The organism is Pantoea sp. sgz302252 (genome assembly GCF_047713085.1).
In the GTDB taxonomy this organism is placed as follows: Bacteria; Pseudomonadota; Gammaproteobacteria; order Enterobacterales; family Enterobacteriaceae; genus Scandinavium.
In genome coordinates this window covers 1-57,671 of the sequence record NZ_JBLFJW010000026.1, presented here as the reverse complement: position 1 = coordinate 57,671, position 57,671 = coordinate 1, and the positions used below count along the sequence as shown (strand labels likewise).

49 protein-coding genes, 1 other RNA gene and 1 pseudogene (1 of these 51 running past the window's edge) are annotated in these 57,671 nt (G+C 50.4%); 29 read left to right on the top strand and 22 right to left on the bottom strand.

Annotation, left to right across the window (positions count from 1 at the left end; all coding sequences use genetic code 11):
- The 6 genes from ACLW56_RS18300 to ACLW56_RS18275 all read left to right on the top strand — a co-directional run.
- A protein-coding gene (locus ACLW56_RS18300; RefSeq protein WP_330985159.1) for a BapA/Bap/LapF family large adhesin crosses the window boundary here: on the top strand, positions 1–7,672 show its 3' portion. It extends 3,785 nt beyond the left edge of the window; 7,672 of the gene's 11,457 nt are visible here — the last part of the coding sequence; the start codon falls outside the window, past its left edge; its stop codon occupies positions 7,670–7,672.
- Between the two features lie 75 nt (positions 7,673–7,747).
- Positions 7,748–9,157: a TolC family outer membrane protein gene (locus ACLW56_RS18295; protein WP_330985158.1), complete on the top strand. Its 1,410-nt coding sequence runs from the start codon at positions 7,748–7,750 to the stop codon at positions 9,155–9,157.
- Entirely contained in the window at positions 9,154–11,340 is a 2,187-nt protein-coding gene (locus ACLW56_RS18290; RefSeq protein ID WP_330985157.1) for a type I secretion system permease/ATPase, read from the top strand. The genes ACLW56_RS18295 and ACLW56_RS18290 overlap by 4 nt, the downstream gene beginning before the upstream one ends.
- A 7-nt stretch (positions 11,341–11,347) precedes the next feature.
- Positions 11,348–12,511, top strand: coding sequence for an HlyD family type I secretion periplasmic adaptor subunit (locus tag ACLW56_RS18285; RefSeq protein ID WP_330985183.1), 1,164 nt, complete (start codon positions 11,348–11,350; stop codon positions 12,509–12,511).
- A gap of 69 nt (positions 12,512–12,580) precedes the next feature.
- Positions 12,581–12,944, top strand: a transfer-messenger RNA (tmRNA) gene (gene ssrA / locus ACLW56_RS18280).
- A 204-nt stretch (positions 12,945–13,148) separates the two neighbouring features.
- Positions 13,149–14,390 carry an integrase gene (locus ACLW56_RS18275; RefSeq protein ID WP_330985156.1) on the top strand — a complete coding sequence of 414 codons (1,242 nt, stop codon included), beginning with the start codon at positions 13,149–13,151 and terminating at the stop codon, positions 14,388–14,390.
- A 252-nt stretch (positions 14,391–14,642) separates the two neighbouring features.
- On the opposite strand, the gene ACLW56_RS18270 is transcribed toward ACLW56_RS18275, so the two are convergent.
- Positions 14,643–15,482: a hypothetical protein gene (locus ACLW56_RS18270; protein ID WP_330985155.1), complete on the bottom strand. Its 840-nt coding sequence runs from the start codon at positions 15,480–15,482 to the stop codon at positions 14,643–14,645.
- Positions 15,483–15,616: 134 nt separating this feature from the next.
- Between ACLW56_RS18270 and ACLW56_RS18265 the strand changes: the two genes are divergently transcribed.
- The 4 genes from ACLW56_RS18265 (at position 15,617) to ACLW56_RS18250 (ending at position 18,838) form a co-directional block, all read left to right on the top strand.
- Positions 15,617–15,847: a helix-turn-helix transcriptional regulator gene (locus tag ACLW56_RS18265; RefSeq protein ID WP_330985154.1), complete on the top strand. Its 231-nt coding sequence runs from the start codon at positions 15,617–15,619 to the stop codon at positions 15,845–15,847.
- A gap of 373 nt (positions 15,848–16,220) precedes the next feature.
- The gene (locus ACLW56_RS18260; RefSeq protein WP_330985153.1) at positions 16,221–17,135 is read left to right on the top strand and encodes a GTPase family protein; all 915 of its coding nucleotides are present in this window, start codon (positions 16,221–16,223) and stop codon (positions 17,133–17,135) included.
- A 77-nt stretch (positions 17,136–17,212) separates the two neighbouring features.
- Positions 17,213–17,920: a hypothetical protein gene (locus ACLW56_RS18255; protein WP_330985152.1), complete on the top strand. Its 708-nt coding sequence runs from the start codon at positions 17,213–17,215 to the stop codon at positions 17,918–17,920.
- 48 nt (positions 17,921–17,968) lie between these two features.
- Entirely contained in the window at positions 17,969–18,838 is an 870-nt protein-coding gene (locus ACLW56_RS18250) for a hypothetical protein (protein WP_330985151.1), read from the top strand.
- Positions 18,839–18,934: 96 nt separating this feature from the next.
- Here ACLW56_RS18250 and ACLW56_RS18245 read toward each other — a convergent pair whose 3' ends face one another.
- The 18 genes from ACLW56_RS18245 to ACLW56_RS18160 all read right to left on the bottom strand — a co-directional run bounded on the left by ACLW56_RS18245 (position 18,935) and on the right by ACLW56_RS18160 (position 40,146).
- Positions 18,935–19,441 (bottom strand): ATP-dependent endonuclease, encoded by a 507-nt coding sequence (locus ACLW56_RS18245; protein ID WP_330985150.1) that lies wholly within the window; start codon positions 19,439–19,441, stop codon positions 18,935–18,937.
- Positions 19,419–20,588 (bottom strand): ATP-dependent nuclease, encoded by a 1,170-nt coding sequence (locus ACLW56_RS18240; RefSeq protein WP_330985149.1) that lies wholly within the window; start codon positions 20,586–20,588, stop codon positions 19,419–19,421. The genes ACLW56_RS18245 and ACLW56_RS18240 overlap by 23 nt, the downstream gene beginning before the upstream one ends.
- 151 nt (positions 20,589–20,739) lie before the next feature.
- The gene (locus tag ACLW56_RS18235; protein ID WP_330985148.1) at positions 20,740–21,711 is read right to left on the bottom strand and encodes a MucR family transcriptional regulator; all 972 of its coding nucleotides are present in this window, start codon (positions 21,709–21,711) and stop codon (positions 20,740–20,742) included.
- Positions 21,712–21,713: 2 nt separating this feature from the next.
- Positions 21,714–22,133, bottom strand: coding sequence for a DUF2513 domain-containing protein (locus ACLW56_RS18230; protein WP_330985147.1), 420 nt, complete (start codon positions 22,131–22,133; stop codon positions 21,714–21,716).
- A 13-nt stretch (positions 22,134–22,146) separates the two neighbouring features.
- Positions 22,147–22,677, bottom strand: a complete 531-nt coding sequence (tssJ, locus tag ACLW56_RS18225) for a type VI secretion system lipoprotein TssJ (protein WP_330985146.1) — start codon at positions 22,675–22,677, stop codon at positions 22,147–22,149.
- Positions 22,677–23,777, bottom strand: coding sequence for a type VI secretion system baseplate subunit TssG (tssG, locus tag ACLW56_RS18220; protein ID WP_330985145.1), 1,101 nt, complete (start codon positions 23,775–23,777; stop codon positions 22,677–22,679). The genes tssJ and tssG overlap by 1 nt, the downstream gene beginning before the upstream one ends.
- On the bottom strand, positions 23,756–25,501 hold the full coding sequence (gene tssF, locus ACLW56_RS18215) for a type VI secretion system baseplate subunit TssF (RefSeq protein ID WP_330985144.1): 1,746 nt from the start codon (positions 25,499–25,501) through the stop codon (positions 23,756–23,758). Before tssF ends, tssG begins: the two co-directional genes overlap by 22 nt.
- A gap of 11 nt (positions 25,502–25,512) precedes the next feature.
- Positions 25,513–26,091, bottom strand: a complete 579-nt coding sequence (locus ACLW56_RS18210; RefSeq protein ID WP_330985143.1) for a hypothetical protein — start codon at positions 26,089–26,091, stop codon at positions 25,513–25,515.
- Positions 26,092–26,169: 78 nt separating this feature from the next.
- Positions 26,170–26,745 carry a hypothetical protein gene (locus tag ACLW56_RS18205; protein ID WP_330985142.1) on the bottom strand — a complete coding sequence of 192 codons (576 nt, stop codon included), beginning with the start codon at positions 26,743–26,745 and terminating at the stop codon, positions 26,170–26,172.
- A gap of 73 nt (positions 26,746–26,818) precedes the next feature.
- The gene (locus tag ACLW56_RS18200) at positions 26,819–30,079 is read right to left on the bottom strand and encodes an ImcF-related family protein (RefSeq protein ID WP_330985141.1); all 3,261 of its coding nucleotides are present in this window, start codon (positions 30,077–30,079) and stop codon (positions 26,819–26,821) included.
- Positions 30,072–31,199: a hypothetical protein gene (locus ACLW56_RS18195; RefSeq protein WP_330985140.1), complete on the bottom strand. Its 1,128-nt coding sequence runs from the start codon at positions 31,197–31,199 to the stop codon at positions 30,072–30,074. Before ACLW56_RS18195 ends, ACLW56_RS18200 begins: the two co-directional genes overlap by 8 nt.
- Before the next feature lie 9 nt (positions 31,200–31,208).
- Positions 31,209–31,478 carry a PAAR domain-containing protein gene (locus ACLW56_RS18190; RefSeq protein WP_330985139.1) on the bottom strand — a complete coding sequence of 90 codons (270 nt, stop codon included), beginning with the start codon at positions 31,476–31,478 and terminating at the stop codon, positions 31,209–31,211.
- 12 nt (positions 31,479–31,490) lie between these two features.
- Positions 31,491–32,480: a putative type VI secretion system effector gene (locus ACLW56_RS18185; RefSeq protein WP_330985138.1), complete on the bottom strand. Its 990-nt coding sequence runs from the start codon at positions 32,478–32,480 to the stop codon at positions 31,491–31,493.
- On the bottom strand, positions 32,477–35,107 hold the full coding sequence (locus ACLW56_RS18180) for a T6SS effector BTH_I2691 family protein (RefSeq protein WP_330985137.1): 2,631 nt from the start codon (positions 35,105–35,107) through the stop codon (positions 32,477–32,479). Before ACLW56_RS18180 ends, ACLW56_RS18185 begins: the two co-directional genes overlap by 4 nt.
- Positions 35,107–36,081, bottom strand: coding sequence for a DUF4123 domain-containing protein (locus tag ACLW56_RS18175; protein WP_330985136.1), 975 nt, complete (start codon positions 36,079–36,081; stop codon positions 35,107–35,109). Before ACLW56_RS18175 ends, ACLW56_RS18180 begins: the two co-directional genes overlap by 1 nt.
- 14 nt (positions 36,082–36,095) lie before the next feature.
- On the bottom strand, positions 36,096–38,480 hold the full coding sequence (locus ACLW56_RS18170) for a type VI secretion system tip protein VgrG (protein ID WP_330985135.1): 2,385 nt from the start codon (positions 38,478–38,480) through the stop codon (positions 36,096–36,098).
- Between the two features lie 142 nt (positions 38,481–38,622).
- Positions 38,623–39,294 carry a DotU/TssL family secretion system protein gene (locus ACLW56_RS18165; RefSeq protein ID WP_330985134.1) on the bottom strand — a complete coding sequence of 224 codons (672 nt, stop codon included), beginning with the start codon at positions 39,292–39,294 and terminating at the stop codon, positions 38,623–38,625.
- Positions 39,295–39,582: 288 nt separating this feature from the next.
- Positions 39,583–40,146, bottom strand: coding sequence for a DUF2913 family protein (locus tag ACLW56_RS18160; RefSeq protein WP_330985133.1), 564 nt, complete (start codon positions 40,144–40,146; stop codon positions 39,583–39,585).
- Between ACLW56_RS18160 and ACLW56_RS18155 the strand changes: the two genes are divergently transcribed.
- The 7 genes and pseudogenes from ACLW56_RS18155 (at position 40,145) to ACLW56_RS18125 (ending at position 47,156) form a co-directional block, all read left to right on the top strand.
- A complete protein-coding gene (locus tag ACLW56_RS18155) occupies positions 40,145–40,351 on the top strand; it encodes a hypothetical protein (RefSeq protein ID WP_330985132.1) in 207 nt (68 codons plus the stop codon). The genes ACLW56_RS18160 and ACLW56_RS18155 overlap by 2 nt on opposite strands.
- Before the next feature lie 21 nt (positions 40,352–40,372).
- Positions 40,373–41,854 (top strand): N-6 DNA methylase, encoded by a 1,482-nt coding sequence (locus ACLW56_RS18150; RefSeq protein WP_330985131.1) that lies wholly within the window; start codon positions 40,373–40,375, stop codon positions 41,852–41,854.
- A 45-nt stretch (positions 41,855–41,899) separates the two neighbouring features.
- Positions 41,900–43,570 (top strand): restriction endonuclease subunit S, encoded by a 1,671-nt coding sequence (locus ACLW56_RS18145; protein ID WP_330985130.1) that lies wholly within the window; start codon positions 41,900–41,902, stop codon positions 43,568–43,570.
- A 2-nt stretch (positions 43,571–43,572) separates the two neighbouring features.
- Positions 43,573–45,192, top strand: coding sequence for an AAA family ATPase (locus tag ACLW56_RS18140; protein WP_330985129.1), 1,620 nt, complete (start codon positions 43,573–43,575; stop codon positions 45,190–45,192).
- A 3-nt stretch (positions 45,193–45,195) separates the two neighbouring features.
- Positions 45,196–45,978: a hypothetical protein gene (locus tag ACLW56_RS18135; RefSeq protein ID WP_330985128.1), complete on the top strand. Its 783-nt coding sequence runs from the start codon at positions 45,196–45,198 to the stop codon at positions 45,976–45,978.
- A gap of 252 nt (positions 45,979–46,230) precedes the next feature.
- Positions 46,231–46,439: pseudogene (locus ACLW56_RS18130) on the top strand (hypothetical protein); the annotation flags it as partial.
- Between the two features lie 324 nt (positions 46,440–46,763).
- On the top strand, positions 46,764–47,156 hold the full coding sequence (locus ACLW56_RS18125; RefSeq protein ID WP_330985127.1) for a hypothetical protein: 393 nt from the start codon (positions 46,764–46,766) through the stop codon (positions 47,154–47,156).
- Between the two features lie 132 nt (positions 47,157–47,288).
- Here the strand turns inward: ACLW56_RS18125 and ACLW56_RS18120 are convergent, their stop codons facing one another.
- From ACLW56_RS18120 to ACLW56_RS18110, 3 genes are all read right to left on the bottom strand, one after another.
- Complete coding sequence (locus ACLW56_RS18120) at positions 47,289–48,701, bottom strand: YfjI family protein (protein ID WP_330985126.1); 1,413 nt, start codon at positions 48,699–48,701, stop codon at positions 47,289–47,291.
- Positions 48,702–49,329: 628 nt separating this feature from the next.
- Positions 49,330–49,944 (bottom strand): YagK/YfjJ domain-containing protein, encoded by a 615-nt coding sequence (locus ACLW56_RS18115; protein WP_330985125.1) that lies wholly within the window; start codon positions 49,942–49,944, stop codon positions 49,330–49,332.
- A gap of 491 nt (positions 49,945–50,435) precedes the next feature.
- Positions 50,436–51,074 carry an inovirus Gp2 family protein gene (locus ACLW56_RS18110; RefSeq protein ID WP_330985124.1) on the bottom strand — a complete coding sequence of 213 codons (639 nt, stop codon included), beginning with the start codon at positions 51,072–51,074 and terminating at the stop codon, positions 50,436–50,438.
- A 403-nt stretch (positions 51,075–51,477) separates the two neighbouring features.
- Here ACLW56_RS18110 and ACLW56_RS18105 point away from each other — a divergent pair, with 403 nt between their 5' ends.
- The 12 genes from ACLW56_RS18105 (at position 51,478) to tnpA (ending at position 57,563) form a co-directional block, all read left to right on the top strand.
- On the top strand, positions 51,478–51,729 hold the full coding sequence (locus tag ACLW56_RS18105; protein WP_330985123.1) for a DUF905 domain-containing protein: 252 nt from the start codon (positions 51,478–51,480) through the stop codon (positions 51,727–51,729).
- Between the two features lie 93 nt (positions 51,730–51,822).
- Complete coding sequence (locus ACLW56_RS18100; RefSeq protein ID WP_330985122.1) at positions 51,823–52,656, top strand: DUF932 domain-containing protein; 834 nt, start codon at positions 51,823–51,825, stop codon at positions 52,654–52,656.
- Positions 52,657–52,744: 88 nt separating this feature from the next.
- The gene (locus tag ACLW56_RS18095; RefSeq protein WP_330985121.1) at positions 52,745–53,215 is read left to right on the top strand and encodes an antirestriction protein; all 471 of its coding nucleotides are present in this window, start codon (positions 52,745–52,747) and stop codon (positions 53,213–53,215) included.
- A gap of 44 nt (positions 53,216–53,259) precedes the next feature.
- Entirely contained in the window at positions 53,260–53,745 is a 486-nt protein-coding gene (radC, locus tag ACLW56_RS18090) for a RadC family protein (protein ID WP_330985182.1), read from the top strand.
- On the top strand, positions 53,742–54,026 hold the full coding sequence (locus ACLW56_RS18085; RefSeq protein WP_330985120.1) for a hypothetical protein: 285 nt from the start codon (positions 53,742–53,744) through the stop codon (positions 54,024–54,026). Before radC ends, ACLW56_RS18085 begins: the two co-directional genes overlap by 4 nt.
- Positions 54,023–54,244 carry a DUF987 domain-containing protein gene (locus ACLW56_RS18080; RefSeq protein WP_330985119.1) on the top strand — a complete coding sequence of 74 codons (222 nt, stop codon included), beginning with the start codon at positions 54,023–54,025 and terminating at the stop codon, positions 54,242–54,244. The genes ACLW56_RS18085 and ACLW56_RS18080 overlap by 4 nt, the downstream gene beginning before the upstream one ends.
- A gap of 30 nt (positions 54,245–54,274) precedes the next feature.
- Positions 54,275–54,640, top strand: a complete 366-nt coding sequence (locus ACLW56_RS18075) for a type IV toxin-antitoxin system YeeU family antitoxin (RefSeq protein WP_330985118.1) — start codon at positions 54,275–54,277, stop codon at positions 54,638–54,640.
- 45 nt (positions 54,641–54,685) lie between these two features.
- A complete protein-coding gene (locus ACLW56_RS18070) occupies positions 54,686–55,048 on the top strand; it encodes a TA system toxin CbtA family protein (protein ID WP_330985117.1) in 363 nt (120 codons plus the stop codon).
- A gap of 24 nt (positions 55,049–55,072) precedes the next feature.
- Positions 55,073–55,564: a DUF5983 family protein gene (locus ACLW56_RS18065; protein ID WP_330985116.1), complete on the top strand. Its 492-nt coding sequence runs from the start codon at positions 55,073–55,075 to the stop codon at positions 55,562–55,564.
- 33 nt (positions 55,565–55,597) lie between these two features.
- On the top strand, positions 55,598–55,798 hold the full coding sequence (locus ACLW56_RS18060) for a hypothetical protein (RefSeq protein ID WP_330985115.1): 201 nt from the start codon (positions 55,598–55,600) through the stop codon (positions 55,796–55,798).
- Between the two features lie 88 nt (positions 55,799–55,886).
- Positions 55,887–56,738, top strand: coding sequence for a DUF4942 domain-containing protein (locus ACLW56_RS18055; RefSeq protein WP_330985114.1), 852 nt, complete (start codon positions 55,887–55,889; stop codon positions 56,736–56,738).
- Positions 56,739–57,104: 366 nt separating this feature from the next.
- Complete coding sequence (gene tnpA, locus ACLW56_RS18050) at positions 57,105–57,563, top strand: IS200/IS605 family transposase (protein WP_330981770.1); 459 nt, start codon at positions 57,105–57,107, stop codon at positions 57,561–57,563.
- Positions 57,564–57,671: the final 108 nt, after the last annotated feature.

Genomic DNA, 57,671 nt, shown 5'->3' with positions numbered 1-57,671 from the left:
GTATAACAACGGTAACCCTATCGCCACGGTTCAGGCAGACGACCAGGGCAACTGGAGCTACCCGCTTGATACCCCGTTAATCCCCGGTCTGAACGTGATCACCGCTACCGCGACAGATGCCGCGGGTAACGTCAGCCCATCGTCGGGTGTCTTCTCCATCACCATCGATCTTGTCGCCCCAACCACCCCGGTCGCCCCTCTGGTGGCGGATAACGAAGCGCCGGTGGTCGGTTATGTGGCCAACAATGGCTCCACCAATGACACCACGCCAACCTTTAGCGGAACAGGCGAAGTCGGCAGTACTATCACGCTCTACAACGGCGCGATTTATCTCGGCTCTGCCGTCGTAAACCAAAGTGGCACCTGGACGTTCACCCCGTCCTCACCGCTGACCAACGGAACCACCTACTCCATCACCACCACGGAAACCGATCTGGCGGGCAACGTCAGCCAGCCGTCGCCAGCAGCCGTCTTTACTGTCGACACCACTGTGCCCGACGCGCCGCTTATCAGCTACGCCGCTGATGACGTGGGCGCGGATCAGAACAATGTGCTCAATAACGGTACGACGGATGATAACCTGCCTGTGCTGCACGGTACGGCAGAAGCCGGTAGTACCGTTGCCATCTACAACGGGTTAACGCTGGTCGGCACCGCTGTTGCAGACGGAGGCGGCAACTGGAGTCTGGCGATTACCACCCCGCTGGCTGATGGCACTTATACCTTTACGGCGGTCGCTACTGACAAAGCGGGTAACGTGGGCGGCACCTCGCCAACGTTCACCCTCGACGTTGAAACCACCATCCTGCCACCGACGGTGACTGAAATCCTCGATGACAAAGGCCCGGTCACCGGCCCGGTCATCACCGGCACGTTCACGGACGATCAAACGCTGCTGATCACCGGTACCGGGCAAGATGGCACCACGGTCATTATCTATGACCACGGTTCGCAGATTGGCAGCGCACTGGTAACAGGCGGCACGTGGTCCTACACCACCAGCGCCCTGACGGAAGGCAGCCACAGCCTGACGTTTACCGCCAAAGATGCAGCGGGCAATGAAACGCCACAGAGCACACCGGTGGACTTCACCGTCGATATCACGCCGCCGGATGCGCCAACAGTGAACCCACCTCTCGACGGGGTGACAGTCACGGGCACCGCCGAAGCCAATGCCACCGTCTTTATCAAAGACGCAGAGGGCAATGTGATAGGCACCGGGATCGCCTCACCGACAGGTGATTACACCGTTACCCTCACCACTCCTCAGGTTGCAGGGGAAAACCTGGTGGCGATTGCCCAGGATCAGGCTGGTAACCAGAGTAATGGCACCACCTTCAGCGCCATCAACGAAAGCGATCGCCCTAACGCCCCGGTTATCGTGACGATCGACGATAACATCGGCAGCATTCAGGGGCATATCGCCGCAGGGGGCAGTACCGATGACACCACGCCAACGCTTAACGGCACGGCGGAAATAGGCTCAACGGTGCACATCTACATCAACGGCAGCACGACGGAAGTCGGCAATGTGCTGGTTGATGGGAGCGGCAACTGGACGTTCACTGTTCCAGCCGGGCTGGCGTTGGGCGAAGGAAGCTATGTCTTCACCGCCACGGCCTCGAACGCAAATGGTCCGGGCAGCCCCTCCGCGCCGTTCACCATTAACGTCGATCTCAGTGCGCCAGTCGCGCCAACAATCCTCACCGCCACGGATGATGTCTCGGGCAATGTCGGGACAATTGGCAGCGGAGCGCTGACCAACGACGCACGGCCAACGCTGAACGGGATCAGCGAAGCGGGCTCGACGGTGACTATCTTTGACAATGGGATCAAAATTGGCACCGTAACCGCCACTGCTGGCGGCACCTGGAGCTTCACACCGTCGAGCGATCTGGACAGCATCTCGCATGTCTTTACCGCGACAGCCACCGATGCCGCAGGCAATACCAACGGCGTCTCCAACAGCTTCACGCTGAACATTGACGCCGTGGCACCTGGCACACCAGCCATCACCTACGTGGCGAATGACAATGGTTCGCAGCCGATAGTCCTCACAGCAGGTCAGGCCACCAACGACACCCAGCCACTGCTGAAAGGCAACGCAGAAGCAGGAAGCACCGTTAATGTTTACGATGGCACCACGCTGTTGGGCACCACTTTTGCTGACGGTTCTGGCAACTGGACGTTCACCTTCCCAGTCGGCACCACGCTGTCTAACGGTAATCACAGTCTGACGGTCACCGCGATGGATGCCGCAGGTAACACCAGCGTGCCTTCCAGCGCCTTCCCGATTGTCATCGACACCGTAGCGCCTGCCACGCCGACACTGCTTGTTGTGGCAGACAATCAGCCCGGCATTGTTGGGCCACTGGTCAGCGGCCAGATGACCAACGACACTGAGCCAACCCTGAGCGGGCGCGGTGAAGCAGGTGCGACCATCACGATATTCTCCGACGGCAACCCTGTCGGCACCGGAGTCGTTGACCCGACCGGCACATGGCTTGTCAGGCTCACTACCCCGCTGACCGATGGCCCACACGTGCTGACGGTGAATCAAACCGACCCGGCAGGCAACGTCAGCGCCAGCACCAGCGGCTTCACGGTGAACGTCGATGCCACAGCGCCTGGCGCACCGCTCATCACCGCAGTGGGGGATAACACCGCGCCGGTGATTGGCGTCGTGCCGAACGGCGGTTCCACCAACGAAACGCACCCAACGATCAGCGGGACAGGGGAAATCGGTTCGACGATCACCCTCTATAACGGATCAACCGTGCTGGGTACGACCACCGTGAACGCGTTGGGGAGCTGGACCTTTACCCCGACCACTGCGCTCACACCGGGCACCTGGAATATCACCGCGACGGCAACGGATACCGCAGGTAACACCGGCGTCGCCTCGGATGTTCGTACGTTCACTGTGGATACCAGCGCGCCAAACGCGCCGGCCATCACTACGGTGTTTGACGATCAAGGCCCGTCAACAGGCAATCTCAATAACGGCAGCGTAACGGATGACACTCGTCCGGCGATCAGCGGCACCAGCGAACCCAATGCCACCATCAAGCTGTATGACAACGGCAACCTGCTGACTACCGTGACAGCCGATGGAACCGGGGCGTGGAGTTACACCCCGACTGCCGATATGACGCAAGGTAACCACGTCATCACCGCCACGGCGGCCGATGCGGCAGGCAACCTGAGCGCCGCGTCTGGCAGCTTTAGTTTTGTGGTCGACTCACTGGCTCCTCTGGCGCCTGTCATCACCTCGCTCACGGATGATGTTGCTCCGGTCGTCGGTCCTGTCGTGATCAACGGCACCACCAACGACAACACGCCGACACTGAGCGGGACTGCCGAAGTTGGCGCAACGGTAAGAATCTATGACGGAACAACACTGGTAGGCACCACCACTGCTGGTGCCACAGGTAGTTGGACTGTTACCACTTCTACGCTCGGCGATGGCACTCACTCGCTGACTGCGAAAGCCACCGACGCGGCGGGCAACATCAGTACATCGTCGCAGCCGTTCGGGGTGACCGTTGATACTTCGGTACCTAACGCCCCAACGCTGACGTCGGTGACTGACGATGTGGCGGGCGGCGCGCTGGGCGCACTGACCAGCGGACAGCTCACCAACGACAATCTGCCAACCCTGACCGGGACCGCAGAAGCAGGCAGCACCGTCAGCATTTACGATGGTTCAACCTTGCTTGGTACCACTGTTGCGACCGGAGGCACCTGGACATTTACGCCGGGTACAGCGCTGGCAGATGGTTCGCACACGCTGACCGTGACCGCAACGGATGCAGGCGGAAATATCAGCCAGCCAACTACCGGCTTCACGATTGTGGTGGATGCTACGGCTCCGGTGACGCCAGTCATTACCAACATCGTGGATGACGTGCCGAACATCGTCGGGAACGTGGGTAACGGGCAGTTCACCAACGATTCGCTGCCAACGCTGAACGGCACGGCGGAAGCCAACAGCACCGTCAGAATTTATGATGGCGCAACGCTCGTCACCACCGTCACGGCGAATGCTTCCGGCGCATGGACATGGACGCCAACAGCCGCGCTGTCGCAAGGTGTTCACACCTGGACCGTGACGTCCACTGACGCAGCGGGCAACCTCAGTGCAACGTCTGTTGCGGCCGGGATCATCGTGGACACCGTGGCACCGGGCGCGCCTTCAGGCCTGACCATGAACGGAACGGGGACGCGAGTCACCGGTTCGGCGGAAGCCAACAGCACCGTCACCATCACCAGCGCCACGGGCACCGTGCTTGGCACGGCAACCGCTGATGGTACAGGCGCATTTACGGTGACGATTTCCCCGGCACAAACCACCGGGCAAGCGCTGCTGGCCTTTGCTCAGGACAGAGCGGGCAACGTGGGCGTTTCCGTCGGCTTTACCGCGCCAGACACCCGAGTGCCGGATGCACCCACCATCACCAGCGTAGTGGACGATGTGGCGGGTGGCGCAGTCGGCCAGTTGACCAGCGGACAGTTGACCAACGACGCCATGCCAACCCTGAGCGGGACCGCGCAGGCGAACTCGACGGTGACTCTCTACAACAACGGCGTCGCGGTAGGAACTACCACGGCGAATGGCAGCGGAGCCTGGACGTTCACCCCACCGGCTAACGTCACCGAAGGCGCGCATGCGTTCACGGCAACCGCCAGTAACACCAACGGTGCAGGTAGCCCATCCGCCCCATTCAGCGTGATTGTTGACACCACTGCACCAGCAGCACCGGGAATCGCTATCAGTGCCGACGGCAGCGTGCTCAGCGGCACGGCGGAAGCGAACAGCACCATCACCATTACGCTGCCGAACGGCGGGGGCACACTGACCACCACCGCAGGCAGTAACGGCAGCTGGAGCCTGACGCTGCCGGTGCGCCAAATCGACGGTCTGTCGATTTCCGCAACGGCCACGGATGTCGCCGGGAACACCTCCGGGCCAAACTCGGTCCTTTCGCCTAATTTGCCGCTCTCCGCGAACGACAACATCACCAATCTGGCGCTAACCTCCGACGCCACCACCACCACCGAGCACCTGACGGATTACGGCTTGCTGCTGGTTGGTGCACTGGGGAACGTGGCTTCGGTGCTGGGTAACGACACCGCGCAGGTGCAGTTCAGCATTGCCAGCGGCGGTTCCGGTGATGTGACGATCGACGCGGCGGCGACGGGGATCGTGCTGTCGCTGCTCTCCACACAGGAGATCGTCATTCAGAAATACGACACCGCGAGCGGATCGTGGCAGACCTTTATCAATACTGGCGTGAGTGATTTCGCCAACCTGCTGACCCTGACCGGCAGCGGCATACGGATCAGCCTGACCGGGCTGACAGGCGGCGACTACCGCGTGCTGACCTACAACACCAGCCTGCTGGCGGCCGGGTCTTACACCAGTCTTGATGTCGACGTACAGAAAACCAGCGCAGGTACCGTCAGCGGGACCACATCGCACATTGGTAACGTGATAACCGATCAGGATGCGGGCGGCGGTCAGGACAACGCGCCAACCGGCACCCTGCTCACCAAAGTCACCAACGCGAACGGCGATTCGGTCACGGTTGGGGCGGGCGGCGCAGATATTGTCGGGCTGTACGGCACGCTGCATATCAACCAGAACGGCAGCTACACCTACACGCTGACCAATACTTCAGCCGCCGTACTCGGCCATAAAGACAGCTTCACCTACACCATCACCCAGGGCGGCGTCAGCGATTCCGCACAGCTGGTGGTGACGCTGGGCCCAACACCGCCCGCCAGCAGCGTCGTTGCCGCAGACAACAGCGCTACGCTGGTGTTTGATACCGATGTCACGTCCATCAACAACGGCGCATCGTCGCAATCGGGCTTCACGGTGCTTGGCGTCGGGCTTGGCAGTGTGCTGAGTCTCGATGTGCTTGCCAACATGACCAACCCGATTAAATTTGACGTTGAAGACGGCAGTACCCGCACGATGACGTTGCAATCTTCCGTGGGCGGGGTGGCGCTGGCCTCTACCTTTGACCTCTACATCTACCGCTTTAACGACCTGACGCAGCAGTACGAGCAGTACAAAGTGCAGAAAGGCTGGCTCAACGCCCCGCTGCTTGGCGGCCAGTCCAGCCAGTTGACCCTGACGTTGCCGGGCGGGGAATACCTGTTCCTGCTCAACACCGCCAGTGGGGTAACCGCACTGACGGGCTACACGCTGAACATTCTGCAAGACCACACCTATGCGGTCGACAGCATGACCGCCAGCACCACCGGTAACGTGCTGACCAACGATGTGGTGCCAGCAGATGCGGTCATTACCGACGTCAACGGCGTGTCGGTCTCGACCACCGGAACCACCACCATCAACGGGCTATACGGCACGCTGACCATTGATGCGAAAGGCAATTATACCTACACCCTGAAAAGCGGTGTCGGGGCCGACAGCATCAGCACGCCAGACAGCTTCGTCTACACCGTGAAAGCGGCCAACGGCGACACGGACAGCGCCTCGCTGAACATCACCCCAACGCCGCAGGTGCTCAACGCGGTGGATGACAACAGCGCTGTCATGGCCTTCACCACGGTGCAGGATACCGTCGCGCTGCCGTCCACTAATGTGGGACAGGTGAAATGGAATACTGCCCTGCTCAGCGGCACTTCCGGTAACGGCAGCGGCACGTTTGTGGTTGACCCAAATAGCGTACTGAAAGGCGCAACGCTGCACTTTGACGTGGCCTCTGGTCTGGCGCTGGGCGGTCTGTCTGTCGGCTGGACGCTGACCCTGAACGGCACCACCGTTGCCAACGGTAACTTCAGCGGCTCCGCCTTGTTGGGGAACAGCATTGACGTCGCCCTGACCGGGAAAGAGCTGCTGGCAGGGACTTACACCCTGACGGTCAACGGCAGCATCGGCGCGTTGTCACTGGGAACCGTCACCATCACGCCGTCAATCAGCGGCACGACGTATCACCTCGACACGTTCGACAGCAATACCGCCAACGTTCACGGCAATATCTTTGACGGTACCGACGCGGCGGGTGCGCTGGATCAGCTCTCCACCGTTCACACCACCCTGACCGTGAATGGCTTCGGTGGCAGTACCGGCACGTTGAATCCAACAGGCAGCACCAGCAGCATGACGATTCAGGGCCATTACGGCACGCTGACCATGAACCTCGACGGCTCGTACACCTACGCCCTCAAAGCCGGAGTCACCGTCGCCTCGATGACCAGCAAGGAGACGTTCACCTACACGCTCAACGATCAGAATGGCCACACCGACACGGCCACGCTGACCATTAACATGAATCCACAGATTGCGAGCACTAACCAGCATGACGTCATCAACGGCTCGGCTTATGGCGACACGCTGATTTACCACATGCTCAACACCGCGGATGCCACGGGCGGTAACAACAGCGACAACTGGACCAACTTCAACCTCGCTCAGGGCGACAAAATTGACCTGCGCGAACTGTTGACCGGTTGGGATCATCAGGCCTCGACGCTGGGGAACTTCGTCAAAGTCTCCACCAACGGGACGGACACCGTCATCGCCATCGACCGCGACGGGACGGGTTCAACCTATAACTCGACCACGCTTATCACCCTTAACAACGTGCACACCACGTTCGATGAACTTGTTCAGCAGAATCACATTATTACCGGCTAGACCATAACAGCCCCGGGCGGACTCCGCCCGGGGCATAAAGCAGCAATCTGTCGTGATTTTTGAAAGGGATACAATATGGGAAGAAGAGCGCCTGTCGCAGTATTGCTGGCATTCCACCTCTGTTCTGTCCAGGTGTATGCCGAAGATGAGCCGCAGCTCATCAGTTCTGAAGGACTGGCAAGCCAGCAGGGTTTACCCTCGCTGGACGGTTCAGCCGCCGAGCTTCCCTTGAGCAGCGCCGCACCGGGTGTGCTGACGCTCAACAATGCGGTCAGCCGCGCCGTCAACTGGCATCCGGCTATCCGTGAGGCTGTCGGAAAACTGCTCACGCAAAACGAGCAGATTAACGTCGCCAAATCGAAATACTATCCGCAGGTCACCGCGGGCATGAACAACGGCTACAGCAACACCTACACCAACAGCGGGTACAGCCCGTCGCTGGTGCTGTCTGTTTCCCAAATGCTCTACGACTTCGGCAAAGTCGCAAGCCAGGTGAAAGCTGAAACCGCAGGCGCGGCGCAGGAACAAGCCAACGTGCTGGTCAGCATCGATACCGTCGCCCGCGACACCGCCGTGGCGATGGTCCAGGTGCAGTCCTGGCAGCAGATGGTGGATGCCGCAACGGATCAGTTAAATGCCCTGAACGGCATCGGCAAACTGACTCAGCAACGTAACGATGAAGGGGCCACGTCGTTATCGGACGTGGTGCAAACCGATGCGCGTATCGAATCGGCTCGTTCACAGCTGGTGCAGTATCAGGCCAGTCTGGACAGCGCGCAGGCGACTCTGATGACCCTGCTCGGCTGGAATTCGCTTAACGGCGTCAGCACCGAGTTCCCGGCCAAACTGGAACAAAGCTGCATGATGGCGAAACCGGACGATCGTCTGGTGCCGTCGGTGCTGGCCGCCTGGGCGCAGGCCAATGCGGCGCAGGCGAATCTTGAATATGCCAATGCGCAAATGACGCCGACTATCTCGCTGGAACCCTCCGTTCAGCACTATCTCAATAACAATTATCCCAGCCATGAAGTGCTGGATAAAACCCAGTACTCCACCTGGGTGAAAGTGGAAATGCCGATTTATCAGGGCGGCGGGTTAACCGCCAAACGCGACGCCGCCAGTCATGCGGTGGAATCGGCCCAATCCACCATTCAGCGCACAAGGCTGGATGTTCGCCAGAAGTTGCTGGAAGCTCGCAGCCAGTCGATGAACCTTGCCAGTTCATTGCAGATTTTGCGCCGCCAGCAACAGCTCAGCGAACGCACCCGCGAACTGTATCAGCAGCAGTATCTCGACCTGGGCTCACGCCCGTTACTGGATGTCCTTAACGCCGAACAGGAAGTGTATCAGGCGCGCTTCTCAGAACTTTCGACGCAAAGCCAACTCCATCAGCTCCAGCTCGACTGCCTGTATAACACCGGCACCTTGCGCCAGGCTTTTGGCTTAAATAATCGCAGCATCCAGTCCGTGGAGATCCAGCCATGACCCGTGCCGCTCCTCCTGTTGAAGAATTGATTAGCGACCACGCGCTGGGCAACTGGGCGCTGGCCATTGGGCATGTTGCCGCTCACTATCGCGTGGTGTGTTCGCCGGGCAGTATTCAGGCCAACGCCCCGTGGTTTAAGGGCAAAACGCACACCCCGGCGCTAACGCAGCTCAGCCGTCAGGCCGGGCTGTCGTTTCATCAATTGACCATTACCGAGCACGCTTTTAGCCAGTGGCGGCTGCCGGTGGTGGCTGAACTTGAAGACGGGCAACTGGCGGTCATCGAGCATTTCAACGGCGACGATTCGGTGGATGTGTTCCTGATCGATGGCGACGGGGAAAGCAACCGGGTGGCGGCCAGCGAACTGCTCTCATCGGTGAAATACGTCGCCGCCTTGCGCCCCCTTTCCGCGCTAAAAGACAGCCGCGTCGACAGCTATATCTCACGCTTCAGCCCGGACTGGATGAAAGAGCTGGTGCTTCAGGACGTCAAACCGTACATCCCGGTGATGATCGCCGCGTTCCTGGTCAACGTCTTATCGCTGGCCGGGATCGTCTTTTCGATGCAGGTTTACGACCGGGTGATCCCCGCGCAGTCTTACCCGACGCTGTATGTGCTGGCGACAGGTGTGCTGATCTCGGTGATCTTCGGCTTTGTACTGCGTGAAGCGCGCACCCATATCATGGACGTTCTGGGCAAACGCGCGGATATGCGCATCTCGGATCGCGTCTTCAGCCACGCGCTGCGCCTGCGTAACAGCGCGGTGCCCCGCTCCACCGGCAGCTTCATTTCTCAGCTGCGCGAACTGGAGCAAATCCGTGAAATGATCACCTCGTCCACGCTGTCGACGGTGGTGGATCTGCCCTTCTTCTTCCTGTTTATTATCGTCATGGCGATCATCGCCCCGCAGCTGGCGTGGATCGCGCCTGTTGCCGCTGTGATGATGGTGCTGCCAGGCCTGCTGTTGCAGAAAAAACTCGCCATTCTTGCGAACCAGGCCGCACATGAATCCACTTTGCGTAACGCGGTGCTGGTCGAGAGCGTGCAAGGGCTGGAAGACATCAAGCTGATGCAGGCCGAAAACCGCTTCCTGCAACAGTGGAACAGCTATATCCGCATCACCGGTGAGTCTGGCCTGCGCACCCGCAAACTGACGCAAGGCCTGATTGGCTGGGGCATGTCGGTGCAAAGTCTGGTGTATGCGGCGGTGATTTTGTTTGGTGCACCACTGGTTATCGAAGGGGATTTAACCACCGGTTCCGTGGTCGCTGCGTCGATGCTCGGTTCACGGATGATTGCCCCAATGGCCGGTCTGTGCGGCGTGCTGGCTCGCTGGCAACAGGTGAAAGCGGCAAAAATGGGGCTCGACAGCATCATGCAATTGCCGACCGAAACCCAGCGCGACGAAACGCTGGTGCATCAGGAAATCTTTCACGGGCATTACGTGTTTGAGAACGCCCACTTCCGCTATCACCCGGAAGATCAGCGTGTGCCGCTGCGCATCTCACGCCTTGAAATTCTGCCCGGCGAACGCGTCGCGCTGTTAGGCCGAAACGGCGCCGGGAAATCCACCCTGCTGCAAGCGCTGGCGGGCGGCGTGGACATGGTGAACGGCGACTTACGCCTCGATAACCTCAGCATGCCGCAAATCGACATGGCCGACCTGCGCCGCAATATCGGTTTTCTCAGCCAAAACGCGCGGCTGTTCTTCGGCACCCTGCGCGAAAACCTGACCCTTGGCGCACCGCACGCCACCGACGAAGCCATCTTCGAAGTACTGGAAATCTGTGGAGCCGACAGCTTTGTAAAACGCCTGCCAAAAGGACTCGACCATCCAATTATGGAAGGCGGCAACGGCTTATCGGGCGGGCAACGCCAGGCCATTTTGCTGTCCCGCATGCTGCTGCGCTCACCCAATATTGTGCTGCTGGATGAACCAAGCGCCTCGCTGGATGAACACACCGAACGTGAATTCATTCAGCGGCTCGGTAACTGGCTCGGCAACCGCACGCTGGTTGTCGCCACACACCGCGTGCCCATGCTGGAACTGGTGGAACGCATCGTGGTGCTGAAGGATGGCCAGCTGGTGATGGATGCCCCGAAAGCACAGGCGATGAACGGCAATCGCGCACCGACAACGGCCAGCGGGCGGGGGTGGAACAATGAAAACCAATCGGCATGATATTGCGATGGATGACCTGGATATCCGTCGGGAACATGAGTTTTCCGGGGCCAGCAAAATCATCGGCCTTTCCGCCCTGCTCTTTTTATTGCTGGGCGTATGGGCGTATTTTGGCTCGCTGGATGAAGTGTCTACCGGCACAGGGAAAGTTGTGCCAAGCTCCCGCGAACAGGTGTTGCAGTCGCTCGACGGCGGCGTGCTCACTGAACTGATGGTGCATGAAGGCGACAAAGTTCAGGCCGGGGAAGTCGTTGCCAGACTCGACCCCACTCGTTCGGAATCCAACGTGGGCGAAAGCGCCGCGAAGTACCGTGCCTCGCTCGCCTCAAGCGCGCGTTTGTACGCAGAAGTGAACGACCTGCCGCTCAAATTCCCGGACTCCCTGAAAGCGTGGCCGGATTTACTGGCCTCTGAGACCCGGCTCTACAAAACCCGTCGCGCGCAATTAACCGACTCCCAACGCGAAATTCAGGACGCCATCGATTCAGTGAACAAAGAACTCGCCATCACCCAAAGGCTGGAAAAAAGCGGAGCGGCAAGCCACGTAGAAGTGCTGCGACTGCAAAGGGAAAAGAGCGACCTCGGGCTGAAAATCACCGATTTACGCTCGCAATATTACGTGCAGGCGCGTGAAGAACTGTCCAAGGCTAATGCCGAAGTCGACATGCTCTCTTCCATTCTTAAAGGGCGTGAAGACTCGGTGAACCGCCTGACCGTGCGCTCGCCGATGCGCGGCATCGTCAAAAACATTCAGGTCACCACCATCGGCGGCGTTATCCCGCCGAACGGCGATTTAATGGAGATTGTGCCGCTGGACGATCACCTGCTGATTGAGGCACGCCTTTCACCGCGAGACATCGCGTTTATCCACCCAGGCCAGCGCGCGCTGGTGAAAATCACCGCTTACGATTACGCCATTTATGGCGGCCTGGAAGGCGAAGTGGAAACCATATCGCCGGACACCATACAGGACAAAGTGAAGCCAGAAATCGTTTACTATCGGGTGTTTATCCGCACCCATCAGGACTATCTGGTCAACAAAAAGGGGCATAAATTCTCGATATCCCCGGGGATGGTGGCCAGCGTCGACATCAAAACCGGCGAAAAAACCATCATGGATTACCTGATCAAACCGTTCAATCGCGCAAAAGAAGCGCTACGTGAGCGTTAAGTGAGCGTTTCCGGGCCTGTTAGCGGTGGTATTCGGGGTAACAGGTCTGTTATACTGACCGGACACATTGGGGCTGATTCTGGATTCGACGGGATTCGCGAAACCCAAGGTGCATGCCGAGGGGCGGTTTGCCTCGTAAAAAGCCGCAAAAAAATAGTCGCAAACGACGAAAACTACGCTTTAGCAGCTTAATAACCTGCTCTGAGCCCTCTCTCCCTAGCTTCCGCTCTTAAGACGGGGATCAAAGAGAGGTCAAACCCAAAAGAGATCGCATGGATGTCCTGCCTGGGGCTGAAGTGTTAAAACTAATCAGGCTAGTCTGGTAGTGGCGTGTCAATCCGCAGGTGCCAGGCGAATGTAAAGACTGACTAAGCATGTAGTACCGAGGATGTAGGAATTTCGGACGCGGGTTCAACTCCCGCCAGCTCCACCAAAATTCTCCATCGGTGATTACCAGAGTCATCCGATGAAGTCCTAAGAGCCCGCACGGCGCAAGCCCTGTGGGCTTTTTTGTGCCCTCAATTTGTCCCGCGAAGTCTGATGCCAATTAATTAAATCCGAAACTTTTAGGCACCTTGTTAGGCACCTCGTAAGGCTATATTGTTTTTGAGGTGCCTAAAACTATGGAACCCCGGCAATGGCAAGACAAACCAAACCTCTATCTGTTAAAGAAATCGAATCAGCCAAACCCAAGGAAGCGGACTACGTTCTCTATGATGGCGACGGCCTTGAGCTACTCATTAAATCCAGCGGGAGTAAAATCTGGCAGTTTCGCTACATTCGCCCTGTCACCAAGAAACGTGCAAAGAAGAGCATTGGCCCCTATCCGTCAGTTACGCTTGCCGATGCCAGAAACTATCGAGCAGACTCTCGCTCTCTCCTTGCGAAACAAATCGATCCACAGGAACATCAGCAAGAACAACTTCGCAGTTCGCTTGAAGCTAAAACCAATACTTTCCAACTCGTGGCTGAACGATGGTGGAATGTGAAGAAAGCCAGCGTGACAGAGGACTACGCCGACGATATCTGGCGCTCTCTTGAAAGAGATGTATTTCCTGCAATTGGTGACGTTAGCGTTACAGATATTAAAGCTCACACACTGGTTCAGGCCGTCCAACCAGTTCAGACCAGAGGAGCACTGGAAACCGTTCGTCGCCTTTGCCAGCGCATCAATGAAGTTATGATCTATGCTCAAAACACAGGACTGATTGATGCTGTTCCCAGCGTTAATATCGGTAAAGCCTTCGAGAAGCCGCAGAAGAAGAATATGCCAAGTATTCGCCCGGATCAGTTACCTCAGTTGATGCAAACGATGCGAACAGCCAGCATTAGCCTCTCAACACGCTGCTTGTTCATGTGGCAACTCCTTACTATCACCCGCCCAGCCGAAGCAGCTGAGGCTCGCTGGGATGAAATTGATCTGGAAATGCGAGAATGGAAAATCCCCGCATCACGTATGAAAATGAACCGTGACCATACTGTCCCATTGTCAGATGAAGCAATAGCTGTTCTGGAGATGATGAAACCGTTAAGCGGCAATCGAGAGTTTATATTTCCCAGCCGCATCAAGCCTAATCAGCCAATGAATAGCCAGACCGTTAACGCATCACTAAAACGTGCAGGTTTCGGTGGAGTGCTCGTTTCACACGGGCTGCGATCTATTGCCAGTACAGCCCTTAATGAACAAGGCTTCCCACCTGATGTTATTGAAGCAGCATTGGCTCATGTGGATAAAAATGAGGTACGTCGCGCGTATAATCGCAGTGATTATCTTGAGCAGCGGCGACCGATGATGCAGTGGTGGGCTGATTTCGTGATGGCTGCAGATTTTGGAAGTATGATTGATAAAAGAAATAGCAAAGTAAAACTTGCAGGTTAATCCAAAACTAAATATTTGCGAAAATAACACTCCACCTTTGTCAGCCTTTATAACGTTAGTGGTTGGAATCTAATCTTCTACTACCGTCAATTTAATCAGATCTGCTGTGCTCTAATTTCATTCATCTACTAGGCCCTAAAAATAGTAGATAAAATGGCATTAGACGCAGCTCTTTAGTATTTCAGTTAGTATCAGCCTGAGACCTGCTCGACCACCAGTTATGACAAAAAATACATGTACCGAGCTAACACATTAACGTTTTTTGGTTCTTTTAAGAGCTGTATCAATAGCATTTTTCACTTCAGGGCGCTTATACCAAACCTGGATCTTATCGAATAAATCAGCATTCACTCCCAAATTAATCCCCATTTTATCAATGTATGCCCTCAAATCCTCAGATATTGACTTAAGCACATCATAAAAAATAACTCTTCTATGGGCAGAATGAAAGTCATCCGCTAACCGAATAACCTCGGCAATAACCAGTGATTCGTTTTTTGATTTCGCACGCCCACCTTTGGATGAATGAATCATATGTTTAAAGGCCTTCAATTCATCTTTATCAATATCATCCCTCCTGCAAGATGAATTTTCTGATATGTATATTTTTATATACCTCAGCGCTTCGGATATATAATTATAAGCATCATCGCACTTGTAATAAAAAACTCGCCTGCCAAACTCATAATAATAAAATGAGAAAAGGAGGTAGTAATCAGATACAGATTTTGGAATCAACTTAACACCATTATCACTTCTTTCATTAGAATTTAAAAAACTGCTTAAATAAGCAAACTCAATTTCATGAGATATATAACCTTCAAAACATTCTTTAAACCAGTCGTATCTTGGTTTAAAGGGGTCACTGGGATCCGTTACATATTTTATTTTGCCTTCGGGAGGTAAAAACTCCAGCTCTTCAATAAACCAGTTGGCTTTTTCTTGGCATCGACTGAGAATATCCGTTTCCGCAGCAGAATTCAGCGCTGTAAATACCTTTTCACGTGAGTAATCGTCAATAGCTCTTATATCATCACACAATGCTGTAAATTTCTCACAGAACAATTCAAAGACTCCTTGTTGCTCAAGCATAAACCCTCTCAAAATGCAATCACTATGGTGAAAAATATATGTTTTTTTTACTAGGCCTTCAGTAGCGCTTCATCCTATTTCCTACCATACGAGACATCGATAACGCAGTAACCAATCACTAGAAGGAAAAAAAGATGTCTTCGCAATCAGTCCAAATGTTAACTGTAAAAGAAGTCGCAAAGAAGGTCGGAATCAGTCGCTCAACTATCTTTGATTGGCTGAATCCAACTTCACCACGCTATGACGTAACATTTCCAAAACAGGTTCGTCTTAGTGAAGGAGGCAATTCAGTCCGTTGGTATCTGCATGAGATCGAAGAATGGCTAAAAGCTCGCCCACGTAAAGCAACCCCCACCATTCTATAACAAACATAATCAAGATATTCTCGACTTCTTACCCTGACTAGTCTTTCTCCAAAGCTCTTCTGTACGCGCAGAAGGGCTTTTTCGGTTTACTACGCCACCATCAGCCTTTGTTCAAATTACAACAAGACGAATCAAACAAATCCAGCACTATAGAAGAAAATATCCTGCTCATGACGATAAATAAAATTGATTCATGATCGATTTTGTCGATCGAACCGATCGATAACTTTCATAAAACCTATCACCGAATAACAGTACGATCAGTGACCACATACCACAGGTTCCACAAGGACTTACGGGAGAGCGTATGTCATCAAAACCCGGCTATACCTCTGGCGATAGCTGTTTACTACCACGTTGAAAAAGGAGTGCTATGTTGAAAAATCCACCAGACAGCAAGCGAACCACCGCAAGCAAAGGGGATAAACTAATCAGGAATATGCTGGATATCTTTCCCGAAACGGTCAGAAGGAGTTTGTTTGAGAAGATAAAGGAAAGCATCGACTACGAGCCGTCGATTGGTGTGATGGGGAAAAGTGGCGCAGGGAAATCGAGCCTGTGTAACGCCATCTTTAAGGGTGAAGTCTGTGCCGTCAGTGATGTTGAGGCTTGTACACGTGAAGTTCAGCGACTAAAAATTCAGTTTGGTCATCGCACACTGGAGATTGTTGATATCCCCGGCGTAGGTGAAAGTGCTGAGCGTGATGAAGAATACGAGGAATTATATAGCGAGCTGTTACCTGAGTTGGATCTCGTTCTTTGGGTTATCAAAGCTGATGACCGTGCTTTTTCGGCTGATGAACATTTCTATAAAGAGGTTCTGTTACCCGCCGGTGGCCGTGAGAAAGTGGTCTTTGTTCTGAATCAGGTCGATAAAATTGAGCCTTTCAGAGAGTGGGATCAAGAGCATCGTCGCCCTTCCCTCACGCAAGCAACCAATATACAACGTAAGAAAGATTATATTGCTGAATGCTTTGAGTTCCCTCACCACCCTGTTGTGCCTGTTTCTGCAGATGAAAAGTACAACATCGTCGAGCTGGTCGAAACCATGATCCGGGCATTACCTGATCGGGCAAAGAGTGGCGCTGCCTCGCAGCTGAACGACGACCTCAAAACCGACGAAGTAAAGTCAGATGCCAAAGGTGGGTTCGGCAACGTTATTGGTGAACTGGTTGATACCGCTATCGATATTTTACCTGTCCCCGATAGTGCTAAATCACTTATCAGAAAGGGCAAAGAATTCGTCGTCGAATCAGCGAAAAAGATCTGGGATTACTTTTTCTGGTAATTAATAAAAACATCCGCATTCAGATAAAAGATTATCTCAATGCGGATTTACTTACACTATAAATTCAGGGTTTATTTATGCGCAATACGATTTTACTTTCATCAGTACTTATTCTATCCGCCTGCCACAGTGAATCGGACAACCAGAAAATACTTAAAAGTCAGGTTTACGAAAGCATTGATTCAACCAGAACGTTAGGGACAGCGCTAGACAATCGACAACGGTGTACATCTGTAGACTGGAAGGACAATATCGATGATAAGGGACGACAAACAGTTATATATACATGTTCCATGAAGAGTGACGAATCGGAACAGGTCTGGACTCAGCATATGGAGCACTATATTAATTCCCATGAATTAAGTCTTAAAGATGAAAAATATCGTGCTGATGTTTACACACAAAAATGTAAGCAGCAGTACCCTGACAGGGACTGCACACCTTCATGGATTGCAGGAATGCAAATACCCAAAATTGAACAGTCGATTGAAGAAGTAAGAAAGATTGTTCACACTAAAATAAGTGATGTCAAAAATGTTTATGTCTGGAGTATTGTTCCCGGAAGTGAACAGCCTGTGACATTATTATCAATGAGATACGAATACAAGTTTTCTGATGGAAAAGCCCAAAGTATTTACTGGAGTGGTCGTGCAGTCGATGCGATCCGCGATGATATTTATCGGGATCATTTCACGCTGGCTAATGCACTTGCACAGAAGGCAATCAATGATACTGAGTGCCATATCTATAAAAATGGCGAGCGCTGCAATAAGGCTCTTCAATAATTGTTATGTTGCCATTACAGTATATTTTAATTCAAAGAGATACGATCCATGAAAGCACTAATATTATTATTGCTGGCGTTGACCAGTTTTTATGCTGTCGCTTCGCCTTACGACGATGACGTCTTATTTGGTTGTTTCTTCAACAACCAGAAAGAACCAAAGGAAGTGGTTGTTCTTCGAAGCGGTGACACCATCACCTACATGTACGGAAAGCAAGATCCGAGCGGTGAAGGTGGTGTTATTCCTGAGATCACCATAAAAAAATCAGCTAACCAATTGACAAAAAATTGGGAGAGCAATCGCTCCGAAGGCTTTACGCTATACGAACTCAATATACCTAACGGGAAATATGCCTACAATGTGGGCTATTTGAATAAGGAAGGTAAGGTTAGCGGGGACGTTGGGATCTATAAATATGGTAAGTGGGTTTCAAGTCTGAACTGCAGCGATGTTTGGGAAAGCCATCTTGGGGATCCTACACTGATGAAAGATATTCCCAATGGGGGTGAAACTGATTCTACTCCCACCGGCTCTGTACAACAAAGTGACACTCAATCACCACCACAAATCCCAGTAAAAGTTCAGGTCAAAGATATCCCGTACGATTACAGAGGAAAATCCAGCGCCGAACACAAAATCTACAGGCATGTTTATATTTATAGCTTGGTTGATAATATTACTATAACTGGCATGAGCATTGATCGCGGTAGCTGCTATATATGGAATATCAAACCCACAACATTAACCTACGGCAAACGGTATGATTTCTATTTGGCTATCAGTAATCAGGTTGCGTACGCTAATGCAGGATGGAATTGGGTTGAAGCCAACGATCGATTTGGACGGTGTATGTGGTCAGAGGTTGAGGTCAAAACAAATAATGGTAATTTCACATTTAGTTTGAATAAAAATAATTGAGCTGATATCAGCACCTAAAAATAACATACCCTATCAATTAATAGGGTATGCTCATTATGTATTTATTTTTTACCAACACTTAACAACCGCTCTATGTTACTTCGTTGTCATTGCATCAAGTTCCGCTTCTGTTGTATATAATCCTTTGTGCGTCCCATTAATAATTGAAGTAAGAGAGCCCCTTAATAAATCGTATTTTCCGTTTGTTTCGAAATCAGTAGCTGTAAGGTGAGAAAATAGACTGTAAGGTTTATCTTTAGATGGTGATTCATTAAAATAGAACCCTTCAAAATCAGGAGTGTGAACAACTGTTTTAACTCTCCCATTAGTTGTATCTGCTAATGATCTAATGTTTAAGTTGATTTTCCACATTCCGTTTGCTGCACCATCCTTCCGTAGTTTTGTATCCAAGTCATGAATAGCGATCGCATTGGCATTGAACTGATCAAATATTTTTATAAACGTTGGGATATTAGCCTTGCCTCTGCAATTGATAACACAATAACTTCCCTCAAGACCACTTTTTTCAATGATATATTGATAAGCTAAATATTCTGTATCCCCTTCAACTAAAATTGCATTAGGGTAAAAGAAAAAATTCATTAACGGTTGGACAGCAGCGATTTAGCATTTTTAAGTTATCTTTTTCATTGGGAGTAAAATGGGTCTTATCCGTCTGGAAGTAAAAAACGCCTTGTTGGTTATTCGAAACCTTAATTAGGGTGGTATGATCTTGAGTGAGATCAATAAATACGGGGGAATGAGTTGTGCATATAACCTGCCATCCAGCTAAATCAGCCAAAGCATAAATGGCTTTCCTAGCTGCTCTGATTATTGATGGATGAAGGTTTATTTCTGGCTCATCAATTAATAACACTTTTGGTGTTTCATTCGGTATTACTTTGGTTCCTTTTTTATACATCCCTTCGCTGCACAGAGCGTTTATGGCTGACCATAAAAAAGCTCTTTTTAAACCTGTACCCTGGTGTTCCAGAGATGAAGGGTGGTTACTTGTTTTAACGAAGAATTTGCTACCATCTTTTATCGCATCTTCTGCTTTAAATTTCCCCACACCAGTTTCAAAATTAACGGTAGCGCCTTGGAATAATTTATTGAGTTCAAATTCTATTTTGTTACTTAACATCCCAATACTGCCTGCCAGTTCTTTATCCACTTCTTTAGCTAGCTTTTCTATTTCAGCAACGATCCCTGCTACTTTACTTTTATCATCTTTCAGTTTCTGTGCTGCATTTTTGGATGCCAAATCCTTCACTATCTTTTCCAGCGAATCATAGCCATCATTTGGATTTAATCTGACAGGTACGGGTAGTCTACTTTGAAGTAACGTGTTCCATCCACCAGCCCCACCTTTTTTCCAGTCCTTTAATTTATTACTATAACTGTATTTGACACCATTTTCGTCTGGAGAACCCCAACGTATTTGAAATTTGGCACAATCCCCGAACTCGGGATCACCTTTTAAAAGCCATTCTTGCCCTAATGTATCAACGTCTTCTTGTGTTACATCATTAAACACCCCAGTAATGATCACCGGAATATTAGTATCCCTGCCATGGAAATGATCTTGAGTTAACGCACTTCCCATCGATACATAAGCCTCATATGCATCTAGAATTGTTGATTTACAACTGTTATTGGGGCCAACTAAAACGACGATGTTATCAATTAATATTTTAATTTCACCCTTGATACCTTTAAAATTGGAAATCAACAATGCTGATAATTTCATACTACCCCCTTCATTGATTAATGACTCTGAACTAAAACGTAAGATTGAGACTTCCCCACATATATTTCGAAAGGCAGCCGTTTCATACCTTCATATGTATTTCGTTCATTTCAACATCAAAGGATATTTCGACATCTCAATCACGGACTAACTAAGACTCAGAGCTACGCTTTAACCACGCATAAAGCGTCTGCTTAACAACTCCGATATCACGCGCGATGTCTTTCACCTTTTCACCCGTCTGGTGACGTTGCTGCATTCTGGTAATGGCCTGTTCACGTACGGCATCATCCACCGTTTTGATCGCCGGGGATTGTTCCCACAGCTTTTGCGCTTTTAGTCGCTGACCGTGCATCTCACCGATATAGGTAGTCCCGAAGGGTTTCTTCCGGCCATTTAGCCTGCAGGCTTCCTGCATTGCAGCTGCCAGCGCCAGTGGATCCACCTCTCCGTTACGGATTTTTTCATTGATTGAGTCCGAATGGCTTCGCCGGTTCGCAAATCCAGCCAACGGGATTTGTTTCATTATCTGCCACTTCTCCCGGTACTCCATTGCAGACATACTGTGAGCGTGCTGCAGATGAATGTTCAGGGAGGAGTAAATTTTCCCACACTCCAGGCACTGGACATACTCATGATTGTGATGTGCCCATGCCTCTTCTTTGCTCGTAAATGGTGTGGTTCGCAGAGGTGCTGGATTATCCCGATCGTAACTCATTTGGCCGAGCCACCAGGGCATCAATGACGGCCAGCGCTCCGCGATCATCGCTTCAATCACACCTTCCCGATAATCACACGCACCGTGCGACAACTTCGATATCTGACCCGCCTGATGTATACGGAGCCCTGACAACCGGGCACGGGCATAAAGGCTCCATTTATCCTGATGACGACAGTTCGCAAACGGTGTTCCGGTCCAGGGCGTAAAACGACGATGACACGCCTGACAGTCGAATGTCCTGAGATCTGAAGGATATTGTTTGATCCGTAAACTCATGCACCAGGGACATTTTTCGGGCTTCATCGAAGGTATCTTCGCCAGACAGTCAATCAGCGACAGTGCATCTGCCTGTAGGTGGACAGGTAAACGAATCAGCCAGTCTTCCTGGACATCATGTTTCATCGTTATCCCACCAGATGTTTCAGCGCCGCCACACCCAGTACTTTGACGGCATCAAAAGACAACTCCACACCCTTTTTCTTCGCGGTGGACTTAATACTTTCCCACAGCACAGGTGTTCGCATGGTATCCAGTAGGTCGTGACCTTTTGAGGTCAGTCTGAGACCTGATGTAAGCTTAAAGCCATGGTAGCCATTCCCACCGCTTAATATCTGGATACCGGTAATAAGTTCGCTATCCAGTAGCAGTTCTGTGTGACCATAAAAATAATTACACGCAGCCTCCCAGCGCTCATATTCGCTGAGGTACAGTTCAACATGCGAATACGCATCACTTTGTGGCTCTGCGGGCAGAGCGGCAAAGAAATCATTTTCTTCTTCAACATCCACCAACATTTTGCGTAACAAATCCCAGTCACGTTTCATTTTTCCTCCGAGCCTATTTTTTCGCCTGTAAAACCAGCGAATACTTCGCCATTTCAATCACCCGGGCATCATCAGGGTCAAGATCATCACGACTCAGCACCAGCCGCCAGTCGTTCTTGCGCACATCCGGGGTACGGTACTGAGCAACCACTGCAACATACTGCGCCTGTTCATCCATCGGCATGGTGAAAGTGAGAGTCTGTTCCGGACGAACCTGGATTTCTTTCTTTGCCACCAGGTCATCGCTGAGTGTCGCCTCGGCGTTGTCCACCAGCGCGTTGTAATCGGCTTTGTCGAACGCTTTGCGGTCTTTCAGTTGCCAGACCTGTACGCGGGTTGCAAGCGCCATACTGTCTTCATCGGGATTCAGTTCAGCACGGGCACGGAACTGCAGATGAACAACCTTAACCTTCTTGTAGAACACCGCTTTGGCAACACTTTTACTGCCATCGGTGACGCCCTGGGTCAGTCCGCAACCCGTCAGAAATGTGGTAAACAGCAGCGTCAGCAGTAGCGGTAATGTGTGTGATTTACGCTTTATCATCATATTTCGTCGTCAATCTCCGTGACGTTACGTTGGTGGGGATTCAGTTGCAGCCCTTCGTACCAGCCGAGTTTAACGGTCAGTCGGGCAGGCATATCCGGGTCAGGCTTATCGCCGTCATCGTCCTGGCCCAGCAGGAACGAGTAGCCCATGTAAGCAGCATCTTCACCGTTGTGTTTCACGCTGAGACGCGGAGCCGGGAACAGTCTTCGCGGCATGGTCAGAGTGATGTGGGCATCGTATCGCCAGCCGAGATACACCCGCAGCAGTGACAGCAGGTCCTGGAACAACAGCTGATGCGGGGGCATCCAGCCACGCGCATCCGCTTTGCTCTCGGTGTAGAGCCGGATTTCTACCGCGCTGTTGATATCGGTTGCAATGCCGCCGAGTATCGGGCGGTCATCGAGGAAAAACGTCCCGTCGAGCCGGGGCTCAGGCACTCTCACTTTGCGTCGGTAGTTTGGCACGATTGTCGCTTCCGTATCCGGGGTGACCATCCGTACCAGTTGTTTCAGCCCGTCAGCGGTTTTACCGGGTTGATGCAGCATGTCGAGAATGCCGAGGAAGCGTGACAGCGGTACATCGAAGTTATTTTCAGTGCCGGGAATACCCAATCCGCCAATGCCCAGCAAACTCTGCGAGATACGGTCTGTGCCGCCAGGCTCAAAGGTTGCCGGGTAGTTGTACTTCTTCCAGATACGGTAGAACTGCGTCAGAATGCGGTGGTTGAAGATATCGAGAAAATGCTCAACCGTGTCATGGCCTTCGCGTCGCTGGGTGATATCGTCAATGTAGGCCGTTGGCAGCGGTGAGTCGATACCGTACAGCCCCATAAAGGTGGTTCTGACGGTGGGGGGTGATTCCGGGTCATCATCAGGATTAACTTCAATGCCCTTAAACTCACTGGCCGGAAAGCCCATTCCCGGATGGGGCCGCATACGTACCGGGTCGTTCTTTATCTGTGAGGTCGTGCCAATGGGCGGCAGTTCAGGATGTCGCTGCTCCAGCCACTGCATAAACCGGTAGAAGTTGGTGTAGGGCAGCTGCTTACCAAACTTCTCCTCCAGTTCGGTGAAGGTCAGTTGTGATTCTCTTTCCATCGCAGGCATTTTCCTGACGGCTCCAGTATCAGTGTCAGACGGTTATACAGGTGCATATCAGCATACTGTGCCAGGAAGCGGTTCAGCAGGGAGCCAAACAGCCATACATCCCCTTCACCGCTGAAATGGTCGGTGTTGAGGGTCACTTCAATATCCACGCCACGCATCAGGTAGCGCTTCCACTTCTGCAGTCGCCAGTGTTTAACGTGGGTGATTCCTGCCAGCTTGCACCGACTCTGTTCATCATCAGACCAGCAGTGAAGTGCCAGGGTGTTGCGCAGTACTTCAGCATTATCCATCATCCACAGGAAACTACTGCCGCACTGGCTCAGCATCTGCCAGTGGAAGCGGTCGCGTTGTGGTGGGTAGGCAGCGAGCGTCGGGGTGCTGAGGTTCATCACCCGGACGGGGGTCTGAGTGGCACTCTCCAGCGTATCAAGCAACACACTCTGCAGGACCTTGCGCGGCAACACGCCATTGGTGCCGGTGAGACTCAGCGCAAGTGGTTCTTCGGGGTTCTGGCGTTCACGTTCAAATTCATCCCCGCCGAGGGTCAGGGTGGTTTCATTGCGCCCTGACGGGCCGCGTTTTATGCGGGTGTGGTAGTAACGCGCCGGACGTTCACGGCGCAGCATTCCGCCTTTATGCTGAAACTGACGGAACGGGGTATAGACGGCAGCATCTTCCGAAAAGGAGGTTGCCACTTGCTCCACGCCGAAAATCTCGGTATGCGGGTCACTGTCACGTAACGGACGCAGCGGGTATTCGGTCTGGTAAGCATTAATCGACAGCGGTCGTGCATCCAGACGGAACAGATTCACCACCGGAACACAGTGCAGACGCAGGTTCTCTTCGCTGAGACTGAAATCTGACGGCCAGAACTCGCTGAGCACAAACTCCAGCTCAAACCACTGTGGCTCTTCCGGCCAGGCGATGGTTTCCAGCCCGCACAGGTCGACGAACATAAACTTCTCGCGGAAAGTGAAATACTCCAGCAGTCGCAGATGCTCCGGGTTCTGAGTTTCTTCCACCGGCCAGACCGTTGAGTCTTTCTCAAAACCGGTAGCCCGGAAGCGCCCGTCAAATGGCTGGCGGTCGATATTCCCCGGCAGACGGACATAACTCCTGGCCACACGGCGGGTCAGGTACAGATGCAACAGCGAAGCCAGCGGTGTATCGCCATGCAGATAGACCGGCAGGCGACTTAAACCCACCTGTCGCCAGTCAGCGTTGGCTCCACAGCTAAAGCGCATCCGTAGGACATGCTGACCGTCTGGTTCGGTGAATAGCCCGGCACTCTGTAGCTCAAGCGGGTTGAGCACCAGTTCACGACTGGTGCGATAGCGGCAGCGAATATGATGATCGCCCACCGGCTGAGACACGACCTCGCTGTGCTTATCCAGCACCTCGGGGAGTTTGAGTTCGTCAGCGTCGGGGGCAATCTCCACCACGCAGACAGACGGTAAAGGACGCAGCGCATGCGGCCACAGGCGGCTTATCAGCCCTTCGGTCAGCTCGGGAAAGTCATCATCCAGTTTCGCGCGCATCCGCCCCATCAGGAAGGCGAAGCCCTGGAACAGTTGCTCGACGGATTCATCAGCGGTGCCGGGTGTTGCAAGTCCCATTTCCCGTGCACGATCCGGATGCAGTTTTGCGAACTCCCGCGCAGCATCACGCAGGTAGCGCATCTCGGCATCGAAGTAGCGGAGGGTTAAATCTTCCATGGTAACCCCCGTCAGAGAATCGTCTTCGGAAAGTTGAAATAATCCTGATAATCGATGTTGATGACTTCACCGAATGCCACGTTCAACTCATCAGAGAACCGCTTTACTTGAATGAAGGCATTTTTGAAATCGTGCACTATTTCCAGATAATCGGTAAATTTCGTGACAGGGATAATCCTGACAACAGTGTGTTGCAATGCCTCTGATGCCGCATTGAAGAATGTAATAAGTGCGATTTCAAAGGATTGATGTGCCTTAGGTTTAATAGTCACGCCACGACGCTCCACCAGTGCGTAGCGGGCAAAGAACAACAGCTTCAATTGGTTAGCCTGATTCATCATACGCAGTGAGTCACTGGTTATCTCAGCAGTATGGCGGGAAAAGGAATCTTCGTTTTCTATGGCTGCCATCTTCGCCATTATCTGCGATACAGAGAACGTAAAGTCCAGTACCTTAGGTACTATGTGGTGCAGGTCATCAAAGAAGGTATTAGCCGCATCATGTGCTCGCTCCATGTTACGACGGTGTAGCCAGCGGCAAGCAAGGAACAGGCCACCGCCAGCGCCCAATGTAGTTGCGATGTTGCTCATGACTGTGGTCAGGTTGTTAAATGTATCTAAAGTCATAGTCACTGTTTCATAAAGGAAAGTTACACAAGAAGGAGGCACTTACTCAGACGGATTGTGCCGTTCATAGGCATTGATGAACCTCATTGCCGCCTGATAAAAGTTTTCCCGCCATGGATGCATTTCCCTTGTCTTACCATTTCCCTGAATGTAAGCAATCGGTGTACTTCCCAGCCGTTTGCCAAGACTCACGGTCGTCGTTGACCTTAATTCAGGGGGAACCCATACTGCCTTCGGCGCTGTGATGCAGTAAAGGAAGTTATCTCCACCATCTGTTGGAGCGATCCCTGTTCCATCGCCTGGGAAAATGGTTCGCTCTTTATACTTCTGCACGAACTCTGCATCTTTATACCAGCCCACAATTTTTAAGGGCTTACAGCCTTCTTCTGCAGCAACCAGAATCAGTAGCCAGTCGTCATGTTCAATCGGACGAGGAGCATTCTTCCGTACTGGAGGGATATACACTTGATAATTACCATCATCAGGATGCTGGAAGAAATTATACTTCTCGTGAGCTTCACGATCCTGAATGTAACCGTGTCGGCCCAGAACCTGATCCCCTTTGTACCGTTCAGACCAGCCGCATTTAATGAATGCGATATTTTTGTTGGTAATCATTGTCAGTCCTTCGTTAGTTCGGTCACCAGAGTACCGGCAACGCCAGACCACGGTGATATCACGTCAACAGCCGTCATTCGGTAAACACCTGCTGCGGCAACCGGAATCCTTTCAACGCCAACAGTGCCAGTGGCCCTGAACCCGATTCGGTACGCATCATGTAGTTCAGGCTGTAGCCGTCTTTGGTTCTCCAGCTCACCCGGTACGTGCTGTTATCGACGGCGGTGACACTGGCATTATCCAGCAGGCGGATCAGGCCCCAGCTTCCTGAGTAATCGGCATAAATACGTTCACCGGTTGAGGTGGTCACCCAGGTCAGTGTGGTGCGTGGCTTCCACTGGCTGTCGGGCCAACTGAAATTCTGCCACTGCTCCTGCTGATTGTGGTAATCGAGCTTTTGCTGGTCGAGTAACAGCGTGGTCTGCATCACGTCACGGCCAGGTTTACCCATCAGCGCAAAGTGGATGCTGGCATCACCACCAGTGAACGCAACATCGGCCAGAGTACTCAACTGGTTCAGGGCATTAAGGAACGCCGGGTTGAAGTGCAGCCCCTGAGCAGCGATAGCATCCGGCACCCAGGTTCGGCCCTGTTTACGCAACACACCACTGAGGTTCTGCTTCACAAACTGCGTGATACGTCCAGTATCGCCTCGCAGGTACTGCGACAGCAAAGGCAGAGAAGCATCACTCTGTTTGTTCGGTGAGAACGGCCAGCGGTCGTTAAAGTCATGCTCCCAGTCTCCAACAATGGTCTGCTGCCACTGGTTGTTAATGCTGGAAGCGGTCGGGGAAAGCACCTGCTGCCAGGCCTGCGTCATCGGCTGGACAAATACCGTTTGTCCGAAGCCGCTCCACTCCTGCCCCAGACTCGCGGCCACCAGGCTACCGTAATCGCGGGTGTCGGTGATATCGACGGATTTGCCCTGGAATACCGTTTCCGCCAGTGCCTGCATCATTGCTTGCGGGTCAGCGGCTCCGGTTACTTGCTGTAGTTTCAGACGGACCCGGGTCACGCGGGTGAGGAAGGTCTGCAGGCTCAGGCTGTTGTTGCTGTCACCTTTGCTGCTCATCAGGTTCAGCACCGGCATGAAAGTGTCATCCATCGGGCCATGCGGACCGCTGTTCTGGTCGATGCTTTTCTGCTGGTCGCTGTTGAGGAGGTTTTTGGCCGATTTCACCAGTGAGTCGCTGAGCGCTTCCTGCTGCTGGCCGGTCCGCCCCTGAATGTTGAGGGTGTTCATCAGTGCCACCAGCGGTGACTGACGCACATCGGCCAGCAACGTCAACTGGTCAATCGCATCGGAGAGCGTGGCGGCCTTCTGCCAGCGCAGGCTGTTGAGAAAGTCGAGCCAGGCTCCAGCATAGTCGGTGAAATAGCGCTGTGTCAGATGCGCCTGGAGGGTTTGCGGGGAATAGTCCTGACTGACCGGATGTTTGTTATCGCTAAGTACCCAGTCGATTTCCTCGCGGCGGGCGTTTGCGACTTTCTCTATCGCCGGTTTAATCGCATCTTCCCAGGCCTTGCGGGTAAACATCCCCGGCACCACTTCATCGGTGGTGAACAGCCGGGAGGCATCGGTATCACGGGTCATATCGGTCAGGCTGAGGTCGGCGTAATTATTGGCGACCTGTGACAAAACTTTCTGATACAACGCAGCTTCGCCATTACGCATACCGATGGTACGTAGCAATGCGCTGCGGCTGGCGGAAACCAGCGCCATATCGGGCTTCATCGCCCATTCAGGGTGCTCCGGCATATGCTGCGCCAGGAAAGTCAGTTGCTGATTACCTTCAAATTGCCATAAACCGGGGCTGATACCCTCACGACGCGGCCAGATACCGAGAGTGGTTCTGGCAAAGAAATCTGCATCCATCTTCTGCGGACGAGTCAGCATCAGGTACGCTTTGAGCCAGTTATAAGCATCCTTACTTTTCGCGCTGCGCTGCGGGTCATTCACCGGCAGACTGTTCCAGTCGCTCAGTGTTTTCGCCAGTTGCTGTGCAGCACCATCACGCAGTGACGGCAGTGCGATACGTGCATACTGCGGCCACAGGGCATTGAGCTGTGCCTCGTTCTGACTGAGCCCCATTCGGCTGTACCACGGCACTCCGTGCTGCTGACGGTAATCGAGCTGGTCGATTTTGTGCTGTAACTGACTGACCGCAATCATCCGGTTATCGCCAGAGAGTTTCGGGTTCTGCGCGGCCTGCACCAGTTGCTGAGATTCACTGATGGCGCGATGATTAATAAACGCTGAGAACAGCAGACCGCAACCCACCACCAGCAGGACAGCCAGCGCCAGGCGATAAAGAATACGCTCCGGGCTGAATCCGGCGCGGGCGATATGCAGGGAAGGCAAATCGTCGAGAATGGCTTTCCAGCTATTATCTGGCAGCCATCGCTGGGTATCAGCTTCCTGTGCTGCCACAGGAGGCGCAAACATCACCCCACGCAGTGGCACCGCATACGGCCCTGTGAGCAAGGGCAGACTCAGACGATAGAATTGTTTCGCCGCCCCTTCACGAAGTTGTGCGGCCATCTGCAGCAGAAAAGCAAAACGCGTGTCGGTCACGCCCTGCTGGATACCGGGCTCTACCAGATGCGCCGGTAAATCCTCCAGCGAGGCCACCAGTTCATCAGGTGTACTGTGGGCTGGCAACAGCGTACCCACAGGCTGAGTGACACGTCCCTCCTGAGCCCAGGCATAGCTCTGCACTTCCCACAGATACAACGGCACCTTCCAGCCGAGTTTTTTGTAACGCTCCGTCAGCTGACGGGCAATGCTGTCAGTCTGCATGGCCTGGCGTAAACCTGCATCATAGGCCAGCACAATGGCACTGACCGCGCAGCGCTTAAGTTTTCTCAATGCGGTCAGGCGGACACTTTCAGCCCCGGAGGTCAGGTTACCGCCCCAGACAGCCACCACACCGTTAGCTTCAAGCCATTGTGCTTCGGTAATCCCCGGAACAATGAGTCCTGCCTGGTGTGGTGTACCGGTAATCACCACAAAGCGCACACTGCGTTTCCAGTAACGCCCGTAACGATGCTTCAGGTAATCCCTTATCTCCTGCACAAAAGCCGGTTCTGCGTCTGTTTTTATTTTTTTGTTTTCTTCTGCCGCTCCGGGGGATTTGGGCTGTCGCTGACGGTAAGTTCGCCAGAGTGCAACAATACCGGCTGTCACAGCCACCACCACCAGCCAGCAAATTGCCTGCTGCTGCAGACTCAGATGCCAGCGGGGACCAAGCCACCAAAGCAAACCCGCGCTGACCAGACCGGTCACCGCTATCACAATCAGACTGCCAGAAATACGGGATGTGGGATTACTCATTAACAAATGCTCCTGCACTGACGCTGCAGAACGTCCGTGTATGCTGTCCTTCGTGTAATAAAACCTGCGTTCCCTTTCGGTATTGCGCCATCTGCATCATCAGGGAAATCGCAAAAAATAATTCCCCCTCACCGGTTTTACCCAACCAGTGAGGAAGATACTGTTGTGATAATTCGGGGGTTAGTACATCGGGATTCGCGTCACGCAGACACGCCGCCCGCGCAATCATGAATGAAGGGGCGTTTACCATTGCGATCTCATTGACCCACAAATCAGCGGCCTGTAGTGCCAGCGGCTGGTAGTGCAGAAATTGCCGTGCCGCGTCGTTAAATCCGCCAGTTGCAGTCATCGGACGATGCAGGGTACAGCGTACCGGTAATACCGACTCTCCCTGAGAGGGTTCCAGTAACCAGGCAGTTGCGCCCTGAGTAAACGCCTCTTCCTGCCAGTCTGCATGCACCACCAGCGTTCCGGTTTTGTATCCCGCTTCTGCTGTGTGCTGATAAACATTGCTGAGCGTACTTTTTCCGCTTTCAACGGCAGAAAATGCATTCAACGGCAGCCCCAGCGCGTCACGAACCTGGTGGAAGTCGCGGCTGCTGATAGTTTCAGGCAAAAGAACCAGGAGTTTGTATGTGCGAAGAAAAGTACGGATTTCCGGTAGCATTGGTACAAGCAACTCGGTCAGCAAAGCAGTATGCCCCGGATAGTTCCCGAGGCTAAACGCGTTATCAACCGCTACGGGTTGCGGTTTGAGTGAAACGGCGGGAAGTTCACGCGGGAACAGTGCATTGATTGCCAACACCGAAACACCTTCCTGTGCCCAGCGCCGCCAGTCATGCTCCAGCAGACGGTTATACTCCGCAATACCTTCGGCATGCTCACCATCGACACCGGAACGAAACAGCATCCAACCAGCCAGAAGCGCACAAACCAGCCCCCAGGCAATCACGCTACCAAAGGTATATAGCCAGATTCGACTGTCTTTAAGCAGAAACCATCCGCCAACCCCAAACAGAACAATCAGCAGACACGCAACCGAACAGAGCCGCCACCATAATGACCAGTTAGCCGGTTTTACATCAGGGACGGGATCAGGTTGCGGGATCTTCCATTCCATTAGCGATCCTTAGCCTGAAAATACAGTATTGGGAGTACTGCTGATGACCTGGCAGCCACACTCACAGTAGTACTGATCAAATGCCAGCTCACCACTGTCAGAGCGCCATTGCGGCGTACTACCTGTAATACGGTTGATGCCATGCCCCTGCTTTGGGCAGCTGACCAGATCGCCAATACGGGATGCAATAATCCCTTCAACCTTGATCGTTGAAGTTGCCGAGATCACTTCACCACCACTGGTGAGTTTGTCGCCTTTGCGGATGATGCCTTTAGACATTGGAGATCCTTCTCAGTAGTAATAGTAATAGCTTAACCAGCTGCTTTTATCGGGCATAATGCGATCTGCTTGCTTCGGCGGTCCACTTTTTAACATTTTCTTTGTGAGTTTTTTTAGGTTTATTTTCTCAGCATTTTCCAAACCTAATGCTGTGAATATTCGTTGAGCCATGATATTCGTTGGCTTAGGTTTTTTTAACATTTTACTATAAATAAATGGACAGCTTATTGCACCTAAAGCTAAAGCGACTACACATACACGCCAAAGACCTTGAATATATTGATAACTAAAATGAAAACCATCTGCAAAAACTCCACCTACAGTAAATAATCCAATGATAATTATAGGCAAAATAAAACACCCCCAAGCTTCAGAAGTAGCTCTTGCACGAACACCTTGATAACACCGTGGCAAGACAGAAATGACATTCAAATCAGGGATAGCCAGTGCGTAGACTTCGTAGTGTCCATTTTGTTTAGTCGCTACAAGCTCAACGTAATCGCCTTTCTGTGCGACGACCCTTCCTAGCCAGCCGTGAAATGAAATTCCATTAATCTTTCCTTTAACAAAATCGTAGCCATCACTCATACGAGTTTGCTCTTGAGAGTTAACGGAAGCAGCTGCTGACTCCCCGATCATCGCCAATAAAACGCTCCCCCATTGGCGGCGAGATTCTTGACGAGAAAATTCTTCAGGCTCATATTCCCTGTCGGTAAAATAACCACGAACATACAAAATTTCGATTTCTTCTAATATACCACTTAACTTTATCAACCCTTGTTTTGGTGGCAACACTGGCAACGGAGGTTTATTTCCTAGGGTTTTATTTAGTTCATACAATTCAGCTTTGGCATTTTTTATTTTCTCATCAACATCCAAAGCAGAGTCAGGATAATCTTGTTTCCACTGCATATCAACTTCAATACTAGTTTCCAGGGTACTTTTTCTGCTTTCTAATGCATTGAAGTCTATAGCATCTTTGATATGGCGAAGAGTGCTCATTGGATCACCTTTAATGCACTGAGTAAAGTTTCTTTTTGTTTTTCAATTTTATTCTTGCGTTGTTCATTAAGCCCAATGTACTCTGTCGAAAGTAGCTCCTTTTCCGCCTTCACCCCAAAGACTGACTTCTCACACCAGATTTGCAATTCATTTCCATAATAAAGAATTAACAACTGATCTATTAGATATAATCCAATCATAACCTCCCATCCCGCAATCCATGCAATAGATTCCATTGTTGCAAATGCCATTATTCTTGTAGTGAGAATGCCTCCACTTGCTATCAATTCCCGTTCTATAAGCAATACCAGAAGTTCATTAAGCGCATTTGCTGCAATTTTCATGTCAACACCAACCTTAACAGCAGAGAGCGTAATATACCCCCACCGTTGCTCACCCATTATCTCTGAGACTCCAGCAGAAACATCAACAGATAGTGTTAATATTGAGGCAACTGAACCAGCCCCTGCACCAGTCCACTTAATACTGCTAGTTAAGGTCTGATTTTTGATTCCATGTTCGATTGCGGGCATCACAACAGATGTAGTTGTATTGATTGTACTAGCTAACGCCGAGAGGTATTTACTCAGTTCTTTAGCATCTGTAGGATTGTCCGCTTGTTTTTTTGCCTGATTTTTATATTCTAGAATGTTGAAAAGTAGAACAAGAAGTTTGATCCTTGCTTTCTTGAGAACTTTTTCACCCTCAGCAGATTGAGCAAACTTGTCAAAATTCACTTTATATTTATTCAGATTGTTCACCCGATTCTGAGAAACGTCGTTGCTAACGTTACTCAGCACTTCCTGCCGATAAACATCGCCAAACTCAAGCTGTGAAACTGAAAGTGCTACGGCGTTATTAAACGGTACACCCGACGCAACTGTTATCAGCGACTTGTGCAACATTTCTGTCATACTGTCAAGGCCGTTTCCCAGACGGGTATAGCTAAAGAATCGATCGCCCATCGTGGTCAGCTTGCGATCGGTATGGAGCATGGCGCGGGACCAAGAGGATGTGGGCGATGGATTTCCCGCCACAATATCATTGGCTTTTGCATACGCCTTTACGAATTTATTGCTCAGCGTAGAAATAGCTGCCAGATAAGCTTCTTTATTCGCTTTTGCAGGGTTCCCCCTGGACTGGCTTAACACGTTCATAAACGGCTGTGTTTCTTCAATGACTTCAGGATTGTTCAGCATCCATGAGCGCCAGACAATATTGTTGGCATCCGTCGCTGCATAGGCATCAATCTGTCCATCCAGATACTCTGTACCCGTATCCGTTAGATTCAGCGAAGCCATCGCATAATCCACGATTTCCTGATAGCTCAGATTATCCTCAACACGAGTGGAATAAAAATCCTGACTGCAAAGGATGAAATGCGAGTCTTTCAGCCACTGCACGCGCAATGCTGCCAGCGTTTCCAGTTGCTTCGCCAGTTGTTCGCAAAAAGACGCATGACACTTATGAAATGCCTCTCTTTTCTCCTGGTTCAGACGCCCGTTATATTTCTCCCAGTCATGAGCAAATTCCGTTTCACCTGATTTGATCGCATTGATATGGGCTTTGCTTCGCAGTTGAGCAATATCTTCATCACTATTGTGGCCCTGCGTCATACCTGCAATGATGCCCATGTTGTAATCAACATCATGCAGCGCCTGAGCCCGATTGAGTTCTCTCAGCTGGTTTTTTACACCGTTTAACCAATAATCAGAGGCAAACTCAATCGACAGATCGTCCATCCATGCTTTGTGCAACCCGGCAAAATCATCCCCAAATCCTGCAAGCTCATGAGCAATACCCACAGGATCTTCAATTGCCATCACTAGCGGAGTGGTGTCCTTGCCGTATTTATTCTTGCCCTCATGCCTATTCTTCAGCGCCTGCATGGTACGGGGAGCTCCGCCGATACGGCTCTGGCTCCACGGATAAATGGTTCCCTGGGGTTTGACGTCGTGTTCTTCAAAGTTGTACCAGGGGGCTTTCGGTTCGGTCTGACTGATACGGCGGATCGTCGGGTTATACGGTAGCTGTCGCGACGGATGGGTCATCCCGCTGTCTTTATAGTCCAGAATGCTTTCCAGACTGCCCGGAGAGGCAGCAGTAACCCCAAGCGAATTGGCTGGCGTTGTCCACTGCCATGATTCCAGACACTGCATACGCTTTTGACGCAAATCAGCATCACTGGCGTATCTCTCCAGCGTTTCCGACATCCATTTGGACGGTGAGAATGCAAGCCAGGTGTTTCCTTCCAGCGCCATTTCATCGAGGATCATCATTTCCAGATTGGTAGCCTGATGTTTCGGTGAGCTACAGTCCGGGGTTTTCTTGGGCTGGGCATATGCGCCTGAGGGCTGTTTCCACAGACTGCCATCTTCACAAATCGCCCAAGCATCCCAGTGCTGGCTGAATTCATAGAACACATAGATAAAGCCCTGCCGCATGGCGCGTAGTGCATAGCTGTATCCAGGAACCGGTTTGTAGGGTTCAGCATTTGCCGGTGTCGCCCAGGCAGGAATACCGCCTGTGATATTGTCGGTGACGACAGCATAGCGGGCAGGAATGAGCGCAGGTCCTTTCACCATGCACATCGGGCAGTTATTCATATCAGGGATAAATTCGGCCATTACTGATTCCTTTCATTCAGTTCATCGCACAACTGCGGATAACGGGCTTCGGTCAGTACTGTGAGGCAAGCGATATAGCTGGCTTTCAGGTCACGCTCTCTCGGGGAGAGCAAGATCCGCACATCCGGATGGGTATCGAATTGTGGATGCCAGTGCAGGCAATCCAGCGCGAGTAACTGCTGGTCACGTTCGTTAGTAAAACCATGTTGTGATGCAGCCCGTTCAAGTGCGTGACAGACAATGACAGTAGCCGCCTCCTCATCGTGGCGTTGGTGATGAATGTGCAGGCTGCGATAACGCTCAAGAGTCCGGTTAACTTTCCCTGTCACCTCAATCATTGCTTCATCTTCCAGCGACAGTGCCAGCGAGAATGACAAAAACGGTGATGAAGACGGAGTATGTTCACGGATTACTATCTGAGCGTCACCGTCCGGATAAATCCAGTGGCTGAGCACACCCAACCAGCGCTGATGTTGCAGGGAACTGAAGTGTGACCAGAGCACACTGTGAACAGCCGGGTCGTAGTAACGCAGCAATATCTGTGAATGGTCACTCAGGGATTGAATAGCGGTATTGCCCAGTTGTCGGGCAACCGTTTCGGCATCAAACGGGCTCAGCAACCAGCCACAGACTGCACGACCGTTCCCCTGACTCAGATGGTCAGGATGCAGTTCCGTCACCGCAAAATCTATACTGCTATTGAGCAGCGTTGCCTGCTGTGGGTTATCCATCTCAATGCTGATAAGCCACGGGTCGCTGTCACGGGTCAGAGATTCATGTGGTAGCACCACCGGAACGGGGTGTTCTGCTACCAGAACCCGAACAAACGAATGTTCAATATCGGCAGGCAGAGAAACAGGGTCCACCAGCAGATACAGGTTTTCACCACTGTCTTTCACGGCTTTTGTTATCGCGGTATGCAGCTGTTCCGCGCTGCGCTGACGTGCGCCATCACTATAATCATAATCCGTCATTATCGTTCCCTCTGTCACAGTGGTACGCTGGCGTTTTTGTTGCCCGCCGCTTTGAGAACGATAGACGGGCAGTGCTCAGGCAGGGTAATGCTGCTGGTCTGAGAGGCGGGACCGAGTTTCTCCAGCGTCCCGCATTTGATACTCACGTTACCTGAACCGCCCTCGACGATATTGCCGTCTTTCAGCTGTATCCATGCCCCACCACACTCCAGCAACAGTTCGGTTTTGGCCGAAATGGTGACCTTGCCGTCCTGACTGGTTATCTGCAGGTCCTTCTGAGCGAGCAAATCCAGGGCATCACTTTGCGCCTGAATGTCCACCTTCCCGGCGGCTGCATAGAGCTTGATACCGGCCATTTTGGCGAACAGACTCAGTGTGCTGCCCACGGCCATTCTGAAGGCTTTTGCGATGCTGAAATCTGCATCCTGCCCGGTGGTGGCAATCAGATTCTGACCGGCAGCAAGCTGGATGCTTGCCGGGGTGACCTGTGCGATACCTGATGGCGCTGAAAGCAGTAATGCCTGCTGTTGCAGGTCTTTCAGGGTGTTGTTGAGCAGTTCGGTTTGTTTCTGCACATCTGCCAGTTCAGCTTTTGCCTGTACTGCTGCAGTACGCAGACTGGCGGCTTCCTGCATCGCAGCTTCCAGTTCCCTGAGCGCAGGTTCCATCTCCAGCAGTTTGCCCTGCGCCTGTGGCTGAGCATCGGCAGTGATGAACACCCCTTTCGCCGCACGCATGACACCGTGACCGTCAGTACGCAGTTCCGCCCCTTCGCCACGCAGCTCCTTCGGGTTGTCCTCCAGCACGTTATAACCAAGGTTCAGCTCACTGTTTACATGCGGGGTTGAGAGGTGAACATGTTCTTTCTGGCGTTCATCCTGCAGACGTAGTTCGTTTGCCGCCGGAGTACGCAGAATATTGCGCTTATAGTTCTCAATCGTAACGTGGTCAGGATGCTGAGAATCATGCAGAGCAAAGGCGATAAACGGCTTGTCCGGATGACCGCCGTCGAACATCACTGAGACTTCCGTTCCGTCCAGCAGTGGCAGGTGCAGGCCGTAGGTGTCACCGGCATAACTACGCGCCAGACGCAGCCACGGGCTTTCGTATCCGGCTTTCCAGTCTGCCTGGTCGAAGTCGAAGCGCACACGGTAGCGACCCTGTTTGTCTATATGGCTGTAGATATCGTTGGCGGTAAGGCTGGTGACACGCGCCGGTAACGGCACAGTAATGCGCGGTCGGGCTTTAAGTGGCGGTCGCCAGTTGAGCTGGTCACTCCAGGCCATCCCCTCCGCGTGCAGCTGATAGTGTGAGCTGCGTGAAGCCGAGCTGGTGATGGCGGTAATCAGTATCCCTTCAGCAAAGGCTGAAGGAACGTGGCTGCCCTGTGGCTCCAGTACCTGACCGGGGGCAATAATGGTGGCGTTACTGTCGAGGCTCAGCAGATGCTGGCTGTTCAGCGCCCGCTCATGATGAAGCCGGGAGTAAAACTCACCGGTTTCAGGCGTGGTCTTCTGCCCCTGATAACGTTCCCCGGATGAAAGATACCCTTCGGCATACTGATGGTTATCTCCGTAAGTAGTTTTGTCATCATCATGGGTCAGGTCAGCCTGGGTGGTCAGTGGTTCACCGGCGCTGCGATAGTTATAGTCTTTATGGGATGCCGAGCGCTCCACAACCTGATGATGGGCCTTGAGGTGCCAGAGCGATTCCTGTCGGCTGTCGTTGGTGCCAGAGGGATTCACTGCGGGGATTTTTACACCATGCTGCCAGTCGCGACCACTGTCGGTGAAGGTCAGCACCTCGTGCTTTATCTCCGGGTCCATCTCAAAGCGGTAGCCGATGCCCACTTCCGAGAGCAGGCATTCGATAAACTCCAGGTCCGTCTGCATAAACTGGGTGATCAGTTCACGTTTTGGATAGCTGCCGCTTAAGCGAAACTCAAACAGCCAGCCCGGCCAGTTGTGGTTTTTTCTCAGAATTTGCTCAACCACATCCGGCACAGACTGATTCTGATAGATAGCAGTACGGCGGGATTTACCGAGAAGTTCGAGGCGCGGACGGAAGGTCAGGGAATACGTGGCTTCGTCACGGGAGGAGGACAGACGGGAGAAATGGGTGATAACGCCGTGTACCGAGCGCTGCACTTCCGGTTGTGTCGTGATACGCAATGCAGTTTGCGGCAGGCTCTGCATGATAAAGGTGACATCCTTCATCAGCATCAGTGACGGGTCGATATCCTGATTTGAACTGGTAAGCACGATATCGTAGCGGTAACACTCGCTCAGCGCTTCGCGGGCATCAAACGATTCCACATCCAGCGGGATATCGCAGCCTTTAATCTGCAGGTGATAGCGGTTGAGAGTGTCAGCGTTGAGCACGGGTGGCAGTGAGGTCATGGCGGAGAGTCCCTGTATAAGCTGAAGACCTGAGCAGACGGAATGCTACCGCCCTTCGCCGTACACCCAGGCGCATCAGGTCAGATTCTTTAACCCGGTACACCACACCATCAGTTGCCGGGCATTGTGTGAAAGCGTTCACTCAGCCAGACAAAGCACTCAGCAGGTCATTGTGCAGGACGTAATCAAGGCCGCAGTACAGCGCGACAACTAAAGCCGCCAGCACCACCGTATGAAACAGCCGCGAGCGCAGCAGCCCACGGCGCACACCCGGACGGTGTTCAACGATTAACGGGGAGGATTGTGGCAGTTCAGAGGCTGGCACCAGTGCATCGAGGGATTCCATTGCCTGGCGGTGTTCGTCTTCATAACCGGTAAGAAAGCGACCAAACCCAAAGGCATAAATTCGCTGGTAAAGTACCAGCAGGCGCATATCGGGGTCAGTCTGACGCAGAAGCTTACGCAAAGCCTCAGGAACCCGTTCACCTGCCCGCAGCGTCCCGAGATAAGCACCTTCAAGTGGAGCCCGTCGCCAGACGCGATTATCGGCATCCGGGACACTGTTCATTACCGAGTGGTCAAGCAATCCACACTGGGCGTACTGCAGCTGCTGAATAAAGTCGTCGCTTTCCCTCATTGCATCTAGGCGCGACTTAACGTCTTCGACCAGCGCACAACCCCGGCGATAGAATGCCTCATCGCGCACCAGCCCTTTGTCATGGTTCACTTCCATAACAAACAGAAAGGTGTCCTGCAGCAGGTCATCAATCAAACGTATCGGATCAGTCGCGGTGGTATCACTGGAAGAAGGCAATGAACAATGTCCCTGTTCTGGTTGAGGTTTATTCAGTAACGGGTCAAAAATAGATCAGCAGAAAACAGGAGTAATCCGAATAAATGATACGAAATGTAAATGCTGGGTGGTATCAGTGGGATAATACCCGTGAAGGCTGGGCTTGCGGAGTTTATTTTAAAATAAAATAATCACTCTTAAATGATTTTTAATATACGACTGGTAGAGGTTTGATTCACAAAATAAATGTCCCCTGCAAACATATCACTGAAAAACATTATTCCCGCCCTTAACTCCATTTAAGCGACATTAAATAGTTTTCAGGTGGAACAAATGCTGTGTTTCCTCGCCATGAATACTTTCAGCACACCATCCACAACGAGTGAGCAGCTGCTGCATACCCGTAACGTTACCGGTTATTTTAGCAAGCAGAGGCTGTAGTTGCTGATTGCAATTTCCACCAAATGCCGCTTCGAGCGACGACTCAGACAACAATATCGCATTGGTCAGCGGATTCATTTTCACAGCGTAACGGCCAGACCATTCGCGGTCACTGAGCACATTATAGGTCCACTCCATATTCTGCGCGGTTTCCATTGCGAACTTCAGTCGAAAGAGATCGTTCTGTTCAGACAGGTCACCGGTACTTGATTGCCACAGGTATTCAAGTTTTCCGGGCAAATTGGCTTTCAGCCCTAACGTGCGCCCCTGTTTCAAAAGCCATTCGATATCTTTGGCGGTATCACGATGAAAGCGGCGTTGCTTCTGCGCTGTCGCCACAAATCGCCCGCTAGCGAAATTCCGGATAATTTCGGCTCCTTGCGGACTTTCGACTTGGCTTGATGTGTATCCAAAGGCTACACTTGGAGCCATGAAGGAAAAAGATGCCGGAATGCGAATCCGTGTCGAGCGGGAGCTTCGCGATGAATTTCTCAAGATATGCCGTGAGCAGGATCGCCCCGCCGCGCAGGTCATTCGGGAGTTCATGCGGGAATACATAGCGGCGAAGAAATCAAAGTATGCTGGTCAGACCGAGAATGCCAGCGGCAGGCCAGTTGCTCCAGAAGGTCAAGAATGAATGCCGTAGAGAAAGCCGTTCTTGGCGGACAAGCTTACGTTTGCATTCATTCAAGCGTTTAGAGTGAAAGAAGCAAAATATATGAAAAACGAGAATATAGTTCAGAAAATTTGGAACCTTTGCCACATCCTTCGTGGTGATGGGATCAGCTATCACCAATACGTGTCTGAATTAACGTATCTCCTTTTCCTCAAAATGGCGGAAGAGAATGGTGTTGAACGTCTTCTGCCATCTGGCAGCCGCTGGAAAGACCTCCTGAGTCATCCTAAAGATGGCTTGTTGGGTTTCTATCAGGAGACGCTGACCCACCTTGGTACTAGCGCAGAAAGTGAAACGATCCAGGCAATATACGCCTTTCCCACTACGGTTTTTTCGCACGACGAGAACCTTCACGCCGTAGTACATGGCATCGCCAAAATTGATTGGAATGATCTCTCGGGTGATAGATTTGGACACATCTACGAGGGGCTTATCGAAAAGAGCTCGCAGGATGTGCGTTCTGGAGCAGGTCAATATTTCACTCCAAGGGCATTGGTTAATTCCATGGTGCGAGCCATGAAACCAAAATTGGGTGAGATAATTCAGGACCCAGCGGTTGGAAGTGGCGGATTTCTAATTGCAGCCGACCGGTTCGTTCGTTCTGGGAATACGAAACAGGCATATGAGAAAACGCCCCCGAAATATCAAGGCGTTGAAATTGAAAAAAATACACGCCGAATTTGTTTGATGAATACATTGCTTAATGGCCTCGATGCCGAGGTCATATACGGCGATGCGCTGACGGATGACGCAAATGGGCTCAAGCCCGCCGATCTTATTCTTGCGAACCCGCCATTTGGGAGCAAGGCCGGGAGCAGACGATCGCTTCGCACCGATCTCCCACACAACAACTCCAACAAACAATTGGCCTTCCTTCAGCACATATATCTTGGCTTGAAACCGGGTGGACGCGCTGCGGTCGTTTTGCCGGACAATGTGCTGTCAGATGATGGCGTCGGCAGAATAGTGCGGTGCGATCTAATGGATAAGTGCGATCTACACACAATTCTGCGGCTCCCAACGGGAATTTTCGCAAGCGCGGGCGTCAAGACAAATGTTCTGTTTTTTAGCCGTGGCAATAACAATAAGAAGGATAATAATACGGAGTCTGTTTGGCTTTATGACTTGCGTTCAAGCATGCCCGTATTCGGGAAAACTACGCCATTGCTCGATACGCACTTCTCTGAATTTGAGAAATGTTTCGGAAATGATCCGCAAGGTAAGTCAAAGCGCGTAGATCAAGGAGAAACAGGCCGATTCCGTTGCTTTTCACGACGGGAAATTGCTGATCGAGATGATAGTTTGGCTATTTCTTGGCTGCGCGATGAAAGCGGCGATGACGAGGATGCTGCGGAAACTCCAGAGGAGATTGCCGCTCTGATCCTCTCTCATCTTCAATCGGCAATGAATGAAATTGAAGCCGTCGTCGGAGAGCTCATTGAACCTTCTGAGGTTAACGAATGACGATGAGGGAAAAATTTACGCAAAAAATCCAGTTGGTTTTGGTAGTTGGAGCAGACGTCCTGGAGATTAAAGGATTCAAAACAGCGCAGCTACGGCTGGCAACATGTCCGTGCCGCAACATGGGTGGTGGGCATGAGTGATTTACCAAAGGGGTGGGCGTCTACACCACTGAAAATGGTTGTCGAGCCATATGAGAGTATTGATCCTAGGCGACAACCTGAGAGGCAATTTCAATATGTCGATATCGGCTCCATTGATAATCGGATACAGAAGATAACAGAGCCAAAGGAATTCCTCGGGCGGGAGGCCCCCTCTCGTGCACGTAGGGTGATCAAAACTGACGATGTTCTATTCGCAACGGTAAGAACATATCTGAAAAACATCGCCCTAGTAACGGAGGATTTAGATGGCGAATTAACGACCACTGGAATTGTACCACTTCGTGCCAATAACGCGATAACACCAAAATATCTGTTCAATTGGGTTCGTTCTGAACGCTTTATCGCATCTATTTCAAAATCTCAAAGTGGAACGCTTTATCCTGCGGTATCGGAAACGCACATTTTAGACGCAAAGGTCTCTATTCCCCCCCTCGCGGAGCAAAAGAGGATAGTTGCTAAGCTTGATGAGTTGAATTCTCGAACGGCTTCCGCTCGCGATGCACTCGATCATATCCCAGCATTGATTGAAAAATTCAGGGCGCGTGTTTTGGCTCTCTCTTTTAACGGCGGATTGATCGGAAAGATGGAGAGCGAAACGACCTTACCCGAAAGCCGATGCTGGAACTTACCAGCAGACTGGCGCTGGGTAAGATTTGAGGAGGTTGCTACTGTTGCTGCGAGTTTGGTTCGCCCGGATAGCATTCTTGCTTTGCCGCATATTGCACCTAACAATATCCAAAGCGGCACGGCGAAGCTTCTGTCGTATCAGACGATTGGAGAGGACGGCGTCACAAGTGCCAAACAACGATTTTATCCGGGGCAGATTTTATATTCAAAAATTCGACCTTATCTCCGAAAAGCGGTGCTTGTCGACTTTGACGGCGCTTGCAGCGCAGACATGTACCCAATAAATGTTGATTCGCAATTAGAAGCAAAATTTTTGCTTTATTGGCTTGTTAGCGAGGATTTCGCGCAGTTCTCTGCCTTGCGTGAAGGACGTACTGTACTACCAAAAATCAATAAAAAAGAGCTCAACAGCACGCCGTTGCCATTGCCACCAAAAGAGCAACAGGCAGAAATTGTCCGTCGGATTGAAACCGCTTTTGCTTGGCTCGACCGTGTATCTGACGAATACACTGCAGCATCAAATCAGCTTCCTAGACTTGACACGTCTATTCTTCAAACAGCATTCAGGGGAAAGCTTGTTCCACAAAATCTGAATGATGAGCCCGCCTCAATCCTGATCGAGAGGATAAAGACAGAAAGCGCGGCAATAAAGAAAAAAACAAGCTCAGGACGGGCGGCAGCGCGTCCCAACAAGCCAGTTAAGAAAGGGGCGAAGATGGCGAATTTGATTGAGGTTATGAAATCCAAAGAAGGTTGGGTTTCCGCTAGTCACGCAGCGCAAGCGTTGGGCATTGGCGATGGCGCGGCATCTGATGCTGTTGAGGAGTTTTACAACGAGCTGCGGATACACCTGCAAAATGGTGACCTTGAGGTCGAGCGTCGGGGAAATGAAGACTGGTTGAGGCTGATGCCGATCAGTGAGGAGTGATCATGCGTATCGATTGGCTATGGATTGGCGAATATAAAAACCTGAAAAACCTGACGATTGACTTCGCTCAGGGGCATCTGATTACCGTATTGATCGGCAGAAACGGGACTGGCAAGTCGAATGTTCTGGAGGCAGCTACAGTTCTTTTCCGGGACCTGATCATGGGTGAGGATGGGAAGGGGAACAAAAACAAACCGTCCTTTGCTTATCGAATTTGCTATCAGATCAAGGACAAATGGGTTCGCATCGATGCAGATCCAGCGGGTAAGGAAGCATATCGCATTAAGCTCGCGACCTATAATCCCGATGCTAAATCTCCGCCTTCTGCCCTCAGCTTTGATGAATCCCCCGGCGAAGCCTTGGCTCTTTCCAAGCTGCGAGATCCAGATGACGGCTATCTGCCGAGGTTTGTATTTGGCTATTATTCAGGCCAAAGTGAAAGGATGGAAAAGGTTTTCCTCAAATATCTCGAACGGTACGATAGAGACCTGCGGGGTGGAAAAAATCCTGGCTTGAAGCGTCTGTTCTATGCACTTCCAGTTCATAGCAATTTTGTTTTGCTGTCTTTCATAGTGAATAACGCCGAGTTGACTGACAAGTTTTTGCAGGAACAGCTCGGCCTTGAAGAGGGGGGAATCGAATCCGTTCTCTTTGTTCTTAGACAGCCATCATGGACATCCAATGACGGCGATCCACGCTTCTGGAATGCACGTGGCGTCGTATCCGATTTCTTGGCGACACTTTACGATATATCTCTTGCGCCATTGCGGATCACCCGCAAGGAAAAGGTCAGCCTGTGGAACTGGCGAAAACTGGAGTTCTTGTATCTTTTTGTGAAAGACCTTTGTGCACTGCGCAAGCTGGCTGGAGGAAAGAGCACCGCCCAGTTCTTTCAAGATTTGGAAAGTACCTATGTTTCTGAGTTAATCGACGAGGTACGAATCAGGATCAAGCTGCGGAAAAATGATGGGTCTGTTACATTCCGTGAATTGAGTGAAGGCGAACAGCAGCTCCTAACTGTGCTCGGATTACTTCGTTTCACTGCGGAAGAAGAAAGCCTGTTTCTGCTCGACGAGCCCGATACACACCTTAACCCAAGATGGAGCGTCGAGTATCTTCAACATATACGCAATTTTCTGAATGTGAATGGTTCAGAAAAGCAGAATAGTCACGTTCTTCTGGCGACGCACAATCCAGTTGCCGTAGCTGAGCTTGAGAAGGAACAAGTTCAGATTCTTACGCGTGATAAGGATACGCAGACGATCTCGGCTGCGGAGCCGGATACGCACCCGCGTGGAATGGGCTATGCGGGGGTGATGACCAGTGAAATGTTTGGATTGAGTGCGGCCCTAGACACTCATACCCAAGATCTGCTTGCGAGGAAGCGCCATCTCAGCGGACAGGATGTGCTAAGTGAAGATGACAGAAAAACGCTGAAGGAAATCAACGAAGAGCTCCAAACCTACGGGTTCCGCTATGAGGTGCGCGATCCCGAACTTAAAGAGGCATTGCGAAGGCTGGATCAGGAGGCGATACCAGTAAGTGAAAGGGAGGAGCTGCCTGGCGAGGCTGAGAAAGCTCGCCGTTTAGTTCAGAATGCCTTGAAAAAGGGGGGGAATTGAGACGTGCGCTATATTAATCTGGACCAGTTGGAGTTACCAGATGGCTGGCAGGTGCGCGCAGACGCCGCTATTGCAGATGAGCCTGGAAAAATTAAAGATCACTCAGATGTTTGGCGCGATCTAAAACGACCATTAATGAAGCTTTCGCATAACAAATGTTATTATTGCGAGATTGTGCAGGAACGGTCTGATGGAGCAGTAGATCACTTCCGTCCAAAGAGCAAATATCCATGGTCGGCTTTTAGCCCTTCCAATTATAGATTTGCATGTACATTCTGCAACAGTGTGCGGGCGGATAAAGAAAGCGAGAAGACAGGGGGGAAAGGCGAACATTTTCCCCTCCTCGATGAGACTAAGCGTGCAACTTGCTGTGCAGATGAGACAAATGAAGGTCCAATTCTTTTGGACCCGTGCAAGCCAGACGAACCCGGCCTTGTAGATTTTGACGAGACTGGAAGACCTATACCGACATATTCTGAGGAGAAACATGCCGGCCGCAATAGGCGAGCAGCTGAATCAATCAGGCTTTACCACTTGGACCACGCTGATCTTGTTGACAAACGCAAGACGCTTGCTGTTTCAATAACGCGAAAGATTGATGCTGCCGATAGGTTATTTCCTCAAACAGAATCTGGAAATGTGGATATCGATAATTCGTTTTCAGAACATGTGCGTGCTCTTGCGGATTATATTTCCGAGGGTGCGGAGTTGTCGGCTTTTGCTCGAAGAATTGTGGCCGGCCGCCGAGATGTTTTGTGGGTTGAGAATTTGCTTCGCTCGGCCTGAAAATGATCTACTATCTCAGCTTAGACGGTTGTCACGCTTCGCGACGCATTTCATGTATAGATTGACACCAATTCGGTTCTGAAAAATTCAGCAAAAATAAGTGCTCTCACAATAATGGGCGATCTCTTGGGTTGCTGCTTTTCATCTCCACCCTCGACCGGCAACTCCAGTATTTCCGATAACCCTCGCGTGAGGGCCATTGCGCTCGTTCGAGATGGCTTTGCTAGCAACGATAGGTCCGAAGTTTCTCCTCAGCCGGATCGCCTCGTCCCTGTCTTCAGACTGACTGACTGACTGACTGACTGCCAGGAATACACGGTCATGGCCCACGAACTGGCAAGTTTCCCTGCCTGGAGGCGGTATTCTGCGATGCTTCGCAATACCGCACTGAGGTGAAGGCCGCAATAGATTTCCTCATTGACGGCATTTATCCGGTAAGCGTACAGCGAGAGCCGTATTGACAGGGATGCGTTATTCAGTTGCCGCCACTCTCCTTACTTGTAGCGGCATCATCGGCTTCGTAACAAAACTTAGAGCACGGTTACGTCCCTCAGGCATTGTAAAAATCGACATTCAAAAAAACACTATTTTCACAAAATAAATCAAACAACACACTTTAGTGCATAACAAACAAATCCACAAAATCAACAAAGCATAATCAATTGAAATAAAAGGATATTTTAAAAGAACAAAATTCAAACAATGAAAATAGTTTTATTTGAAAAGTTTTTGATTGAAAATAGTACACTGTTTACTGTGTAAATTTTACCTCAAGGATTTTCAAGATGGCTATTTTTGACAACACCACTGATCCCCAAGTACCCGTTGGAGTTGAAAACTTCCATCAAAGATTGATAATCGCAATAGGCAACGAAAGCAAAAGTTCCTTTGCTAAGAATTGCGGCATGGGTGCATCACTTCTCATGAAATACCTGACGGGGAAAACTACGCCTGGCGGTGAAAAGTTGTTGAGGATTTCACGCTACTCTGGAAGATCTTTGTCATGGCTGCTCACTGGTTTAGAAGAGAAAGCTGTTAGCTCTGAAGACCAGCGTAAGTGGTGGGGCAACTTATTCGATGCACTCACACCAGAACAGCGACAAAACATCACTGAAGCGTTTAAACAACGAGGTAAAGAAGGCACGTTTTCAAGCTATGCACTCACAGGTAAGCGTTGACGTGGCATTTTGAGCAAAACCCAGGATTGATGCTGTAAGTTCGGAGGAATGACAGTTTTTGAGGATAGGAGAACCCTGCTATTTCTGCTACGCAGAGTAGAAATAGCAGGGAGTGATATGCGTTAAAATTTATTAGCGGAAAATTTGAACCATTACAGTGGTTGTACCATTTGAGTTTTTATGATCATAAATTCGCACTCGCCCATCTTCTTCAAGCACAGCTAATGCCTTATACAATCGGTAGCGATCTCTGAGATGTGACGGTGCATAACGACGGATCATAGGACGAGCGACTTGTATGCTGTTATGGAAAGGCCCCGATATCAGCCATCCATATAAAACCTCAGCATCATCATCTGACGACCCGCAACCACAGACAAGCAGATTTATAACCTGCTGATAGTGATAAGACACAATTTGTATAGCACTTTTGATAAGGCTAACATCGACCTCATTGCTCTCATAACCGCTGAACTGATGAAACAAACCAGCAATCCTCACCACATTCTCAGGTGCTTTAGAAAGTATGCTGGGTAAGGCAGTATGCAAGTTAGTATCAGTTACCATCCGCGATTCCAGACGGTTCTGAAAACCAGCAAGGTATTCCTGTGCATCACGAGATAATGTCAGTCCTCTTGGCTTATCATTTTTAAGCATCTGCTCAAGCTGTTCGGTGATACGGTGATAAAACTTATCAATGATTTCACGGTTAACATTCTTGGGCTGAGTGTTATCTCGCTTCCCTTGCATTGAGTTAACGCCAGTAATGAGGAATCGAGGGAAGAAGCCACTGCCAAAAGCATGATTACCATAGCGTTTCAGGTAAGCTTTCAGTTCATCTGGCTGGATCATCAATAACATTGTAAAACGGCAATTATCAATGACCAAAGTGTGATCTTTACGATCAACTTCCAGTGATACTCCATCCCATGCCTGATTGTATACCGGCAAATTTCTATGCCCATGCCCTTTAAAGAAGATACCACCTTCGTCAAGCATGAGTCCCGCAGTAGCAATGTTTACTGATAGCCCTTTTAGAACGGCATCTGGTGTAGCATCGGTATAAATTAGTTTCGGTAATCTTGGTGCGACAGACTTTTGCGTATAATGAAATTTAAGTGTTTCTTTGAGCTCAGTCGTATCAAGCTTTTTCTCTGTGAATTTTCCGATCTTTTTTAATATTGCTTTTTCAATAGCCTTCCATGCTGCAAGTTCCGCCTCATAGGCTTCACGTTGTAATATGTATTCCTCCTTTACTTTCTTTTCAAACAAAAGAAATGGTCGGATAACTTCGTTGTAAACACCACTTTTACGTTCGCCCGATAATGCAATTATACACAGAAAAAGTGATAATGGACTGATACGACCATCACGATGCTCGATCATAGCTAAGCTTTGACAAGCCAGTGATATAGCGCCAAGCACTACGTCAGCTACCATTTCTACAGGAGCTTGTGAGCTTTTCTGTAACTCTTCAATTGTTTGGCGAACAAAAATAGGAAAGTGTTCAATAGGGTATTCAGGTAACGCAATTTCATTAAACATGACAAATCCTCGGTTAGTTATCGACTCATAACGAAATCGCTCCGTCACATAGTCTTAGCAACCGAGGCTAAATATATAAAACCAATCTGTAAACAGGGCTAAAATCCGATATAGTCCAATCGAATTGAGTCGGACAAAAAATATTTTTAACCGTTCAAAAAACAATCAACAAATTGAGATGAAAGCCACTTAACAACGTGATCTTACCCCCCTACCCAGAGAGATTAATTACAAATTACTTTCATCAATCATTGTTTACGCCATTCTTAACCACACATTTCAAAAAAATGCGTTGCATTAACTTTCTTTCTACCTACAATGTTAAGGAATACCACCTCACATTTCTGAAATACAAAGAAGGGTATCCTAAGTGGTAATTCACGCTCAAGATCCCCCAGTTTTTTTTTATTTCCTACTCGCCGATAATGTTGAATTCAGATAGTCTAACTCGACTCATTGTTTAACCACCCTAGCGTTGTTTCATTCTTCTGTAAATTTTTTAAGTCCCATCAGACTAAATTAACCTGCATAGGACAGATATAATTTCAGATAACAACCCTCAGTACTCTCCATTATCCTGGGGACAGCTTTTGTTCAGCAACTTCATTCCAGAAAATGAGAGGCACAACTAAGCGCAGCCCCAGCCAAATACGCCTGTGCTTTGACAATCCTGTTCGTATGGGTTACTACCATCAACGCTGGGTTTCGATAGCAAAATCTGCCGCAGCAGCTCCACCTGCTCATTCTCGCAAACTGTGCTTTCAAGTAGAGATGTCATCATCGGGGTCAGGTGCGCCAGGAAATTATGATGCGCCCCATCCATTCCAAGGGCTGAACGCCAACAATGGGTAAGCATCAACAGAAACCTACCTTCATCAAGCGTAAATGCTCCCGGATAACTCAGCGTGTCATAGTTAAGCAATAGCAATACAGTGTAGCTGGTATGACCGCTATCACTCTTCTTTTTCCAGAGATAATGAATTGTCGTATCACTAATGCTACATCCTTCAGTTTTTCGAGTACTGACATATGCAGGGATCCGTTCTTTAGCGATCCTAATAAAACGGTCAATAGCATCATCGCCTCCTTTAAAGTAAACACGTTTGTCCGGAAAATTCAGTATGACTTTGACCATTATGATATCGTCATGCTCAGAAAAAGCTTCAGTCACGACTTGTTTTACCTTTTCTTTGACACTGACTACTCCTGCTGAGCTAATTAACCCAGCACTGTGTTTAATCATTATTAATCTCGAATATTTAATGTTTTATTTCAGAAATAAATGCAATCCCATTCCTGTTTTATAAGAACACTATTTAAATGCGCTCTAAAACACGCTGTAAAGCTCCCTGTGCGATTTAATCGAAACAGTCGATAGATTCATCGAATAAATGATAGCAACGCTTATAATGCCTTCGAGACACATTACTCCATTAAGTTAATAAATATAAACTCAGAAATATATTTATTTAAAAATCATATTAACACCTGGATTCTCTGCTAAATAACAACCTCTATAATAATGAAAACAACAATTACTCCTTAATTAAAGCATACGTTAGGGGAATATCATAAAAACCCAGTCTAAAACGAACTGTAACGCTCTGTAAGCGACTTTCTTTCTCGGTTCGGTAGATTGCTCATCTGAATCATTAAATTGCTCAGAGGGCTTTATATTGGCCGATTTATTATTCATGATTACTCCCTCTCCTTTCCCGGCATCAGTAAATAATTCTAACCCTGACTACAACCAAAATTACGTTCACCATCTCCATAGACTTTAGTTGCCATCTTAGCGAAATAAGATGTACGAAACATCACAGCATCAAATGTCTTAAGTTCATCTTCACCATTGCGCTTGATCCAGTAACAACCATTAGCAGGAAATTCAACTAATCCTTCAGCATCCTCATAAGAAATTCCAATTGCACTAGCCCATGCTGATTTAATCATGTACGAAAGAGTATTCTTCTTGCTAAAGTCTCCAGGGTGATAGTAGGCATCTTTATTCAGCAAAAGTAATACATGATAATGTTTTTTGCTATTGTCACTCTGTTTAAACTCTCTGACCCAGATAAAACGAACCCTGCAAGGATAAACCTGCAAACCTCTTTTCTTCTTACGCTTACTATCAGCACATATTTTCTTGTTTAGTGATTTTATCGTGCGAGTGATAACTTCTCGATCCATTTTAATAGCATCAGCACTCTTTAATGGGAATCTAAGATCAATTCGTATTGCTAGTAATCTGGAATATTCCCTCCTAGCCTTGTTAATAGTTTCCTCAGCCCTAAGAATATATTCTGCATGAAGCTCTCCCCACTTAGCCGTCATATGATTTAATTTTTCCTCAGTTAGATACGAGTAGTTCATCAGGCATCACCTTTATTATGCGTTATAATTTTATCCATAAGTTTCACTTTCACTGACATGTAATAAATCAATCCATGAATAGTTGTTATTGGTTTTATTTAACATTGATGTATCTTAGTGTATAACAGATATGAGCATTGTTATTACTTATAAAACAAATATTACCTATCCAATACTATTTAATACTGCCTGAGACTTGACCGCATGGCCACAAAGCCAGATAACATCAATATATCGAATCAACACATCACTTAACATCTTAATTAAATTTGGGCGAAAGTTATTTCCACATAATATAGATGCATTAATTTATAGACTATCTCAAATCTATATCACCCCGATGAATAAATAACCACTATTTAACTCAATATCAACTTTGAGTAGTTATCGGAGAAATAACGACATGAATATCCCCATCACAGGACCTTTACCTTCAGGTCCTTTTACTCGTGAACAGGCAACTGCTGTTGCAGAGGTTTATACCAACGTCACCATCGAAGACGACCAATCAACTCATTTTCGTTTAGTTATCCGCAACGATGAAGGAATGATGGTCTGGAGAGCATGGAATTTTGAATCAAACGCAGGCTACTGGCTGAATAAGTTTATCGCCAGCGATGGTCGTCCTCGCGATCTATCGAACACCAACGCTTAGTAAACCACCAGTAACAATCACCTTCACATAAACAGGCTGCGTTCCTCCGGGAGCGTGGCCTTTTTGTTTTATATCAATCGAAAGGAGTATCCCATGCGTTTAGCCTCTCGTTTTGGCCGCATTAACCAGATACGTCGTGACCGCCCTTTAACTCATGATGAACTGATGAACGTCGTCCCCAGCGTCTTCGGTAGCGACAAACACGAATCGCGCTCAGAGCGATACACCCACATACCGACGATTACCGTTCTTGAGAATCTGCAACGCGAAGGATTTCAGCCCTTCTTCGCCTGTCAGACCCGCGTGCGTGACCATAGCAAGCGCGAGCACACCAAGCATATGCTGCGTTTACGTCGCACCGGTCAGATTGCGGGTCAGCAGGTGCCTGAAATCATACTTCTTAACTCTCATGACGGTTCATCAAGCTATCAGATGCTGCCGGGGCTCTTTCGTGGTGTCTGCACCAATGGGCTCGTCTGCGGGCAGTCGTTTGGCGAAGTGCGTGTTCCACACAGGGGCAATGTGGTGGAGAACGTGATTGAAGGCGCTTACGAAGTCCTGGGCGTGTTTGACCGCGTTGAAGAAAAGCGTGATGCGATGCAGTCGCTGGCACTGCCACCACCTGCACAGTATGCACTGGCAAATGCAGCGCTTGAGTACCGCTTCGGTCAGGACCACCAGCCAGTAACAGTATCGCAGTTGCTGACCCCACGTCGCCGGGAAGATTACAGCGATGACCTGTGGACGGTTTATCAACGGGTACAAGAGAATTTAATAAAAGGCGGATTGTCAGGACGCAATGCCAAAGGGCGCAGTAGCCGTACCCGAGCCGTCACTGGTATCGACGGTGATGTGAAGCTCAACCGGGCGCTGTGGGTGATGACCGAGAACATGCTGGAACTCTTTCGGGGTGCCAGAGCCGCCTGAAAACACGCAATTCAATTATCGCTTCTGCAGTCAGTCCTCATCTCACATCAATCACCGATTAATCCCCTTATTTTTCAGGAAATTTGTTATGACTAATAGTACCCAGTCGCTCTTTACTCCAGACGCATCTGTTTCGATTGCAGATCCGAATCGTATTACAGCAACACCAGTTGCCGATGAAAACCGCATCATGTTCTGGCCGCAGCACTTTGGCGACATCCCACAGTGGCTGATACTGGAGCCACGCATCTTCGCCTGGATGGACCGCCTGTGTGCCGATTATCACGGTGGCATCTGGCGTTTCTATACGCTCAGCAACGGAGGCGCATTTATGGCCCCAGAGTCTGACGATGATGAGAAATGGACGTTGTTTAACAGCATGAATGGCAACAGGACAGAGCTAAGTGCGGAAGCGGCAGGTATCGCAGCCTGTCTGATAGAATACAGCCATCACGCGATGCGCACCGAATGTGATGCGATGACGGAGCACTACTACCGTCTACGTGATTATGCGCTCAGTCACGCAGAGTGCAGTGCCATTATGCACATCATCGACTGAGCGGAGGCGCGATGCGTACTTATGCCAAACCCGTTCAGCTCGACATGTTTCCTTTCTCCTCGCCCACCAGCACGTTTCCGACCATTTCGCTTACCGCACAACGCACCATTAAACGTGCAATCCGCCTGCTGGATAACTATCTGCGCCAGCCGGGTGTGACCTTCAACTCCAGTACTGCTGCCCGTGACTGGCTGCGTCTGCAACTGTCCGGGATGGAGCGGGAGGTGTTTATGGTCCTGTATCTCGATAACCAGCATCGCCTGATTACCCATGAAACCCTGTTCTCCGGGACTATCAACAGTGTTGGAGTCCATCCCCGCGAAGTGGTGAAATCTGCCCTGAAGCATAATGCTGCCGCCGTCGCACTGGCACATAACCATCCCAGCGGACTGGCTGAACCCAGTCAGTCGGACCGCAGAATGACGGAGAAACTGCAACAGGCTCTCGCGCTGGTTGATGTGCGGGTACTGGACCATTTCGTGACCGGCAGTCACGACATTGTGTCCTTCGCAGAACGGGGCTGGTTATGACAGTGGCTCAGGACCATCAGGCAACATTTGAGCGCAGTATAACCCTCATTCTGCTGGATAACGGCGATGATGCTGTTTATGTCTTTGGTAAATGCCTGCTTTGTTCGGATTATGCCAGCGGGGATAAATCCGTTGCAGAAACCGGCGAAAGACTGGCAGGCATTCTGAACGTACCGCTCTGGCAACTCACACTTCCCGTCCCTGATGATGAAGAGTGGTGCTGGAACGATATCATTGATGTCCTCGTCAGAGGTGACTACCCGGAGGTACTGCCATCGTGAAAATCATCAGTAAACGCCAGGCGATGACTATTTACCGCAAATATCCGGGCTCCCGCCTCTTTCGCTACTGCACTGGCAAATACAAATGGAGCGGCAGTATCTGCCATTACGCCGGTCGTGAGGTACAGGACATTACTGGTGTACTGGCCGTCTTTGCTGAACGCCGTCAGGACCGCAATGGTCCGTATGTGGTACTGCGTAGCGTCACGCTCAATTAATAATCTCTTCATCTAGTTAAGGAATACACAATGCAATCGCAACATTTATCCGGTAAACCACCGGAGGACATCCCTTGTATGCAATGGGGATTAAAACGCAATATAACGCCCTGCTTTGGTGCTCGTCTGGTGCAGGAAGATAACCGTCTGCATTATTTGGCTGACCGCGCGGGATTCAGCGGGGCGTTCACCGACGATGATGCAATACGCCTCGACCAGGCATTTCCGCTCATGATGAAGCAACTTGAGCTGATGCTAACCAGCGAGGAGCTTAACCCTCACCACTCGCACTGCGTCACGCTCTACCACAACGGGCTAACCTGTGAAGCCGATACACTCGGCTCCTGTGGGTATGTTTATCTCGCGATTTATCCCGGCAAACCATCATCGCTGTAGCCTGAACCCTGGGTATCAAATTTACTCTCAGAGAGAAACCAGCCTATGCAATCACTCTTATCACCCTCACGGGCGGATTACCCCTGCCCGTCGCCTGTCGAAATCTGGCAGTTACTCCTGACCCATCTGCTGGAGCAGCATTATGGCCTTACCCTCAACGACACGCCGTTAAGCGATGAAAACGTCATTCTGGACCAGATTGAAGCCGGGATATCACTTTGCGATGCCGTCAATTCTCTGGTTGAAGAATACGACCTGGTACGCACTGACCGCAGTGGATTCACTGTCATGGAGCAGTCACCGTTTATCAGCAGTATCGACATTCTTCGCGCCCGCAGGGCAACCGGTCTGATGAAGCGCAGCAGCTATAAAGCCGTGACCAGCGTTACCGCCGGTCTTCGCAGTTAGGGAAACAACCACTAAGGGACAACAATGAAAATATCAATCAATGTTGAGGCTGACGGTATCAACGTTCTCGCGCTCAATATGGGAAAAATTGCAGTTGAAGTCGATGGCGTTGAAATAGAGAAACTTATCGATATCGCCAATGAAAATGGCTACTCGCTGGCGATTGCTGATGAACCGGGTGAAATCGTCATTGCAGATCCATTACCTGCAGCAGCGAGATTCAACGGTATTCAGTGCAGCACCGCCCATATCACCGAAGAAGACAACATGCTGCTACGCACGCTTTCACAACCGCACCAGCCGTATGACGACGCGGAATGGATCCACTACACCGGCTCTGGCTATCTGATCCGTCTGGATGCGTGGGCCTTTCCGGTGCTGCAACTGAAGCGCCGTGGGCTTTCAAAACCCTGTCGGAAGCTGGTTGTCACGTTGATACGCCGTTACGGGCTCACCTGCATTCACCTTGATGCCTTCGCAGAGATCCTGCCAGGCTTCGTCACTTTCGACTGGTGAACTCCATCTACCCAATTTCTCCACGGTAACACCATGACGCTAACCACTGAGCAAGGGCTGCAGATCCTTATCGACTGGCTACAGGACAATATCGACTGTGAAACCAGCCTGATTTTCGATAGCGACAAAGACCAAACCCAATCCGCTGATTTACTGCCTTGCGTGGAACAGGCTCTCCACGATGTAAGGGATCTGCGTCACCTCCAGCTGCTGCACAAATCCGGCACGCAGTGATCTCCACCACCAACACCTCAACCGCATAAGCGCCAGCCCTCACCGGTTGGCGTTTTGCTTTTATGCGACCTGTATAAAGGAAAAACAAATGTCTGACATACAACCTCACCACGAACCCGAAGTTTTGACTGAGCATACTGGAATCATTAGCTCCACCAGCATTGAGCGCATCGTCACCGGGCGTAATGCTGCCTTGAGTCTGATAGAAATCCTCATTCATCAGCTTGCAGATATCTCGACGCTAACCCTGAGTATCGGTGGCAAAACCGCCCTGGACTGGGCTATGAAGCAGGATTTTCGCTGCGGTTGCTGGCTGATGGAAAAATCAGAAACGGCGATGAAAGTCATTACCCGCAATATCGATCGCGGTATCTGGCGTGATTTGATGAAGAAATCCGGCATGATTTCATTGATGGACGCACAAGCGCGTGACCAGTGGTACAACAGCCTGGAGAAAGACGACATCCCTGCCATCAGTGAAGAGAATATCCTCAGCACCTTTGAGCAACTACATATGAGCAAAGCAGAGGTATTTGAGCGTGGGATCATCAACGTGTTTAAAGGCTTAAGCTGGGATTACAAGAGCAACAGCCCCTGTAAGTTCGGAAAGAAGATCATCGTCGAAGGGCTGGTTCAGTATGACCGCTGGGGATTTCATTTCCGTCATGGCCGCAGACGTGAGCAGTTATCTGATCTGGATAGGATGTTGAATCTACTGGATGGTAAACCTGTTCCAGAGAATCGCAACGATCTTGCAGTAAGACTGGATTCCCATATCAGCAAACAACATTCCTCCGTTTTCGAAGACGAGTACGTTTCGATACGCTACTTCCAGAAGGGAAGCGGGCACATTACTTTCAAGCGTCCAGATCTGGTTGGCAAGATTAATGACATAATTGCGAAACACTACCCAGAGGCGCTACCATCAAGAACTAATTAATCTCCCGGCTTTGGTCGTAGGGAGAGAAAATTAGAGTGGTAAAATTTTTAGGCACCTCTTTAGGCACCAAAGAAAAACTGAACTGATACTACTCTTTTTAAAATCAATAGATTGCATGACCAATTCAGACTCCGCCAGCCCACCAAAATTCTTGGTTGATGGTCACCAGAACCTGAGACGAAGTCCTGAAAGCCCGCACGGCGTAAGCCCTGCGGGCTTTTTTGTGCACAGAAAACCCCCAGCTAGGCTGGGGGTTCAGTAAAGCTTTCAGCTTTGAGTCGGTTCTAAAAACCCCTTTTGATTTGTTAAAACAGGTTGCGGTCTGGCAACTGCAAACATTCAACAAGAAATCAAAAGGGGGTCCCAATGAGGGACGAAAAGAGCTTAGCGCACACCCGATGGAACTGTAAATATCACATAGTTTTTGCGCCGAAGTACCGAAGACAGGTGTTCTACGGTGAAAAACGCAAAGCGATAGGCAGTATCTTAAGAAAGCTGTGCGAATGGAAAAACGTGAATATTCTTGAAGCGGAATGTTGTGTGGATCACATCCACATGCTTCTGGAGATCCCGCCGAAAATGAGTGTATCGGCTTTTATGGGGTACCTGAAGGGCAAGAGTAGCCTGATGCTTTATGAGCAATTTGGGGATTTGAAGTTCAAATACCGTAACAGGGAGTTTTGGTGCCGAGGGTATTACGTTGATACGGTTGGAAAAAATACGACCAGGATACAGGAATACATAAAGCACCAACTGGAAGAGGATAAAATGGGTGAGCAGTTGTCGATCCCCTATCCGGGTAGCCCGTTTACGGGCCGTAAGTAATCCATAGATGCAAATGTCAGATCGTGATGCGCCTGTTAGGGCGCTGCTGGTGACAGAGCCTTATAGGCGCATATGAAAAACCTCCGGCTATGCCGGAGGATATTTATT

Coding starts and splice junctions, on each gene's coding strand:
- ACLW56_RS18295 (WP_330985158.1), top strand. CDS start 7,748: ATGGGAAGAAGAGCGCCTGTCGCAGTATTGCTGGCATTCCACCTCTGT.
- ACLW56_RS18290 (WP_330985157.1), top strand. CDS start 9,154: ATGACCCGTGCCGCTCCTCCTGTTGAAGAATTGATTAGCGACCACGCG.
- ACLW56_RS18285 (WP_330985183.1), top strand. CDS start 11,348: ATGGATGACCTGGATATCCGTCGGGAACATGAGTTTTCCGGGGCCAGC.
- ACLW56_RS18275 (WP_330985156.1), top strand. CDS start 13,149: ATGGCAAGACAAACCAAACCTCTATCTGTTAAAGAAATCGAATCAGCC.
- ACLW56_RS18270 (WP_330985155.1), bottom strand. CDS start 15,482: ATGCTTGAGCAACAAGGAGTCTTTGAATTGTTCTGTGAGAAATTTACA.
- ACLW56_RS18265 (WP_330985154.1), top strand. CDS start 15,617: ATGTCTTCGCAATCAGTCCAAATGTTAACTGTAAAAGAAGTCGCAAAG.
- ACLW56_RS18260 (WP_330985153.1), top strand. CDS start 16,221: ATGTTGAAAAATCCACCAGACAGCAAGCGAACCACCGCAAGCAAAGGG.
- ACLW56_RS18255 (WP_330985152.1), top strand. CDS start 17,213: ATGCGCAATACGATTTTACTTTCATCAGTACTTATTCTATCCGCCTGC.
- ACLW56_RS18250 (WP_330985151.1), top strand. CDS start 17,969: ATGAAAGCACTAATATTATTATTGCTGGCGTTGACCAGTTTTTATGCT.
- ACLW56_RS18245 (WP_330985150.1), bottom strand. CDS start 19,441: ATGAATTTTTTCTTTTACCCTAATGCAATTTTAGTTGAAGGGGATACA.
- ACLW56_RS18240 (WP_330985149.1), bottom strand. CDS start 20,588: ATGAAATTATCAGCATTGTTGATTTCCAATTTTAAAGGTATCAAGGGT.
- ACLW56_RS18235 (WP_330985148.1), bottom strand. CDS start 21,711: ATGAAACATGATGTCCAGGAAGACTGGCTGATTCGTTTACCTGTCCAC.
- ACLW56_RS18230 (WP_330985147.1), bottom strand. CDS start 22,133: ATGAAACGTGACTGGGATTTGTTACGCAAAATGTTGGTGGATGTTGAA.
- tssJ (WP_330985146.1), bottom strand. CDS start 22,677: ATGATAAAGCGTAAATCACACACATTACCGCTACTGCTGACGCTGCTG.
- tssG (WP_330985145.1), bottom strand. CDS start 23,777: ATGGAAAGAGAATCACAACTGACCTTCACCGAACTGGAGGAGAAGTTT.
- tssF (WP_330985144.1), bottom strand. CDS start 25,501: ATGGAAGATTTAACCCTCCGCTACTTCGATGCCGAGATGCGCTACCTG.
- ACLW56_RS18210 (WP_330985143.1), bottom strand. CDS start 26,091: ATGAGCAACATCGCAACTACATTGGGCGCTGGCGGTGGCCTGTTCCTT.
- ACLW56_RS18205 (WP_330985142.1), bottom strand. CDS start 26,745: ATGATTACCAACAAAAATATCGCATTCATTAAATGCGGCTGGTCTGAA.
- ACLW56_RS18200 (WP_330985141.1), bottom strand. CDS start 30,079: ATGAGTAATCCCACATCCCGTATTTCTGGCAGTCTGATTGTGATAGCG.
- ACLW56_RS18195 (WP_330985140.1), bottom strand. CDS start 31,199: ATGGAATGGAAGATCCCGCAACCTGATCCCGTCCCTGATGTAAAACCG.
- ACLW56_RS18190 (WP_330985139.1), bottom strand. CDS start 31,478: ATGTCTAAAGGCATCATCCGCAAAGGCGACAAACTCACCAGTGGTGGT.
- ACLW56_RS18185 (WP_330985138.1), bottom strand. CDS start 32,480: ATGAGCACTCTTCGCCATATCAAAGATGCTATAGACTTCAATGCATTA.
- ACLW56_RS18180 (WP_330985137.1), bottom strand. CDS start 35,107: ATGGCCGAATTTATCCCTGATATGAATAACTGCCCGATGTGCATGGTG.
- ACLW56_RS18175 (WP_330985136.1), bottom strand. CDS start 36,081: ATGACGGATTATGATTATAGTGATGGCGCACGTCAGCGCAGCGCGGAA.
- ACLW56_RS18170 (WP_330985135.1), bottom strand. CDS start 38,480: ATGACCTCACTGCCACCCGTGCTCAACGCTGACACTCTCAACCGCTAT.
- ACLW56_RS18155 (WP_330985132.1), top strand. CDS start 40,145: ATGAAGGAAAAAGATGCCGGAATGCGAATCCGTGTCGAGCGGGAGCTT.
- ACLW56_RS18160 (WP_330985133.1), bottom strand. CDS start 40,146: ATGGCTCCAAGTGTAGCCTTTGGATACACATCAAGCCAAGTCGAAAGT.
- ACLW56_RS18140 (WP_330985129.1), top strand. CDS start 43,573: ATGCGTATCGATTGGCTATGGATTGGCGAATATAAAAACCTGAAAAAC.
- ACLW56_RS18125 (WP_330985127.1), top strand. CDS start 46,764: ATGGCTATTTTTGACAACACCACTGATCCCCAAGTACCCGTTGGAGTT.
- ACLW56_RS18120 (WP_330985126.1), bottom strand. CDS start 48,701: ATGTTTAATGAAATTGCGTTACCTGAATACCCTATTGAACACTTTCCT.
- ACLW56_RS18115 (WP_330985125.1), bottom strand. CDS start 49,944: ATGATTAAACACAGTGCTGGGTTAATTAGCTCAGCAGGAGTAGTCAGT.
- ACLW56_RS18110 (WP_330985124.1), bottom strand. CDS start 51,074: ATGAACTACTCGTATCTAACTGAGGAAAAATTAAATCATATGACGGCT.
- ACLW56_RS18105 (WP_330985123.1), top strand. CDS start 51,478: ATGAATATCCCCATCACAGGACCTTTACCTTCAGGTCCTTTTACTCGT.
- ACLW56_RS18100 (WP_330985122.1), top strand. CDS start 51,823: ATGCGTTTAGCCTCTCGTTTTGGCCGCATTAACCAGATACGTCGTGAC.
- ACLW56_RS18095 (WP_330985121.1), top strand. CDS start 52,745: ATGACTAATAGTACCCAGTCGCTCTTTACTCCAGACGCATCTGTTTCG.
- radC (WP_330985182.1), top strand. CDS start 53,260: ATGTTTCCTTTCTCCTCGCCCACCAGCACGTTTCCGACCATTTCGCTT.
- ACLW56_RS18085 (WP_330985120.1), top strand. CDS start 53,742: ATGACAGTGGCTCAGGACCATCAGGCAACATTTGAGCGCAGTATAACC.
- ACLW56_RS18075 (WP_330985118.1), top strand. CDS start 54,275: ATGCAATCGCAACATTTATCCGGTAAACCACCGGAGGACATCCCTTGT.
- ACLW56_RS18070 (WP_330985117.1), top strand. CDS start 54,686: ATGCAATCACTCTTATCACCCTCACGGGCGGATTACCCCTGCCCGTCG.
- ACLW56_RS18065 (WP_330985116.1), top strand. CDS start 55,073: ATGAAAATATCAATCAATGTTGAGGCTGACGGTATCAACGTTCTCGCG.
- ACLW56_RS18060 (WP_330985115.1), top strand. CDS start 55,598: ATGACGCTAACCACTGAGCAAGGGCTGCAGATCCTTATCGACTGGCTA.
- ACLW56_RS18055 (WP_330985114.1), top strand. CDS start 55,887: ATGTCTGACATACAACCTCACCACGAACCCGAAGTTTTGACTGAGCAT.
- tnpA (WP_330981770.1), top strand. CDS start 57,105: ATGAGGGACGAAAAGAGCTTAGCGCACACCCGATGGAACTGTAAATAT.